The organism is uncultured Methylobacterium sp. (assembly GCF_964242245.1).
Lineage (GTDB): Bacteria > Pseudomonadota > Alphaproteobacteria > Rhizobiales > Beijerinckiaceae > Methylobacterium.
Window position 1 is genome coordinate 1 of record NZ_CAXTBY010000023.1, and the last position, 47,205, is coordinate 47,205.

Genomic DNA, 47,205 nt, shown 5'->3' on the forward strand with positions numbered 1-47,205 from the left:
TTGTTATCGCTGGTGGGCGGTGAGGGACTCGAACCCCCGACCCTCTCCGTGTAAAGGAGGCGCTCTACCAACTGAGCTAACCGCCCGCGCCGCTCGGTGCGGCACTCACGATTCGCTAACCTTCCGCTTCTCTGCACGCAAGGCCCGACTGCGGCATCCGTTAAGGGGCTGCCATCGGTGCGCGCGGGGGACGTAGCACACGGCTCGCCCGGCAGGTGTGCTGACAGGCTGTAAGGCAAACGAGAGGCCCCGGAGCGGAAGCTCCGGGGCCGCGTCATCCTGCGAAGGTCAATGGGCGACGAAGGTCGCGCCGTCCTCGTCCACACGAGCGGGCTTGACCGGGGGAAGCGGCTCCTCCCACTCGATCGGCTCGGGCTGGCGCACGAGGGCGTGGATTAGAACCTGCTCCATCCGCGAGACGGGGATGATTTCCATCCCGTTCTTCACGCTGTCGGACACCTCGGCAATGTCCTTGGCGTTCTCTTCCGGAATCAGCACGGTCTTGATGCCGCCGCGCAACGCGGCAAGCAGTTTCTCCTTCAGCCCGCCGATCGGCAGGACACGCCCCCGAAGCGTGACTTCGCCGGTCATGGCGATGTCGCGGCGGACGGGGATGCCGGTCAGCGTCGAGACGATGGCGGTGGCCATCGCAATGCCGGCGGACGGCCCGTCCTTCGGGGTCGCACCCTCGGGCACGTGGACATGGATGTCCCGACGCTCGAACAGCGGCGGCTCCAGGCCGAAATCGACTGCCCGCGAGCGAACGTAGGATGCGGCCGCCGAGATCGACTCCTTCATCACGTCCTTGAGGTTGCCGGTGACCGTCATCTTGCCCTTGCCCGGCATCATGACGCCCTCAATTGTGAGCAGCTCACCGCCAACCTCGGTCCAGGCCAAGCCCGTCACCACGCCGACCTGATCGTCGGCATCGATCTCGCCGTAACGGAATTTCGGCGGCCCGAGGAAGACCTGCAGCCGGTCGACGTCGACCAAGACGCTCTTCACCTTGGTGATGAGAATCTCCTTGACCGCCTTGCGGATCAGGTTCGACAGCTCGCGCTCGAGGTTGCGCACGCCCGCCTCCCGCGTGTAGCGGCGGACCAGCATCAGCAGCGACTCGTCGTCGATCGCCCATTCCTTCTTGTCGAGACCGTGCTTCTTCAGCGCGTTCGGGATCAGGTGCTTGCGCGCGATCTCGACTTTCTCCTCCTCGGTGTAGCCGGCGATGCGGATCACCTCCATGCGGTCCATCAGCGGGCCGGGGATGTTGAGGGTGTTGGCGGTCGTCACGAACATCACGTTCGACAGGTCGTAATCGACTTCCAGGTAGTGATCGTTGAACGTGCTGTTCTGCTCCGGGTCCAGGACCTCCAGCAGCGCCGCAGACGGATCACCGCGAAAATCCATGCCCATCTTGTCGATCTCGTCGAGCAGGATGAGGGGGTTCGAGGTCTTGGCCTTGCGCATCGACTGGACGATCTTGCCGGGCATCGAGCCGATGTAGGTCCGGCGGTGACCGCGGATCTCGGCTTCGTCGCGCACGCCGCCGAGCGACATCCGCACGAACTCGCGCCCCGTCGCCCTGGCGATTGACTTGCCGAGCGAGGTCTTGCCGACGCCGGGGGGACCGACGAGGCAGAGGATCGGGCCGGTGAGCTTGTTCGCCCGCTGCTGAACGGCGAGGTACTCGACGATCCGCTCCTTGACCTTGTCGAGGCCGAAATGGTCGTCGTCGAGCATGGTCTGGGCGCCGAGCAGATCCTTCTTGATCTTCGAGCGCTTGTTCCACGGGATGCCGAGCATCCAGTCGAGGTAGTTGCGCACCACCGTGGCCTCGGCCGACATCGGCGACATCTGGCGGAGCTTCTTCAGTTCGGCCGATGCCTTCTCACGGGCCTCCTTGGTGAACTTGGTCTTCTCAATCTTGTCCTCGAGCTCGGCCAGCTCGTCGCGGCCGTCCTCGTCGCCGAGCTCCTTCTGGATCGCCTTCATCTGCTCGTTGAGGTAGTATTCGCGCTGGGTCTTCTCCATCTGCCGCTTGACGCGGGTTCGGATACGCTTCTCCACCTGCAGCACGGAGATCTCGCTCTCCATCAGCGACAACACGCGCTCCAAGCGCGCGGCGACCGTCGGCGTTTCCAGGATCGCCTGCTTGTCGGCGATCTTGACGAGCAGGTGCGAGCCGATGGTGTCGGCGAGCTTCGAGGGCTCCTCGATCTGCGTGACGGCGGAGACGACCTCGGGTGAAATCTTCTTGTTGAGCTTGACGTAATTCTCAAACTCCGAGAGCACCGAGCGCGCGAGCGCCTCGGCCTCGACCTTGTCGCCGAGCTCGTCGACCAGCGCCTCAGCCTCGGCCTCGTAATACTCGTCCGAGCGGGTGAAACCCGTGATCTTGGCGCGGCCGCCGCCCTCGACCAGCACCTTCACGGTGCCGTCGGGCAGCTTCAGGAGTTGGAGCACGGAGGCCAGCGTGCCGATCGTGTAGATCGCGTCGGTGGCCGGGTCGTCGTCGCCGGCGTTGATCTGGGTGGCAAGCAGGATGTGGCGGTCGGTCTTGACCGCCTCCTCCAACGCGCGAATCGACTTTTCGCGACCCACGAACAAGGGCACGATCATGTGCGGGAAGACGACGATGTCTCGCAACGGCAGGACGGCGTAGGCGCCCGTCGAGCCCGGGACGACCGGCTGGCGTGATTTCGATTGGGTCATGATGACTTCCTCATGAGGGACGCCGGGCGGTCGCTCCTCGGGAACGGAGCAAGCTTCCTGCCAGGGGCCGGCCGGGCCGCGAGGTTCGGAACAAGGTCTTATCGGGACTTTGCGGCTGGTGGCGCGGCACCGCCCCTCGAAGGGAGGCAGCGGCCACTGCGCTGATCCTCAGTTGGTTTTCGCAGACACCGGTTTCAAGATGCCGGCAGAGCGACGCGAACGGCGGACCGATCTGAAATCGACCCGCGTCGTCAGTCGTTTACGCAACAAGGGTCACGCGCTGACGCTGGCGGGTGCGTCCTTGTTGCGGTCGCCATGGATGAAGAGCGGGCGCGACTTGCCCTCGACCACCTCGGGGCCGATCACGACCTGCTCCACCGAGTCGAGACCCGGCAGGTCGTACATCGTGTCGAGGAGGATCGTCTCCAGGATGGAGCGCAGGCCGCGCGCGCCGGTCTTGCGCTCGATCGCCTTGCGGGCGACCAGCGAGAGGGCGTCGTCCTGGAACGTCAGGTCGACGTTCTCCATCTCGAACAGGCGCTGGTACTGCTTCACCAGGGCGTTCTTGGGCTCCTGCAGGATGCGCTTCAACGCAACCTCGTCGAGATCCTCCAACGTCGCCAGGACCGGCAAACGGCCGACGAATTCGGGGATCAGGCCGAACTTGAGCAGATCCTCCGGCTCGACGGAGCGGAATACCTCGCCCGTGCGGCGGTCGTCGGGGGCCTGCACGGTTGCGCCGAAGCCGATCGAGGTGCCTTTGCCGCGGGCCGAGATGATCCGCTCCAGCCCGGCGAAGGCGCCGCCGCAGATGAACAGGATGTTGGTGGTGTCGACCTGCAGGAACTCCTGCTGCGGGTGCTTGCGCCCACCCTGCGGCGGCACGCTCGCCACCGTGCCCTCCATGATCTTGAGGAGGGCCTGCTGCACGCCCTCGCCCGATACGTCGCGGGTGATCGAGGGATTGTCGGATTTGCGCGAGATCTTGTCGATCTCATCGATGTAGACGATGCCGCGCTGCGCCCGCTCGACGTTGTAGTCGGAGGCCTGGAGGAGCTTGAGGATGATGTTCTCGACGTCCTCACCGACGTAGCCGGCTTCCGTCAGCGTGGTGGCATCCGCCATGGTGAACGGCACGTCGAGGATGCGGGCGAGCGTCTGCGCGAGCAGCGTCTTGCCGGAACCCGTCGGCCCGATCAGCATGATGTTGGACTTGGCGAGTTCGACGTCGTTGTGCTTCGTCGCGTGCGCCAATCGCTTGTAGTGGTTGTGCACGGCGACTGAGAGGACCTTCTTGGCGAAGTCCTGGCCGATGACGTAGTCGTCGAGAACCCGCCGGATCTCCTTCGGGGTGGGTACGCCGTCGCGCGACTTCACCAGCGAGGACTTCGACTCCTCCCGGATGATGTCCATGCACAGCTCGACGCACTCGTCGCAGATGAACACCGTCGGGCCCGCGATCAGCTTGCGGACCTCGTGCTGGCTCTTGCCGCAAAACGAGCAGTACAGCGTGCTCTTCGAGTCGTTGCCGCCAGTCTTGCTCATATCGGTCTCCGATTCGTGCGTACGCTGCCAGCCCGGGACGCACGCGCATCGTTCACAGGTAAGGGAATCCGCTTAAAGAAAAAGTCGCCTGCGCGCCTATGACGGTGTGGGTCCTGAGATTCCGATGCAAACACGCTGCCGCGGCGGGATCAAGGCCGGTATCGCCATACCCGCCCCGCGACGGATCCGTCGCGGGGCGCGCCCGGCCCTCAGGCGGCGGCCGGCTCCGGCCGCTTCTGGATGACCTCATCGATGAGGCCGAACTCCTTGGCCGCGTCCGCAGTCATGAAGTTGTCGCGTTCCAGCGCCGTGACGATGGTGTCGTAGTCGCGGCCGGTGTGCTTCACGTAGATCTCGTTGAGGCGCTTCTTCAGGGCCTCGATCTCGCGGGCGTGGATCAGGATGTCGGTGGCCTGGCCCTGGAAGCCGCCGGACGGCTGGTGGACCATGATCCGGGCGTTGGGGAGCGCGAAGCGGTGCCCCGGCTCGCCGGCAGTGAGCAGCAACGAGCCCATCGAGGCGGCCTGCCCGACGCAGAGTGTCGTCACCGGGCAGCGGATGAACTGCATGGTGTCGTAGATCGAGAGCCCCGAGGTCACCACGCCGCCGGGCGAGTTGATGTAGAACGAGATCTCCTTCTTCGGGTTCTCGGCCTCGAGAAACAGGAGCTGGGCGACGATCAGCGACGCCCCGTAATCCTCGACCGGTCCGGTTAGAAAGATGATCCGCTCGCGCAGCAGCCGCGAGTAGATGTCGAACGCGCGCTCGCCGCGGCTCGACTGCTCGACCACCATGGGGACGAGCGCGTTGTTGTAGACGTCGATCGGATCTCTCATCATGGCCTTAAGGACTCCCAGGGGCTTGGCCCGCGAATCACGCGGGGACCGGGCATGTCAGCGAACGACGGCGATCCTTAACGCCGCCTAACCATTTGCCCGCGGCCTGGATCAGGCGCCGGGCTCAGTCGGCCTTCTCGACCGATGTGTCCTCGGTCTTCTCCCCGGCACCGTCGGCCTCCGACTCCTCGTCGGCGAAGAGCGCCTCCTTCGAGACGGGCTCCTCGACGAGTTTGACCTGCGCGAGGACGTGGTCGACGACCTTCTCCTCGAACAGCGGCGCGCGAAGCTCGGCGAGCGCCTGGGCATTCTTCCGGTAGAAGTCCCAGACCTGCTGCTCCTGGCCCGGGAACTGCCTGACCCGGGCGATGAGGGCTTGGTTCACCTCCTCGTCGGAAACCTTGATATCGGCGCTCTCGCCGACCTGCGCAAGCACCAAGCCGAGCCGCACGCGGCGCTCGGCGATCTTGCGGTAGTCGGCGGTCGCCTTCTCCTCCGTGGTGCCCTCGTCGGCGAAGGTCTTCCCGCGGGTCTTGAGATCCTGCTCGACCTGCGCCCAGACGCTGGCGAACTCCTGCGCCACGAGGGAGGGCGGCAGGTCGAAGGCGTAGCGGCCGTCGAGCGCGTCGAGGAGCTCCTTCTTGAGCTTGCGGCGGGAAGCCGCCTCGTAGTCGGTCCCGATCGCCTTCGACACGGCCTCCTTGAGCTTGTCGAGGGAGTCCATCCCCATGCCTTTGGCGAAGTCGTCGTCGATCTTCGCCTCGCCCGGCGCCTGGATCTTCGTGACGGTGACGTCGAACTCGGCGGCCTTGCCGGCGAGCGCCTCGGCGCCGTAGGCCTCCGGGAAGCTCGCCTTGACGAGGCGCTCCTCGCCGACCTTGGCGCCGACGAGCTGCTCCTCGAAGCCGGGGATGAACGAGCCGGAGCCGAGTTCCAGGTCGATGCCCTCGCCCTTGCCGCCCTCGAATTCGGTGCCGTCGATGCGGCCGGTGAAGTCGATGGTGACGCGGTCGCCGGTCTCGGCCGCCGCGCCTGCCTCGCGCTCGGTGAACGGGCGGCTCTGGCCGGCCATGCGCGTGAGCGCCTCATCGACCTCCGCGTCGGAGGGCGTCGCCACGAGCTTCGTCAGACTGACATCGGAGAGATCGGCGAGCTCGAAGCTCGGCAGAACCTCCAGCGCCACCTTGAACGAGAGGTCGGCCCTGGCCTCGAGCGCCTTCTCGACCGCCGACTGGTCGGAGGGAAACTCGATCCGCGGCTCCAGGGCGAGCTTGAGCCCGTTGTCGGCCACGATCTTCTGGTTGGCCTCGTTGACGGCATTCTGCACCACCTCGGCCATCACCGAGCGGCCATAGACCTTGCGCAGGTGGGCCACCGGCACCTTGCCGGGGCGGAAGCCCTTGAGCTGCACCTTGTCCTTCATGCCGGAGAGTTCGGTGGTCAGGCGATCCTCGAGCTCGCTCGCGGCCAGCGACACCTGAAACGTGCGCTTCAGTCCCTCGGAGTGTGTCTCGGTCACCTGCATTGTCGTCGCTCTCAAAGGTCCGGGTGATCATCGGCAAAACCGCGCAGACCCGCAGGGCCTGCCGGATTCGCAAGGTGTGTACGAGGGAGACTACGGGCCACGCGCGGGGCAACGCGTCCGCCGGGCGGCGGAACGCCGGCCGCGTCCTCCCGGGGATCAGCCAATCCGTTCCCGACGGCGGACCTGGTGCGGGCGGAGGGGCTCGAACCCCCACGTCTTGCGACACGGGAACCTAAATCCCGCGCGTCTACCAGTTCCGCCACGCCCGCGAGCGCCGATGCCCGGCGCGTGTCCGGCCGCCGGAGGGCGGGTCTATAGCATGCGGGGTACGGGCCGCAGCAAAAAACTTGCGGGGGCTTCGCGGTGGCGCGGGGCGGAGGCTGCCGCTACAAGCGGCGTCCCGCGCGCACTGAGCGTCCATGGCTTCACGAGGTCCCATGCCGCCAGCCCGATCTGCGCCGCCTGCCGAACTCCGAGACGGTGCCTCGCGTCGGGCGCTCGTCGGAGGCGTGGCCCTGCTGCTGCTGCCGCGGGCGGGATGGGCGCAGGTCCAAGCGGACAAGACACCGGCTCCGGCCGCGCCGTTGCCGGAGCCGCGCACCCTTGCAGCCGCCGCGGGGCGATCGCGGCTCAAGCCGGAGCCTGCGGCCGAGACGTCGGTCTGGTCGTTTCACGGTACGATCGACGGCAAGGTCGATGATGTGTCGGCGCCGCCGGTGCTGCGGGTGAAGCTCGGCGAGGCGGTGCGCGTCCGGGTCGCGAACAGGACGGACAAACCGCTGTCGCTGCACTGGCACGGGGTGCGCAACCGCAACGGCATGGACGGCGTCGGCGGGATGACGCAGGCGCCGATCGCGCCCGGCACCGACTTCACCTACGACTTCACGCCGCCCGATGCCGGCACGTTCCTGGTCCGGCCCCTGGTGATCGGCGGGTCGAGCGAGCCGTCCGGCCGGGGCTTGGCCGGCTTCCTCGTGGTCGAGGAGAAAGCGCCCCCCGCGGTCGATGCCGATGTCACCGTGCTGATGCAAGACTGGCGGCTCCAGGACGACGGGGCGCTCCTGCCCTTCGGCCAGACGACGTTCGCGGCGAGCAACGGCCGGCTCGGCAACCTCGTGACGGTCAACGGCCGGCCCGCGCCCGCGACCTTCGAGGCACGCCCCGGCAGCCGCATCCGGGTGCGGCTCGGCAATGCCTGCAACGCGCGGGCGACCCGGATTCGGTTCGACGGGCTGAAGGTCTACGTCGCCGCCGTCGACGGCCAGCCGACCGACACCTTCGAACCCCTGCGCGCGACGCTGCCCTTCCCGCCCGGCACCCGCTACGACCTGCTGATCGACCTGCCGGCGGAGGCCGAGGCTCGGGGGACGATCACGGCGCTGGTCGGCCAGGGACTGACGCTCGCCTCCGTCGCGACCAAGGGTGCGCCGCGGACCGAGAAGCGGCCGCCGATCGGGCCGATCGGCGACAACCCGTTGCTGCCGCGGGAGGTCAAGCTCCAGAACGCGATGCGCCGCGACGTGGTCATCACCGGCGGCGCCCGCGTGCAGAAGGACAAGCCGGAGGCCGAGCCCACCTATTCCGGCGACGCCGCCCGGATCTGGTCGGTAAACGGCACCAGCGCGACCGCCGGGCTCGCGCCGATCTTCTCGGTCAAGCGCGGGCAGGTGGTGGTGCTGGCGCTGCGCAACGAGACCGCCTTCCCGCAGGCGCTCCACCTTCACGGCCACGTCTTCCGCCTGCTGCATCCCCTCGACGACGGTTGGGAGCCCTACTGGCTCGACACCTTCCAGTTGCTCGAAAGCCGCACCGCCCGCATCGCCTTCCAGGCCGACAATCCCGGCCGCTGGCTGATCAGCGCGACCGTGCTGGAGCGGTTCGACACGGGGCTGTGGACCTGCTTCGACGTCACCTGAGCGCGCCGAGGAGACCTGTCAGCACCGGCGGCATCAGCTCCGGGATGTCCTCGGCGATGAGGCCCGGTCCGTGGCGCAGGCCGGCGTCGCCGTGCAGCCACACGCCGGCCGCGGCCGCCTCGAACGGCGCCATGCCCTGCGCCAGCAGGCCGGCGATCAGGCCGGTCAGCACGTCGCCGGAGCCGGCGGTGCCGAGCCACGGCGCGGCGTGGTCGTTGATCGCGGCGCGGCCGTCGGGAGCGGTGATTACCGTGTCGGCGCCCTTCATCACCACGACGGCTCCGCTGAGTGCCGAGGCGCGGCGCGCCTGCTCGATCTTGCCCACGTCCGCGACCGCATCGGTGCCCTCGAACAGCTTCGCGAACTCGCCCGCGTGCGGCGTCAGCACCGCACCGGCCCCGCCGTCGGCGACGTGGGAGGCCAGCAGCCGCGCCTGCCCCCTGAAGCTCGTCAGCGCGTCGGCGTCGAGGACGAGGCCGCGGCCGGCCGCGGCCGCCACCGCGACGAGGTCGCGGGTCGCCTCCCCGACGCCGAGGCCGGGGCCGGCGAGCACCGCGTTGATGCGCGCGTCGGTCAGCAGATCGTCGAGGTCGTCTGCGCCGTCGCAAGGGCGCAGCATGATCGCGGTGAGGTGAGCGGCGTTCTCCGGCAGGGCCCGCTCGGGCGAGGCGACCGTCACGAGACCGGCCCCAACCCGGAGCGCACCCCGCGCAGCGAGCCGCGCAGCGCCGGTGCGCGTCACCGGCCCCGACAGGACCAGCGCGTGGCCGCGGGTGTACTTGTGGCTCGCATCGCTGAGCCGCGGGAAGGCCGCGCCCCACAGGTCCGGCCCGTTGCGGAACAGGGGCGGGAGGCAGGCGGACAACCCGGCCTGGAGCGCCGCCGCGCCGGTGCCGATGTCGGCGATGTGCAGGTGCCCGCAGGCCGCGCGGCCCGGCTGGAGCAGGTGGCCGGGTTTTAGTGCGACGAAGGTGACGGTCTCGGTCGCCCGCACCGCGCCGCCGCGCGGCGACCCGGTGTTGCCGTCGATCCCGCTCGGCACGTCGACCGCGAGCACCGGCCGGCCTGCGGCGTTGATCCGCTCGACGAGGGTTCGCGCCGCGCCCGCGAGGTCGCGGGAGAGGCCGGCGCCGAACAGGGCGTCGATCACGAGATCGCAGCCGGACGGATCGGCTGCGGCGGCCTCGGCGACTGGGCCGGTCCACGCGGCCGCAGCAAGAGCGGCATCGCCGGCGAGCGTGGCGCGTTCCCCGAGCAGCGCGAGATCGACCGCGTAGCCGGCGTCCTGCAGGAGGCGCGCCGCGACGAACCCGTCGCCGCCGTTGTTGCCGGGGCCGCACAGGACCAGCACCCGACCGGCCGGCGGCAGGTGCGCGCGGGCGCGCGCGGCGACGGCCGCGCCGGCCGCGCGCATCAGGACCATGCCCGGGACGCCGCCGGCGATCGCGGCGGCATCGACCCGCGCCATCGCCTCAACCGTGAGCAGTCGCGGACATGCCATGGCGGTCATCCGACGTGGTACGCGGGCGCTGCCCGCAGGTCGCTCACCCGTTGCCTAAATCATCGGCTTCGAGGACTATGATGCCGCAACGATTTGCGTAGGCTGCGAATGGATTAGGCAGTTTCGACGGCCTTGACGGGAATACGGCGTGGCGGACGGTCCAGTGGGATGGTAGAAATTGCGGATCGCACAACGCAGGTCGGGCCCGTTCGGCATGAAGAAGATCGAGGCGATCATCAAGCCCTTCAAGCTCGACGAGGTGAAGGAAGCCCTCCAGGAGGTCGGCCTTCAGGGCATCACCGTGATCGAGGCCAAGGGTTTCGGTCGCCAGAAGGGCCACACCGAACTCTACCGCGGCGCGGAGTACGTGGTCGACTTCCTGCCCAAGGTGAAGCTCGAGATCGTGCTGTCCGACGCGCTGGTCGAGGGCGCCGTCGAGGCGATCCGCAAATCGGCCCAGACCGGCCGCATCGGCGACGGCAAGATCTTCGTGTCCACCATCGAGGAGGCGATCCGGATTCGCACCGGCGAGACGGGGCCGGACGCGATCTGAACCGGGTTCCTTCGTGATGGACCGGATCGTCCGGGCTCGACCCGGCGCACCGACGATCGACGGGCCCGCATGAACGCGCTGACGCCTCACCTGCGCAGCGTCGTCGAGGAGATCGCCTACGAGATGCGGCTGCGGACCGACCGCGGCGCGGTGGCGGGCTACATCCCCGAGCTGGCCCGGGTCGATCCGCAGGCCTTCGGCCTCGTCGTCATCGGCGCCGACGGCACCGTCGCGGCGGGCGGCGACAGCGAGACCCCGTTCTCGATCCAGAGCATCTCCAAGGTCTTCACCCTGACGCTCGCCCTCGGCATGGTCGGGGACCGCCTGTGGCGGCGGGTGGGGCGCGAGCCCTCCGGCAGCCCGTTCAACTCCATCGTCCAGCTCGAGCGCGAGCAGGGCGTGCCGCGCAATCCCTTCATCAATGCCGGCGCCATCGCGGTCACCGACGTGATCCTGTCGAGTCGCCAGCCGCGCGAGGCGCTCGGCGAAATCCTGCGGTTCCTGCAGGCGCTAGCCGGCGACCCCACGATCGCCATCGACGAGGCGGTGGCGGCCTCCGAGAAGCGCACGGGCTTCCGCAACGTCGCGCTCGCCAACTACATGAAGTCGTTCGGCGTGATCGAGAACCCCGTCGACTTCACCCTCGGCGTCTACTTCCACCACTGTGCGATCAGCATGTCGTGCCGGCAGTTGGCGATGGCCGGGCGGTTCCTCGCCCATTCCGGCCGCAACCCCGCGACAGGCCTGTCGGTCATCCCCCCTGAGCGCGCGCGTCGGATCAACGCGGTGATGCTGACCTGCGGCCACTACGACGGCTCGGGCGAGTTCGCCTACCGGGTGGGCCTGCCCGGCAAGAGCGGCGTCGGCGGCGGCATCCTGGCGATCGCGCCGGGACGTGCCTCGATCGCGGCGTGGGCGCCGGGGCTGGACGCGGCGGGCAACTCCCATCTCGGACGGATCGCGCTGGAGCAACTGACCAAGCGCATGGGCTGGTCGATCTTCGGGGGGTGAGGCGCAGGCCCCCTGCCCTCTGGCCTATCCTCCTCACAAGTCGCGGTGGAGCGGCCACCGCGCGCTTCTTCCCTCCCCCCTCTGCGGGAGAGGGTGGCCCTCGCGTGAGCGAGGGTCGGGAGAGGGGAGCGCCGTATCCGGAAAGGGCGCTCCCCTCTCCCGACCCGCTTCGCGGGCCACCCTCCCCCGCAACGGGGGAGGGAAGGCCGGGGCGAAATTCGCTTGAAACATGAAACAAAGACGGCGCGACCCCGAAGGTCCGCACCGCCTCAAATCTTCCAAACCGCGAAATTCGGATCAGGTCGTCGGGACCGAGGCGATGGTCTTCAGGATCTGCGAGGCGATCTGGTAGGGGTCCCCCTGGCTGTTGGGGCGGCGATCCTCGAGGTAGCCCTTGTAGTCGTTGTTGACGAAGCTGTGCGGCACGCGGATCGAGGCGCCGCGGTCGGCCACGCCGTAGCTGAACTGGTTGATCGCCGCGGTCTCGTGCTTGCCGGTGAGCCGCATATGGTTGTCCGGGCCGTAGACCGCGATGTGATCCTCAAGGTTGTCCTTGAAGGCGGCCATCAGCTTCTCGAAGTAATCCTTGCCGCCGGTCTCGCGGAGGTAGGTGGTCGAGAAGTTGGCGTGCATGCCGGAGCCGTTCCAGTCCGTGTCGCCGAGCGGCTTGCAGTGGTACTCGACGTCGATCTCGTACTTCTCGCACAGACGCTGCAGCAGGTAGCGGGCGACCCACATCTCGTCGGCGGCCTTCTTGGAGCCCTTGCCGAAGATCTGGAACTCCCACTGGCCCTTGGCCACCTCGGCGTTGATGCCCTCGTGGTTGATCCCGGCGTCCAGGCACAGGTCGAGGTGCTCCTCGACGATCTGGCGCGCGATCGGGCCGACGTTGGCGTAGCCGACGCCGGTGTAGTACGGCCCCTGCGGCGCCGGGTATCCGCTCTCGGGGAAGCCGAGAGGGCGGCCGTTCTTGTAGAAGAAGTACTCCTGCTCGAAGCCGAACCATGCCCCGGAATCGTCGAGGATGGTGGCGCGCTTGTTCGAGGCGTGCGGGGTCTTGCCGTCCGGCATCATCACTTCGCACATCACCAGCACGCCGTTCTTGCGGGTGCTGTCGGGGAAGTGGCGGACCGGCTTCAGCATGCAGTCCGAGCTGCCGCCCTCCGCCTGCTTGGTCGAGCTGCCGTCGAAGCCCCAGAGCGGAAGCTGCTCCAGGGTCGGGAAGCCGTCGAACTCCTTGATCTGCGTCTTGCCGCGAAGGTTCGGGACCGGCGTGTACCCGTCGAGCCACAGATACTCGAGCTTATATTTCGTCATTCCGAGTCTCTCGTGCGTGAACGATGCGAAGTCCGAGAAGACGCGCGCGCTTCGTGGCCTTCGGCGACCGGGGCTTGGCGTGCAGAAAATGTGCCAGCGAAAGCCCCGCAGGGCGCGATCCCCGGCGGCTCCGAGCGGCGCGCGATCAAGCCTCCGTGAAGGCTTCACGAGAGCGGATTGGGGCTGGGGGCGGCCGGTGGCCCGTCTTCCGACGGCTTTTCCGGGCGTCGCGTGCTGGCAACGCGAACGGGCGAGCGGTATCAGGTGCCGCCCCGGGCACGGGGCCGCCCACCCGTGGGGCGGCCGCACACGATTCCACGACCGCAAGCATCACCGGCCCGTCGCACGTTTCCGCGGCGGGTCCGCCGCCGAGGGACCGGTCACGGGCGACCGACGCCCGAGGGCCTCGATCCGCCGCAACGAGAAGGCACAGCATGAAGACCGCAACGGACGTCCTGAAGGAGATCCGGGACAACGACGTCAAGTACGTGGATCTCCGGTTCACGGACCCGCGCGGAAAGTGGCAGCACGTCACCTTCGACGTGAGCCTCGTCGACGACGAGATGTTCTCGGATGGGACGATGTTCGACGGCTCGTCGATCGCCGGCTGGAAGGCGATCAACGAATCCGACATGCTGCTGATGCCCGACCCGGCGACCGCGACCATGGACCCGTTCTTCTCGGCCGCGACCATGGCGATCGTCTGCGACGTGTTCGAGCCGTCGACCGGCCAGTCCTACGCCCGCGATCCGCGCGGCACGGCCAAGCGCGCCGAGGCGTTCCTGACATCCTCCGGCATCGGCGACACGATCTACGTCGGCCCCGAGGCCGAGTTCTTCGTGTTCGACGATGTGAAGTTCGGCACCGACCCCTACCACACCGGCTTCCAGCTCGATTCGACCGAACTGCCGGCCAACGGCTTCACCGATTACGAGGGCGGCAACCTCGGCCACCGCGTCCAGACCAAGGGCGGCTACTTCCCGGTGCCGCCGCAGGATTCGGCCCAGGACATGCGCGGCGAGATGCTGGCCGCGATGCAGGGCATGGGCGTCAAGGTCGAGAAGCACCACCACGAGGTGGCCTCGGCCCAGCACGAGCTCGGCATGAAGTTCGACACGCTGTCGCTGATGGCCGACCAGATGCAGATCTACAAGTACTGCATCCACAACGTGGCGCAGAGCTTCGGCAAGACCGCGACCTTCATGCCCAAGCCCGTCTACGGCGACAACGGCTCCGGCATGCACGTCCACCAGTCGATCTGGAAGGGCGGCAAGCCGCTGTTTGCCGGCGATCTCTACGCGGGCCTGTCGCAGGAATGCCTGTGGTACATCGGCGGGATCATCCGCCACGCCAAGGCGCTCAACGCCTTCACCAATCCGTCGACCAACTCCTACAAGCGCCTCGTGCCCGGCTACGAGGCCCCTGTGCTGCTCGCCTACTCGGCGCGCAACCGCTCGGCCTCCTGCCGCATCCCGTGGACGAAGAGCCCGAAGGCCAAGCGCGTCGAGGTCCGCTTCCCCGACCCGATGGCCAACCCCTACCTCGCCTTCTCGGCGCTGCTGATGGCGGGCCTCGACGGCATCCTGAACCGGATCGATCCGGGCGCGGCCATGGACAAGGACCTCTACGACCTGCCCCCGCGGGAATTGAAGAAGATCCCCACCGTCTGCGGCAGCTTGCGCGAGGCGCTCCAAAACCTCGACCGCGACCGCGCCTTCCTCAAGGCCGGGGACGTCTTCACCGACGACCAGATCGACGCGTTCATCGCGCTGAAGATGGAGGAGGTGATGCGCTACGAGATGACCCCCCACCCGGTCGAGTTCGCGATGTACTACTCGCTTTAACGTCCGTGGGGTGGGGCGATGCGCCCTGCCGCACGGCGTGACACGCAGGATGGTCACGCGCCGGAGCCTCCCGGAGGCTCCGGCGCTCGCGTTTGGGCGACGGGGCCATCGACCAGGACGCGTCATCCGTGTCCGACACGGCGTCCCCACGTCCCACGACGGGACCGTTCAGGTCCGCCCGCTCGACCCGAAGCCCCCGCCCCCGCGGGCCGAGCCGAAGCCGGCACTGCCGGCGTCCAGGAGGGCGAGGCGCGGCCGCGCCACCCGCGAGAACACCAGTTGCGCGATGCGCTCGCCCGGCGCGATGCGGATGGGTACGCCCGCCGGGTTGCGGTTCCAGGCCGAGATCATCAGCGGTCCCTCGTAATCGGCATCGATCACGCCGGTGCCGTTGCCGAGGACCAAGCCCTCGCGGTGGCCGAGGCCGGAGCGCGGGAGGACGAGGCCGCACCAATCCGCGTCGCGGATCAGCACCGAAACCCCCGCCGGGATGAGCGCGGGCGGCGCCTGCGGGGCGAGGTCGAGGGGCGCGTCGAGGCAGGCGTGCAGGTCGAGGCCCGCGGCGAGTGCCGACCCCCAGCGCGGAAACCCCCATCCCGGCAGGCGCGGGTCGAGGAGGCGGATGCCGACCTCGGACAGCGTCGCGCTCATGGGCAGGGCGCGGCGGAATCTGCCGAAGCCGGGACGCCGCAACGCGGACGGAGATCGGTCATGGCGGCGCTCTCGCTGCGAGCCGACGTGGTGCGTCGGGTCGGACGCGGATACCGTCCCGGTGCGGGCGAGACAAGGAGGCGGCATGGCGCGGTGGATCGCGGGACTGGACGGCTGCCGCGGGGCGTGGGCCGGGGTGCTGCTCGACCTCGACGACCCGGAGCGCCACCGCTCCGCCCTCTTCGCCCGCGTCGCGGACTGCCTCGATGCGCCCGAGGCGCCGGTCTCCGTCGGGATCGACGTGCCGATCGGCCTGCCGGACCGGGTGAGCGGCGGCGGCCGGACCGCCGACCGGGCCGCCCGCGCCTATCTCGGCAGCCATGGCCGGGCGAGCGTGTTCCCGGTGCCGCCGCGGGCGGCGATCTACGCCGAGGACTACGCGGCGGCCAAGGCGCTGTCGCGGGCGGGTAGCGCGCCGCCCTTCGCTCCGTCGATCCAATGCTTCAACATCTTCCCCTACATCCGCGACGCGGACCGGCTGCTGCGGGAGCGGCCGGACCTGCTGACCCGCCTGCACGAGGTCCATCCGGAGATCGCGTTCCGCCGGCTCAACGGCGGCCGACCGCTCGCGGCGGGCAAGAAGGGGCCGCAGCGGCAGGCCGGCCTCGCCGAGCGCCGGGCGCTGCTGACCGCCGCCGGCCTGCCGACGGCCCTCGTCGCGTCCGCGGGACCGCGCGGCGTCGGGGCCGACGACCACCTCGACGCCATCGCCGGCCTCGTCGTCGCCCGCGACCATCTCCTCGGCACCGCGACGCCGCTGCCCGATCCGCCGGAGCAGGACGCGCACGGGCTGCCGGTCGTGATCTGGATGCCGGCGGCGCCCGCGTGAGCGCACCGGAGAATCCTGCTATCGAGGCGCCATGACAGAGCCCGCGCCCGAGATCGCCGTCCGCCACGTCGCCCGGGCGCTCGTCTTCGATCCGGCCGACCGCCTGCTGCTGATCGAGTACGAGTCGGTCCACGCGACCGGGCCGGACGGCGCGCCGAAACGCTTCTGGTTCATGCCCGGCGGCGGCCTGGAACCGGGCGAGAGCCACGTCGAGGCCTGCCGCCGCGAGTTGTCGGAGGAGATCGGCGTCGCCGATTGCGCGATCGGTCCTCAGGTCGCCGCCTGCGACGGGCCGTTCCGCCTGTTCCGGCAGGCGCGCGACGCCCGCGAACGCTACTTCCTCGTCCGCCTGCCGGACGATCGGATCGATACCGGCCGGCTCGCCGAGACCGAGGACAACCCGCTCCACGGCACGCGCTGGTGGCCGCTCGCCGAACTCGCGGCAAGCGACGCGCACGTCGAGCCGGCCGGGCTCGCGGCGCTGGCGCAGCGCATCGTGGCGGGCGACCTGCCGACCGATCCGATCGCGCTGCACTGGCAAGATCCATGAGGCCTGGAACGATGCGTGCTTGCGGACGACGAAGCGACGCTTGGCCCGTCCGATGAAAATCCTGGAGCCATGAAGGAGCCCGCATGTTTCCGGATGCCTTGACCGAGGGCTACCGCGCCTTCCTGTCGGATCGCTTCCCGAGCGAGCGGCAGCGCTACGCCCAGCTCGCGAAGACCCAGGAGCCGGACACGCTGGTCATCGGCTGCTGCGACAGCCGGGTCGCGCCGGAGGCGATCTTCGATGTCGGCCCGGGCGAATTGTTCGTGGTCCGCAACGTCGCCAACATCGTGCCGGTCTACGAGACCGGCGGCGACTATCACGGCACCTCGGCGGCGATCGAGTTCGCCGTGCTGTCGCTCGAAGTGAAGCACATCGTCGTGCTGGGCCACGCCGGCTGCGGCGGCATCAAGGCCTACGCCAACAAGGCGAAGGCGCTCTCGCCCGGCAACTTCATCGGCAAGTGGGTCTCGCTGGTAGCCCCTGCGGAAGCGAAGGCCGGAGACTCCACGGCCGAAGATTACCTGACCCGCCTGGAACACGCGATGGTGAGCCAGAGCATGGAGAACCTGGCGACCTTCCCCTTCATCCGCGAGCGCGTCGAGGCCGGCACGCTGCAGATCCACGGGGCGCATTTCGGCGTCGCGACCGGCGCATTGCTGGTCCGCGACCCGACGACCGGGGATTTCGCGCCGATCGTCGACCGGGCCGGCCAGCCCTTGCGGCCTTCGGCCCTGATCGGCTGCGCTTGAACGGAAGGGCGATGCGCCGGAGCGCACCGCCCTTCGATGGTCGCACCGCCGGGCCCTGCGGCCCGGCGATCCGCTCCGGATCACATCGCGTCGGCGCCCGGGAGGCACTGCCCCACTCCGTCATGCGGCTGGAACACCGGCAGGGCCTGCTGCGCGTCGCAGCGCCGGGTTCGGGCCGGACGCGGCGTAGTCCTGCGTCATGGCGATGATCGCCTGGTGCGACCGCATCACGACAAGCTCGAAGAGGCCTGGATGAGCATCGCAGGCAAGGTCGTCGCGATCACGGGAGCGAGCGGTGGCATCGGACGGGCAGCGGCACGCTTGTTGGCAGCCCGAGGGGCCGCCGTGGTTCTGGGTGCGCGCCGCGAGGAGAGGCTCGCCGCGGTTGCGGAAGAAATCACCGCAGCGGGAGGGCGAGCCGCGCACGTGGTAACCGACGTGACCCGGCGCCATGACCTTCAGGCGCTCGTCGGGCTCGCATGCGACCGCTTCGTGCGGCTCGACGTGCTGGTCAACAATGCGGGCATCGGACCGATCTCGCGCTTCGACGCGCTCAGGGTGGACGATTGGGACGCGATGATCGACGTCAACTCAAGGGTGTGCTCTACGGCATCGCCGCGGCGCTGCCGGTGTTCGGACGCCAGGGCGCGGGTCACCTCATCAACGTCGTGTCGACGGCCGGGCTGAAGATCCTGCCGACGATGGGGTCTACGCGGGCACCAAGGACGCCGTGCGGACCGTCACGGAGGCGTTGCGGCAGGAGGCCGGCCCGCATCTCCGGGTGACCGAGGTGTCGCCCGGCTTCGTCGCGACCGACTTCGTGGAATCGATGACCGACCCGGTGGTCAAGGCGGCGATCAAGCCGCGCGGCAACGGTACGGCGATCCCGCCCGACGCGATCGCGCGCGGCATCCTGTTCGCGATCGAGCAGCCGGACGAGGTGGATGTCGGCAGCATCGTGATCCGGCCGACGGCCCAAGACTGAGCGCAAGGGCGCGTCGGCCCGCGGCGGTGAAACGATGTCTGCTCATCGGTGAACCGGCCCCACGCCGGGTGGGCAGCCGAGCTTTCGCTTCCCGACCGTAGCTCTAGGTCATTGTTTTATCGCGCTCTCTTTCGCCGAACCGGCGGCCACTTCGGCGGAGAGCGCTCCAATGCGCGCCTCGGCAGCCCCGTGGCATTCGCTCAGAACCGGAAGGCGATGACGGCGGCAAGTGCGCTGGTGACGGCATCGTTGCGGCCGAGCTTGATCCGTGACCCCGGACCGACCATGCGTGGGCCCGCTCCTCCGAGACCCATCGCGTGCCGCACGCCCGCCAGATCCCGAACATCCAGATCCTGCGCGCGGCAGCCGCACTGCTCGTGGCGATGCACCATGCCCAGTTCGAGGCCGCCGCCCTGGCGCTGCGCACCGGACAAGCCTTCGCGCCCAGCAGCCTCCTGCCGTGGGCGGCGGGCGTCGACGTGTTCTTCGTGGTCTCGGGCTTCATCATCGTGCACGCCGCCGGGGCGCTGACCGCCGCGCCGGGCGGGCGATCCCGCTTCCTGGTCCACCGGGCGGCGCGGGTGGTGCCGCTCTACTGGCTCGTCACCGCCCTCTACCTCGCAGTCGCGCTGACCGCGCCCGCGTCCGTCAACGGCACCGGCGTGGGCCTCGATCCGAGATACGTGGCCGCCTCGTTCCTGTTCTGGCCGGCCGCGCGGCCGGACGGGGCGGTGCTGCCGCTCTACGGCCTCGGCTGGACGCTCAACTGCGAGATGGCCTTCTACCTGCTGTTCGCGATCGGCCTCGGCCGGGGCCGGCAGGCCGCCGTCGCCTGGATTTCAGGCTGCCTGTCCGCGCTGGTGCTGGCGGGGGCGTGGTTCGCGCCCTCCGCCCCGGCCCTGGCCTTCTGGTCGAACCCGGTGATGCTGGAATTCGGCCTCGGCGCCCTGATCGCGCTGGCGCGCGGCGCGGATGTTCGGCTCTCACGGCCGGCGCGAACCGCGCTCGCGCTGGGAGCGCTCGCGCTCCTTGCCCGCGCCGGGCGCGCCGACGCCTTTCCCGAGGGCTTCCTGCGGCCGCTCGCCCTCGGCGTCCCGGCCGCCCTCCTCGTCGGGGCGGCCGCCCTCGGTGCGACGGCGACCGACGGGGAGCCGGGACGCCGAACTTCCCCGATCATGAGCGCGTTCGCCGCGATCGGCGACGCCTCCTACGCGCTCTACCTCGTGCATCCCTTCGTGCTGCGCGGGCTGAACGCGGCCCTGGCGCGGCTCGGGCTCGCCATCGCCCCCTGGACCGCCATCGCGCTGATGCTGGGCCTCAGCATCGTGGCCGCGCTGCTGGTCTTCCGCCTCGTCGAGCGGCCGATGACGCGCCTGATCCGCGCGCGTCTCGATGCGCGGGCCGGCCTGCGCGAAAACCGTGTGTGCGCCGCGCTCCCCCGAGTTTCCCCCCGCCGCGATCCGCATTAGCCTCGCGGTCGGGCGTGGGAACGAGGACGCGGCGATGAAGACCCTGCTGGTTCCGATCGCGCAGCACGACGCGCTGTCCTCCGTGCTGGAGACGACGCGCCTCCTGGCCCAGCGATTCGGCAGCCTGATCGAGGGCGTGTCCCTGCGCCCGGCGCTCGCCGAGTACGTGCCCGTCGACATGGTGGGCGGCATGACGTGGCTGCGCGACGAGGAGGCGGACCGGGCCGAGGCCGAGGCGGCGGGGGAACGCTTCGTCGCGTTTATGGACCGGGCCGGCATCCCGCGCCACGCCCGGGACGGCCTCTGCATCCCGGAGAACGTCGCGGGCGCCGGCCCGCGCTACCGCTGGCGGCAGGACGTGCCCGCGGGCGACGCCTTCCTTGGCCAGTACGCCCGCCTGTTCTCCGCGACCGTGGTCGCGCGCCCGGGCACGGCCGACGGCGCGCCGCGCATGAGCACGCTGGAGACCGCCCTGTTCGAGGGCGGGCGGCCGATCCTGGTGGCGCCCCCCACCCCGCCGACGCGGTTCGGCGAGGCGGTGCTGATCGCCTGGAACGGCTCCACCGAGACGGCCCGCGCCGTGGCCTTCGCGATGCCGCTCCTGCGAGCGGCGGCCCGGGTCCGCGTGGTCAGCGTCGAGGGCGGCACGGTGCCGGGGCCGAGCGCCGAGGACCTCGCCCGCTCGCTGGCCTGCGAGGGCGTCGCCGCCGACCACAGGGCGCTGCCGGCCGGGCGCCGCACGCCGGGCGAGACCTTCCTCAGCGAAGCGCGGGACTTCGCCAGCGACCTCCTGATCAAGGGCGCCTACACCCAGAGCCGCCTGCGCCAGATGATCTTCGGCGGCCCGACGAGCCACCTCCTGGCGCAGGCCGACCTGCCGATGCTGATGGCGCACTGAGCCGACCGGGCGCCGGCGCTACGCCCGCGCCCGCGACGCCTGGGCGCGGGCGTAGCGCGGCGGCGGCCTCCCGCGCTACATCGCCCGCCATGACGGACTTCACCCTCGATCCGCGGCTCGCCGCCGACACCGTGCCGATCGGCGACCTCAGCCTGTGCTCGGTGCTGCTGATGGACGATGCCCGCTTTCCCTGGTTCGTCCTCGTGCCGCGACGCAGCGGTTTGAGCGAACTCACCGACCTGTCCAGCGAGGATGCGACCGCGCTGTGGCAGGAAATCCATCTCGCGGTCGGCGTGATGCAGGGGCTGGCCAAGCCCGACAAGGTCAACGTGGCGGCGCTGGGCAACGTCGTGGCGCAGATGCACGTCCACGTCGTCGGTCGCTTCCTGTCCGATCCGGCGTGGCCCCAGCCGGTCTGGGGGTTCGAGCGGCCGATGCCCTACCCGCAGCACGCCCGCGCGCAACTCGCCGAGCGGGCCGGCACCCTGTTCGCGGCGGCCTGAGGCGACGATGACGGACCCGCTCGCCGCCCTCGGTTTCGCGCAGAGCCGCCTCCTGCGCCACTCCTCGGAGCAGCCGGACACGGCCGTTCCGCCGCACGACGCCCCCGGCACCCGGCTCGTCCTGATGGCGGGCGACGCGATCGTGCTGCGCGGCTCCTCCGCGCTCTTGACCGTTGCGGACGGGGCGCGGGCGGAGGATCGCCGCATGGAGGAGCGGATCTTCCTGGGGCACGTGGACGGCGGTCCGGTCTTCGCCGCCGCCGCCGCGCCGGAGGCGGCGGACGCCTACGCCGCCGACGCCTTCCGGACGCTGGACCTGCGCACCATCGCCACCGAGGGCGCGGTCGCGGCCGAGGAGCTCGGGGTGCTGGCGACCGCCAAGTCGATGCTCGGCTGGCACGCCCGCAACCGCTTCTGCGCCAATTGCGGCACGCCGACGCTGTTCCGCGCCGGCGGGTTTCGCCGGGAATGCCCGGCTTGCGCGGCGCATCACTTCCCGCGGACCGACCCCGTTGTGATCATGCTGATCCGCCGCGGCGACCGCTGCCTGCTGGGGCGGGGCCCGCACTTCAAGGCGGGGATGTACTCGTGCCTCGCCGGCTTCCTGGAGCCCGGCGAGACCATCGAGGCCGCCGTCGCCCGCGAGGCCTTCGAGGAGACGCGGGTGCGCGTCCGGTCCGTCACCTATCACGCCTCGCAGCCCTGGCCGTTCCCCGCCTCGCTGATGATCGGCTGCACGGCAGACGCCCTCGACGAGGCCATCGTCACCGATCCGGCGGAACTCGAGGACGCGCGGTGGTTCGACCGCGCGGCCGTGCAGGCGATGCTGGAGCGGCGCCACCCGGAAAACCTCGCAGCGCCGCCGCCGATGGCGATCGCGCACGTGCTGATGCGCGCCTTCGTCGAGGGCCGGGCCTGAGCGTCAGATCTCGATCGGCGGGCGGCCCATGCCCGCCGGGTCCAGCGCGACGCTCTTGATCACCGCGTAGACCGGGCGGCCGACGGCAAGCCCGAGATCGCGGGCCGAGGCTCCCGTGAGGCGCGCGGCCAGCACCGCGCCGTTGCAGTTGATCTCCACCATCACTGCCGTGCCGACCGGGATCAGGTCCGCGATCCGGCCGGCGAGCACGTTGCGGGCGCTGAGGCCCACCGGCACCTCGGTCGCCACCAGCACGTCGCGGGCCGGCACCCGCACCCGCACCGGGCTGCCCTCGGCCCGCGCGAGCCCGGGGACGACGAGGTGGCCGGCGGGACCTTCGAGGCGGGTCAGGCCGGCATCCCGATCGTGGCCGGCGACGACCATCTCCAGGAGCGCACCGGCCTCCGCCTCGTGGACCGGCACGAGGTCGGCCCGGCGCAGGATCGCCTCCGCCGGGCCGGCCGCCGCGACGCGGCCGGCGTCCAGGACCACGATGGTGTTGGCGAGCCGCGCCACCTCGGCGACCGCATGGCTGACGTAGACGATGGGGATGCCGGCAGCATCGCGCAGGCGCTCGATGTGGGGCAGGATCTCGGCCTTGCGCGCCTCGTCGAGCGCGGCCAGCGGCTCGTCCATCAGCAGGAGGCGGGGCTTGGCGAGCAGCGCCCGGCCGATCGCCACGCGCTGGCGTTCGCCGCCGGAGAGCCCGGCGGGCTGCCGGTCGAGGAGGTGGCCGATGCCGAGCATCTCGACGACGCCGGCCTGCTCACCGGCCTCCGCGCGCAGGCCGGAGAAGAAGCGGCCGTACCCGAGGTTGCGGCGCACGCTCAGGTGCGGGAACAGGCGGGCGTCCTGGAACACCAGTCCGATCCGGCGCCGATGCACCGGCAGCCTGATCCGCCGCTCGGTGTCGAGCAGGGTCTGCCCGCTCACGGTGATGCGGCCGCGATCGGGCTGCGCGAGGCCGGCGATCAGGTCGATCAGCGTGGTCTTGCCCGAGCCCGAGCGCCCGAACAGGGCGGTGAGCCCGGCGCCCGCCGTGAACGCGGCGGCCAGCGCGAAGCTGCCGCGCCGGAGCGTCACGTCGACCTCGACCGTCATCGTACCGGGCTCATCCGGCATCCCGCGGCGTTGTGGCTCGAACCCGTCGCGAAGGCCCGAGCATGATCACCGTCCACCACCTGGAGAACAGCCGCTCGCAGCGCGTGCTCTGGCTGCTGGAGGAACTCGGGCTCGACTACGCGGTCGAGCGCTACGCGCGCGATCCCAAGACCTTGCTCGCGCCGCCGGAGCTTCGGGCGGTCCACCCGCTGGGCAAGTCCCCGGTGATCACCGACGGCGACGTGGTGGTCGCGGAATCCGGCGCCATCGTCGAATACCTCACCGATCGCTGCGGCGGCGCGCTCGTGCCGGCGCCCAGCACCCCGGAGCATCGGCGCTACACCTACTGGCTGCACTATGCAGAGGGCTCGGCGATGCCGCCGCTGCTGCTGAAGCTGGTCTTTTCGCGGTTGGCTCCTGGCAGCCCGGTGCTGTTGCGCCCCATGGTCAAGGCGATCGCGGGCGGCGTCACGCAAAAATTCGTCGATCCGCAACTGCGCCGCCACGCCGCCTACTGGGAGGACGAGCTCGCCGCGCGGCCGTGGTTCTGCGGCGACAGCTTCTGCGCGGCCGACATCCAGATGAGCTTCCCCCTCGAAGCCTTCGCCGCGCGCGGGACCGGCGCGGGGCCGCGGATCACCGATTGGCTCGCCCGCATCCACGCCCGGCCGGCCTACGCGCGGGCGCTGGAGCGCGGCGGACCCTACGCCTACGCGTGACCCTCGCCTCATCCCGCCCCCAGCCGGCGGCCGATGCGGCGGGCGAGGAGTTCCGACAGGAGCAGGGCCGTCATCGACAGGGCCACCGAGATCAGGGTCAGGCGCAGCGCGCCCGCCTCGCCGCCCGGCACCTGCGTCAGCGTGTAGATCGCCGACGGCAGGGTCTGGGTCTCGCCGGGGATGTTGGAGACGAAGGTGATCGTCGCGCCGAACTCCCCCATCGCCTTGGCGAAGGCGAGCACCGCGCCGGCGAGGATGCCGGGCAGGCTCAGCGGCAGCGTCACCGTGAGGAACACCGCCAGCGGCCGGGCGCCCAGCGTCGCGGCCGCCTGCTCCAGGCGGGCATCGACCGCCTCGATCGACAGCCGCATCGCCCGCACCATCAGCGGGAACCCCATGACGGCGCAGGCGAGCGCGGCCCCGGTCCAGCGGAAGGAGAAGACGATGCCGATCTCGGCGAGCCACGCGCCGGCCACGCCGCGCCGCCCGAAGGTCAGCAGCAGCAGGTAGCCGGTGACGACGGGCGGCAGGATCAGCGGCAGGTGAACGAGACCGTCGAGCAGGGCGCGGCCGGGAAACGCCCTCCGCGCGAGCACCCAGGCGATCGCGACGCCCGGCAGCAGGCTCGCGAGCGTCGCGACGCCGGCCACCCGGAGGCTCAGCGCCATGGCGGTCCACTCGTCGGCGGTCAGATCGAGCAAGGCCGAATCGGCGTGATGCGATGGTGCCACCGGCCGAAGCCGGCTCGTCCTGTCGCCGTCATCGGGCCCTCGACACACGTCCGATCGCTATATTCGGTCGGCTACCGCGCGCATCCTACCCGTCGAAGGGTTGGACACAAGGCGCTCAGGGCTCGTCGGGCTTGGGTTTTCCCCGTCCGATGCCGGCGTCGACGCGGTGCAGGCGGCTCAGGAGGACGAGAAGCTGTCCCGGCAGCGGCCCGTCCAGGGCGTCGGCACCGGTTAGGGTCTGCCCGGCGCGCACGGGCTTGCGCCGTCGGCGCGGCATTCCGCTGAGAACAACCGGCCCGCACGGAGCCGCAACTCTGGACTTCGTCACGCGTACGCACCTTGACTGATGCCGGACCGCCTTCGAAGGCCGTCCGGCGAAGCATGCAGGAACGCAGCATCCCGAAGCCGGTTCCGGCGGCGATCTGCCCGCGCTGTGGACAACCTGACTCATCATCGCGCACCCCTTCGCCGATTGCGCGGGTCGTTGGCGGGGCTCGGCGGAGGGTGCTAGAGGCCGCCATGCTCGAAGGCCTGCCGCCGCACCGTCCGACCCACGTCCTGCGCCTGATGACTGACGAGGCCTCGGCGCGGGCGATGACCGACCTCCTCGGCGAGATGTTCGACCCGACCGAGACGGCGGTCGCCGCGTTCGAGGCCGAGGACGGGGTGACGTGGCGCCTGGAGGCGTACTTCGCCGACGCGCCGGACGAGTCCTTCATCCGCGACCTGATCCGCCCCGTCGTCGGGACCGACGCCGACGCGGCCGAATTCCGCACGCTCGCCCAGCAGGATTGGGTCCGCGCTTCCCTGGAGGGTCTCAAGCCGGTGCGGGCCGGACGCTTCCGCATCCACGGCGCGCACGACCGGGAGACGGTGCGGGCGAACGAGTTGCCCATCGAGATCGAGGCGGCCCTGGCCTTCGGCACCGGGCACCACGGAACGACGCTCGGCTGCCTGCGGGCGCTGGTCGACGTGCTCAGGCGCGGCCGGCCGGCCTCGGTGCTCGATGTCGGCACCGGCACCGGCATCCTGGCGTTTGCCGCCGCCAAGGCGCTGCGCATCCCGGTGATCGCGGGCGACCTCGACGGCGAGGCCGTGCGCACCGCCCGCGCCAACGCCCGCGCCAACGGGCTCGGCCCCTACCTGAGGCTCTACGAGGGGCCGGGCGTGCGCCATCCGCTCGCCGACCGTCCGCGGCACTTCGACGTGGTCTTCGCCAACATCCTCGCCCGCCCGCTGCGCCGGCTGGCGCCGTCGCTCTGCGCGGTCGTGGCCGGCAGCGGCGTGCTGGTGCTGTCGGGGCTGATCGAGCGGGACGTGGCGGGCGTGCTCTCGACCTACCGCCACCGCGGCTTCCACCTCGCCGCGAAGGGGATCATCGAGGGCTGGGTCGCCCTCGTCCTGCGCCGCGGCGGCGCGGCCCCGCGCCGGCGTGGTGTTTTCGCGCATCGGTGAACCGAGCGGCGCGACGCTGGATTTTCCCCGGCATGAGCGAGACGCCCGTCACCCCGCCCAGCGACCCGATCTCGGAGGGAGCCCGTGCCCGTGCGCACGGACGCCCCAAGGATGCCTGCCCCTATCCGGCGGGGTCGGAGGCGCGCGAGGCGTGGCTCGAGGGCTTCGACGGCACGCCCGCGGACCGGGCACCCGACCTGCCGATCAACAACGGCTGATCCCGGTTGCCGCGCGCAGGCCGGCAGCGATACGCTGGGCCGATGACGCGCACCCGCTTCCAGACCTTCGACGACCCGAGCCACCGCAAGGGCCCCGAGCGGGTCGCCGCGCTGCGCGCCGCGATGCGGGAGGCGGAGGTCGACGGGTTCGTCGTGCCGCGGGCCGACGAGCATCAATCGGAGTACGTGCCCGCCAACGCCGAGCGGCTGGCGTGGCTCACCGGCTTCACGGGCTCGGCCGGCACCGCCGTGATCCTCGCCGGCGAGGCGGCCCTCGTCGTCGACGGCCGCTACACCCTCCAGGCGCCGGAGCAGGTCGACACCGGCACCGTCACCGTGGTGCCGCTGGCCGAGACGAGCGTCGAGGCGTGGCTCGGCGCGAACCTGAAGGCCGGCGACGTGCTCGGCTACGATCCCTGGCTCCACACGCCGGACGGCCTCGCCCGGCTGGAGCGCGCCGCCGCCAAGGCCGGCGCGAGCCTGAAGGCCGTCACGGGAAACCTCGTGGATGCCGTCTGGGCGGGGCGACCGAAGCCCCCGGCCGGGCTCGTCGCGGCCCATCCGCTCAACTTCGCGGGCGAGGCGGTCGCGGACAAGCTCGGGCGCATCCGCGCGGTGCTGGCGGACGCGCGGTGCGATGCGCTGGTGATCTCCGATCCGCACAACCTCGCCTGGGCGTTCAACCTGCGCGGGGCGGATGTGGGGCATACCCCCCTGGCGCTCGGCTACGCGATCCTGCCGCGCGAGGGCCGGCCGCGGCTCTTCCTCGCCTCCGGTCATCGGACTGACGAGGTCCGTGCCGCCCTTGCGCCGATTGCCGACCTCGCGTCGCGCTCCGACTTCGAGGCGGCGCTCGCCGACCTGTCGGGCCGGCGGGTGCGGCTCGATGCGGCAACCGGCGCCGTCGCCCTGCGGGAGCGGATCACGGCCGTCGGCGGCATGCCCGCCGTCGGGCCGGACCCAATCACCGCGATGAAGGCGGTCAAGAACGCCGCTGAGATCGCGGGCGCCCGGGCGGCGCACGCCCGCGACGGCGCCAGCGTGGTGCGCTTCCTCGCCTGGCTCGACCGGGCCGCGGCGGGCGGGGATTTGACCGAGATCGGCGCCGTCGAGGCGCTCGAGGCGTTTCGCAGTGAGGGCGGCGACCTGCGCGATGTGTCGTTCCCGACGATCTCCGGTTCGGGCCCGAACGGCGCGATCGTGCATTACCGGGTGACGCGGGCGAGCGACCGGCACGTCGCGCCCGGCGAGCTGTTCCTGATCGATTCCGGCGCGCAGTACCCCGACGGCACCACCGACATCACCCGCACGGTCGCCGTCGGCGCACCGACGGCCGAGATGCGAGACCGCTTCACCCGCGTGCTGAGGGGCCACGTCGCGATCGCGCGGGCCGTCTTCCCCAAGGGCACGACGGGCGCGCAGATCGACACGCTCGCGCGCCTGCCGCTGTGGGAGGCCGGCCTCGACTTCGACCACGGCACAGGCCACGGCGTCGGCGCCTTCCTCTCGGTGCACGAGGGGCCGCAGCGCATCGCCAAGACCGGCACCGTCCCGCTCGAACCGGGCATGATCCTCTCGAACGAGCCGGGCTACTACCGGGCCGGCGCCTACGGCATCCGCACGGAGAACCTCGTGCTGGTCGAGACCCGCGACGTGGCGGGAGCCGAGCGGCCGATGCTCGGCTTCGAGACCCTGACGCTCGCCCCCTACGACCGCCGCCTCATCGTGCCGGAGATGCTGAGCCCGGACGAGGCCGCGTGGATCGACGCCTACCACGCGCGCGTGCGGGGCGCATTGTCGGTGGAACTCGATCCGGAGACGGGGGCGTGGCTGGAGCAGGCTACAGCGCCGCTGCGCCCGGCGGGCTGACTCGGACGCGGCGGCACCAGGACGCGGCCCTGCGATTTTGCCGCCCTACCGTTCGCGCCTATGACGGCGCGTGCGAAACCGCCGTCACCGGTCGCGCGAAGGGCTCGCATGATCCGCCTCCTCGCCCTGCTCCTGTCGCTCTTCGTCCTGCCGGCGGTCGCGCAGGGCTTCAAGCCGCCGGCCGGCCTCGTGCGGGCGAGCCTCGTCGCCGAGCCCGCTTCAGTCACCGGCGCCGCACCGTTCACGGTCGCCATCCGCATGGCGATCAAGCCGCGCTGGCACGTCTACTGGCGCAATCCCGGCGATTCCGGCCTGCCGCCGGAGATTGTCTGGACGCTGCCCGCCGGCTTCTCGGCGGCCGCGATCCAGTGGCCGGCGCCGCACCGCATCCCGATCGCGACCCTGATGAACTTCGGCTACGAGGACGAGGCCATCCTGCTCGTGCGGGTGAGCCCGCCGCCGAGCCTCGACCCGGCCGAGCCGGTGACGCTCGCGGGGCACCTGACCTACCTCGTCTGCGAGACCGAGTGCATCCCCGGCTCGGCCGACCTCAGCCTCACGCTGCCGGCGACGCGCGAGCCGGGAGCATCGAACCCCGAGACCGCGGCCCTGTTCGCGCGGGCGCGCGCCGCCCTGCCTCAGGTCTCGCCCTGGCCGGCGCGGCTCGCGAGCGAGGGTGATCACCTCGTCCTCACCCTCGATGCCCCCGGCCTCAGCGCCGACAGGATCCGGTCGGCGGCCTACTTCCCCTATTCCGAGACAGCGATCGACAATGCGGCGGCGCAGCCCTTCACCGTCGATGCGGCCGGCCTGCACCTGACGCTGACTCGTGCCACGCCAGCCGATCCCGCGCCCGAGAGCCTGCCCGGCGTGCTCGCCATCGAGGAGGAGACCGGCGGCGGCCCCGTGCGGCAGGCCTTCGCCATCGGCGACGAGACACCGCCCACGGCTGGCGGCCTTCCGGCCGTCGCGCCTCCGGTCGTGCGGACTGACGCCGGGACGCGATCGGAGACGCTGACCCTCTGGGCCGCCGCCGGCCTCGCCCTGCTCGGCGGCTTGATCCTGAACCTGATGCCCTGCGTCTTCCCGGTTCTGTCGATCAAGGTGCTGAGCCTCGTCAGGCATTCGGGCGAGCCTGCCGCGCGCGTTCGCCTGCACGGCCTCGCCTACACGGCCGGCGTGCTCGCGGCCTTCTTGGCGCTCGCCGGACTCCTGATCACCCTGAAGCGCAGCGGCGCCGTCATCGGCTGGGGCTTCCAGCTCCAGTCGCCCGTCGTCGTGGCCGGCCTCGCCTACGGGCTGTTCGCCCTGGGCCTCAGCCTGTCGGGGCTGGTCCAGTTCGGCGGACGCTTGGCCGGGATCGGCGACGGGCTGACCCGGCGCGGCGGGCTGGAGGGCTCGTTCTTCACCGGCGTGCTCGCGACCGTGGTGGCGACGCCGTGCACGGCGCCGTTCATGGGCTCGGCCATCGGCTTCGCGCTGACGCAACCGGCGGCAGTCGGCCTCCTCGTCTTCGCCGGCCTCGGCCTCGGCCTCGCCCTGCCCTTCCTCGCCCTCACCCTGTGGCCGGCCGCGCTCCGGGCGCTGCCCCGTCCGGGCGCCTGGATGGACGTGCTGAAGCAGGCGCTGGCCTTTCCGGTCTACGCCACCGTCGCGTGGCTCGTCTGGGTGCTGGCCCAGCAGGTCGGTCCGCAGGGGCTGCTCGCCGCCCTGATCGGCCTCGTGCTGGTGAGTTTCGCCGCCTGGGTGTGGGAGATCGGCCGGGACGCCCGGCCGTTGCGGGCACAGTTCGCGCGCAGCCTCGCGGTTCTGACCGTCATCGGCGTCGCGGGCTTGGCCCTCACCCTCGACCGGGACCGCATCGCGCCGGGCGCCCAGGCCCGGGCGGAGGGCGTCGAGCCGTTCACGCAGGCGCGCCTCGACGCGCTGCTCGCCGAGGGTCGACCGGTCTTCGTCAACATGACGGCGGCGTGGTGCATCACCTGCCAGGTCAACGAGCGCACTTCGCTCGCGACGACCGCGGTCGCTGCGGCGATGCGCGCGCGGGGCGTCGCCTACCTGAAGGGGGACTGGACCAACCAGAACCCCGAAATCACGCGGTTTCTTGAGCGCCAAGGCCGCAGCGGCGTGCCGCTCTACCTGCTCTACGCCGGGACGGCCGAGCCCGCGGTGCTGCCGCAGATCCTCACCGAAGGGTCGGTTCTCGCCGCCCTCGACGCGGTGGCCGCGGGCCGCAGCGCCGCGCTGGGCGAGGCCGGCGGGCACCCTTAATCGTCGGGCGAGAACGTCTCGTCGAAGGCGTAGCCCGAACCGCGCACGGTGCGGATCGGATCGGGCTCACCGGGTCGGTTGAGCGCCTTGCGCAGGCGGCCGACATGCACGTCGACGGTGCGCTCGTCGATGTAGACGTCGTGGCCCCACACCCCGTCGAGGAGTTGCTCGCGAGAGTAGACGCGGCCGGGGCTCTGCATCAGGAATTCGAGCAGCTTGAATTCGGTCGGCCCGAGGTGGATCTCGCTTCCCGCCCGGCGCAGGCGGTGGCTGTCGCGGTCGAGGGCGATGTCGCCGGCCTCCAGGAGGTTGGCCACGTGGGAGGGCTTCGTCCGTCGCAGCAATGCGCGCACGCGGGCGAGCAATTCCGGCACGGAGAACGGCTTGACGATGTAGTCGTCGGCGCCGGTGCCGAGGCCGCGGATGCGGTCGCCCTCCTCTCCGCGCGCGGTCAGCATGATGATGGGAATCGCCGCCGTCTCGCGACGCGCCCGCACCCGGCGGCACAGCTCGATCCCCGAGAGGCCCGGCAGCATCCAGTCGAGCAGGATCAGGTCCGGTGCCTGCTCCTGCAGGCGCAGTTCCGCCTCGTCGCCGTGCGCGGCGGCCTCCACCTCGAAGCCCTCGGCCTCGAGGTTGTAGCGCAGGAGGGTGGTGAGCGCCTCCTCATCCTCGACGATCAGAATCCGCGTACGCATGCAGGGCATCCCCGGGACGGACCGCCCGATTCCTACGTCTTGCAGCCAGTGGCGCCGACCTGCCTCCTCTCCCAGGGGGAGAGGGTTGGGGTGAGGGGCGTGACCTCTCCGTGAAGTTCTCGTCCCTCACCCTGTCCCTCTCCCGCGAAGGGTGTGAGGACCCACGCCCTTCTCGGAGGCCGGTCAGACAGCCGGGGCGATCGTCGCGTAGTTCGAGGCGTCGTCCTTCGGGCGGTCGCCCGCCAGCGTCTCGCCGGTGGCGAGGTAGTGGATCGTCTCGGCGACGTTGGTGGTGTGGTCGCCGATGCGCTCGACGTTCTTGGCGCAGAACAGCAGGTGGGTGCAGAACGAGATGTTGCGCGGGTCCTCCATCATGTAGGTCAGGAGCTCGCGGAACAGGGAGTTGTAGAGGGCGTCGATCTCGCCGTCGCGCTCCCAGACGTCGTGGGCCGCGGTCACGTCGCGGCTGGCATAGGCGTCGAGCACGTCCTTGAGCTGCTCCTGCACGAGGTCGCTCATGTGCTGGACGCCGAGCACGATCTTCTGCGCCTGGGCCTGGTCGCTGATCGCCACCACGCGCTTGGCGACGTTCTTGGCCAGATCGCCGATGCGCTCGAGGTCGCCCGAGACGCGGATCGCCGAGATGGTCTCGCGCAGGTCGATCGCCAGCGGCTGGCGCTTGGCGATGAGCAGCACCGCGCGCTCCTCGATCTCGCGCTGAAGGATGTCGAGGCGCTTGTCGGCGGCGATCACGGCCTGGGCGAGCGCGGTGTCGCGGCGGACCAGGGCGTCGGTCGCCTCGGTCATCATCTTCTCGGCGACGCCCCCCATCTCGGAGATCGAGCGGCGCAGGTCCTCCAGTTCGGTGTCGTAGGAGCTGACGATGTGGCCGGGCATGGGCATATGTCCTCGATCGGTCCGGAACGTCAGCCGAAGCGGCCGGTGATGTAGTCCTGGGTCTGGCGCACGGTCGGGTTCATGAAGATGCGGTTGGTCGGCCCGAACTCGATCACCTCGCCGAGATACATGAACGCCGTGAACTGCGAGATCCGCGCCGCCTGCTGCATGTTGTGGGTGACGATGACGATGGTGAACTCGGCGCGGAGCTGCTCGATCAGCTCCTCGATGCGCCCCGTGGAGATCGGGTCGAGCGCCGAGGTCGGCTCGTCGAACAGGATCACCTCCGGACCCTGCGCCACGGTGCGGGCGATGCACAGGCGCTGCTGCTGTCCGCCGGACAGGCCCATGCCCGACTGCTTGAGCTTGTCCTTCACCTCGTCCCAGAGCGCGGCCTTGCGCAGGGACTGCTCCACCCGCCCGTCGAGCTCGGATTTCGGCAGCTTCTCGTAGAGCCGCAGGCCGAAGGCGACGTTGTCGTAGATCGACATCGGGAACGGCGTCGGCTTCTGGAACACCATGCCGATGCGCGCGCGCAGCTCGTTGAGGTCGACGCTCGTATCGAGGACGTTCTGCCCGTCGAGCAGCACCTGCCCTTCGGCGCGCTGCTCCGGGTAGAGGCTGTAGATCCGGTTGAAGGTGCGCAGCAGCGTCGACTTCCCGCAGCCCGACGGGCCGATCAGGGCGGTGACCTGCCGGTCGTGGAAGTCGAGGTTGATGTTCTTCAGGCTGTGGAACGCACCGTAGTAGAAGTTCAGGCCCTTGGCGGCGATGCGCACGGGAGCGCGCTCGTCCGCCTTTGCGCGGCCGTCGAACTGGGAAGGGCTGATGGCGGCGGCGTTCATCGTCGTGGACCTCGGAGGCTGGGCGGCGCTCAGCGCGCGCGCTGGGGCTTGATGACGAAGCGGGCGACGATCGAGAGCGCCAGGATGGTCATGGTGATGAGCAGCGCGCCGGCCCAGGCGAGGGCTTGCCAGTTCGGATAGGGCGAGAGCGCGAACTGGTAGATCATCACCGGGAGGTTCGCGACGCCGCCCATCAGGTTCGCGCCGAACCAGGAGTTGTTGTTGAGCGCGGTGAACAGCAGCGGTGCGGTCTCGCCCGCGATGCGGGCGAGCGCCAGGATGATGCCGGTGACGATGCCCGCGGACGCCGCCCGCCACGTCACGCTGCGGATCACCTTGGAGGGCGGTGCGCCCAGCGCCGCGCCGGCCTCGCGCAGCGTGCCGGGGACGAGGCGCATCATGTCCTCGGTGGTGCGCACGATGACCGGCGTCGCGATGATCGCCAGCGCCACGCCGCCGGCCCAGCCGGAATAGGTCCCCATCGGCCGCACCATCAGGGTGTAGACGAACAGGCCGATCAGGATCGAGGGCGCCGAGAGCAGGATGTCGTTGAGGAAGCGGATCACCTCGGCAAGCTTCGAGCCGCGGCCGTACTCGGCGAGATACGTGCCGGCCATCAGCCCGACGGGCGTCGCGACGAGGATGCCGATGCCGGTGAGCACGAGGCTGCCGAGGATCGCGTTTGCGATGCCGCCGCCCTCGGAGCCCGGCCCCGGCGTGGCTTCCGTGAACAGCGTCAGGGAGAAGCCGCGCACGCCCTCGACGATCAGCATCAAGAGGATCGAGCCCAACACCACGGCACCGAGCACGGTCGCAACGAGGCAGAAGACGCGCAGCAGGCGGTCGGAGACGCGGCGGCTCGAACGGATGCGCGTCGGCCGCAGCTCCGAGGCTCGGGTGACGAGGGGGTTGGTGGCGTCCATGGCGGGAACCTCAGGCGACCTTGACGCGGCGCGTCAGGAAGCGGGCGACGATGAGGACGACGAAGGTGATCGCGAACAGGATGCAGCCGAGCGCCATCAGCGCGTTCAGCTGCATGCCGTCGGCCTCGTTGAACTCGTTGGCGATCCGCGAGGCGATGGTCGAGCCGGGGTCGAACACCGAGGCCGAGAGCCGGTTGGCGTTGCCGACCACGAAGGTCACCGCCATGGTCTCGCCGAGCGCGCGGCCGAGCCCCAGCATGATCGCGCCGATGATCGAGACCGAGGCCTGCGGCACCAGCACGTGGCGGACCACCTCCCAGGTGGTGCAGCCGATGCCGTAGGCGCTCTCGCGCAGGATCGTCGGAATCTGGTCGAGCATGTCGCGCGCGATCGAGGCCACGAACGGCACGATCATGATCGCCAGGATGATGCCGGCCGTCAGCACACCGACGCCCGAGGGTACGCGGGCGTAGAACAGCGTGCCGACGATCGGCAGGCCCTCGACGAGGTTCGACACCGGGATCTGGACGAAGCGCGCGAAGAGCGGTGCGAAGATGAACAGGCCCCACATCCCGTAGATGATGCTCGGCACGGCGGCGAGCAGCTCGATCGTCATGCCGACGGGCTTGCGCGCCCAGCCGGGGCAGAGCTGCGTCAGGTAGACCGCGATGCCGAGCGAGATCGGCACGCCGATGACCAGCGCCAGCAGCGCCGAGGCCAGCGTCCCGGTGACGGCGACCAGCGCGCCGTACTGCTCCGTGCCGATGTTCCAGGCGCTGGAGGTCAGGAAGCCGAAGCCGAACTCGCGAAACGCCGGCCAGCCGCCGTAGAGGATCGAGCCGAGAATGCCGGCGAGCACCAGGAGCACGAGCAGCGCCGAGCCGTAGGCGGCCGCGCGGAACAGGGTGTCGAAGCCCTTGCCCGGCGGCTTGCGCACGCGGGTGCCCGTGCCGGCAAGCGCGATCTGTTCAGTCAAGGCCGTCATCCGCGGTTCTTTTCACCGGCTGTCGTGGTAGCGCGCCGCGCGGCCCGGCGCGAGGAGGCGTGTTCAGGGATCGGGCGGCCCTCGCGTGTCGCGAAAACCGCCTGCTTTGATGGGCGGTCCCTTTGCGGAGTGGATCGTCTCATCCCGAGGTGCCGTTTCAGCTCAATCGGCACCGCGCATGTCCGCGTCGAGCGCGGGTCCCGCACCCTTTAGCGGGAGAGGGACAAGGTGAGGGATGAGAACGCTCCGGATACGGCACGCCCCTCACCCCGACCTTCTCCCCCTGGGAGAGGAAGCCCGTCGCGCCGACCGGGACTCCCTCAAGGGTACGGCCGTCTCACATGCCGAGGACGGGCTTGCCGTCCTTGCCCTTCACCTGCTTCCACTCCTCGTGGATCAGGCCGACCACCGCGTCGGGCAGCGGCACGTAGTCGAGGTCGGAGGCGAGCGTGTCGCCGTTCTTGTAGGCCCAGTCGAAGAACTTGAGCACGTCCGCCGACTTCGCCGGATCGGCCGGGTCCTTGTGCACCAGGATGAAGGTCGCGGCCGTGATCGGCCACGCGCCGTCGCCAGCCTGGTCGGTGAGCGTGATGCCGAAGCCCGGCGCGCTCTTCCAGTCGGCGCTGGCGGCGGCCGCCTGGAAGGCCTTGTCGTCGGGCTGCGGGAACTTGCCGGCCTTGTTGCGGATCAGGGCGTAGCTGAGCTTGTTCTGCTTGGCGTAGGCCGATTCGACGTAGCCGATGGCGTTGGGCACCTGCTTGACGGTGGCGGTGACGCCCTCGTTGCCCTTGCCGCCCTGGCCGGCGGGCCAGCTCACGGTGGTGGCGGCGCCGAACTCCTTCTTCCAGGGCTCGGAGACTTGGCTGAGGTAGGTGGTGAAGATGTTCGTCGTGCCCGACGCGTCCGAGCGGTAGACCGGGGTGATGTTGGCGTCGGGCAGCTTCAGCCCGCCGTTCAGCGCGGCGATCTTCGGGTCGGACCACTTGGTGATCCGGTTGGCGTAGATGTCGGCGATCAGCTCGCCGGTGAGCTTGAGCTTGCCCGGCTCGACGCCGGGGATGTTCACCACGGCGACGACGCCGCCCATCACGGTGGGGAACTGGACGAGGCCGTCCTTCTCGAGCGCCGGCCCCTTCAGGGGCGCGTCGGTGGCGCCGAAATCGACGGTACGCGCCTGGATCTGCTTGATGCCGCCGCCCGAGCCGATCGACTGGTAGTTGAGGCCGGTTCCGGTGTCCTTGCGGTAGGCTTCCGCCCACTTCGAGTAGACCGGGAAGGGGAAGGTGGCGCCGGCGCCCGTGATGTCGGCGGCAAGCGCCGGGAACGCGAGTTGGGCCGTCGCGAGGCCGAGGGCGAGCGCGTAGGTGAAGGGTTTCACGTGCATCTCCGTTGTCCGCTCTCCGGGCGCGCGTTCGAAACGGACCGCGCGACCGCCCGCGACGCTGCAGCCGGTAGATCACGGACATGACAGGTCGATGACACGATTTAGACGAGCGCCGCCGGGCTCATGGCACGGTTTGATGCCCTGGCGCGTTTCCTGTTGGCTCCGGACCTGACCGCGCGCATCGTGCGCCGGAGAACCGGGCCGGAAGGTCGATCGCCGTGGCCAACGATTCGCCCGCAGCACCGGCGCGCGCCGTGCCAGCCGATGAGGCCGTCTATCATGACCTCCACGCCGAGCGCGCGAGCCTCGAACGCGACCTCGCGCTGGCGAAGGCGCGTCAAAGTTTCAGCACGGATGCGAGCGAGGTCGAGCGTGCCCGGGCCGACGAGGCGGCGATGCTGACGAGCCTCGATCGCATCCTGACGCGCATCCGCGCGGCCGAGTACCGTCGGCGCCCCGGCGCCCGCCGCTGGTAGTCCAAAGGACGCCCGCGGGAGGATGCGAGGGCATCAGGCGCTGCGGCGCAGGTCCCGTTCCTTCTGGCGCAGGCGCAGGAGCAGGTCGACCTGAGCGTCCGGGATCGGCTGCTTGTCGACGCTGCCCTCGTAGATCGCGCGCAGGGTCTGACCGAGGTGGCGGGTATCGACCGCTGAACTTGCCGGACCGGACAGGCAGGCTTCGGTCTTCACGGCAGCCTGACGCATCGTTCCCTCCCGGAACTCTCGACACTCCGACGCCCGACAATCACGGGCGTTCCGGATGGGAACAGGGTCACAGGAGATGGTTAACGAACCCTTACGATCAGGAACCGTTAGGGTTAATTCCCGCTCACGCCTCCGCCCCCTGAAGCAGGCGGGCGGCGGCCGCGCGGGCCTCGTCGGTGACGGTGGCGCCGGCCAGCATGCGCGCGATCTCCTCGCGCCGCGCCTCGACGGGGAGCGGGACCACGCGGGTGGTGACTCGGCCGCTGCCCTTCACCGAATCCTTGGCGATCAGGAAGTGGGTCCGGGCGCGCGCCGCGACCTGCGGCGCGTGCGTCACCGCCACCACCTGGACGCCGTCGGCCAAGCGTGCGAGCCGCGCGCCGATCGCGTCGGCGACGGCGCCGCCGACCCCGGTGTCGATCTCGTCGAAGACGAGCGTCGGCGCCGAGCCCCTGTCGGCCAGCACCACCTTGAGGGCCAGCATGAAGCGCGACAGCTCACCGCCCGAGGCGACCTTCATCATCGGGCCGGGGCGCGTGCCGGGATTGGTCTGCGCCCAGAACGCCACGCGGTCGGTGCCCGCCGCGTCCCGCACCTCGGGGTCGGTGACGATCTCGGTGATGAAGCGGGCGCGCTCGAGCTTCAGTGGGGGCAGTTCCGCCTTCACCGCGGCGTCCAGGGCCTTGGCCGCGCGCCTGCGCCCGGCGCTGAGCTTGTCCGCCGCGCGGACGTAGCCGGATTCGGCACCGGCCAGCGTCGCCTCCAGGCCGGCCAGGGCCTCCTCGCCGGCATCGATCGCGGCCACGTCCGCGACGTGGCGCTCGCGCAGCGCGGCGAGGTCGTCGGCCGGGACGTCGTACTTGCGCGACGCGGCGCGCAGGGCGAACAGGCGCTCCTCCACGCGCTCCAGCTCGCGCGGATCGAACTCGGCCTCGGCCAGCGCCGCGTCGAGGACCGTACGGGCCTCGTCCAGCGCCACAAGGGCGGCATCCAGCGCAGCGACGCACGGCTCGATCAGCGCCGGAAGCTGCGCGGCGCGGCGCTCCAGCTTGCGCACGACCGACGAGAGCTGGGGCACGCTCGAATGCGGGCCGCCGACGGCTGCGAGCGCGTCGTTCAGCTCGCGCGCGACCTTCTCGCTCTGCTGCATCACCGTGCGGCGCTCGGCGAGCACCGCCTCCTCGCCGGGCTTCGGATCGAGCGTGGTCAACTCCTCGACGGCGTGGCGCAGGAAATCGGCCTCCTTGCGGGCAGCCTCGACGCGGGCACGGTGCTCGGCGAGCGTCGCGCGGGCGGCGCGCACGCCCTTGGCGGCTTCGGCGACGGCCGCGAGCGGGGTGTGCAGGCCGCCGAAGGCGTCGAGGATGGCGCGGTGGGTGGCCGCGTCGGCGAGGGCGCGGTCGTCGTGCTGCCCGTGAATCTCGACGAGCGCCGCGCCGATCGCGCGCAGCACCTGCACGCCGACCGGCTGGTCGTTGACGAAGGCGCGGGTGCGCCCGTCCGCCATCTGCGTGCGGCGCAGGATCAGGTCGCCCTCGGTGTCGATCTCGGCCTCCGCCGCGATCCGACGGGCGGGATGGTCGAGGCCGACATCGAACACCGCGGTGATGCCGCCCTGCGCCTCGCCGTGGCGCACGAGTCCGCCGTCGCCGCGCCCGCCGAGCGCCAGACTGAACGCGTCGAGCAGGATCGACTTGCCGGCGCCGGTCTCCCCGGTGAGCACGCTGAGCCCATCGCGAAAGCTCAGGTCGAGCCGGTCGATCAGGACGATGTCGCGGATCGCGAGCTGCACCAGCATGCCGCGCCTTCGAGCCTCCGAGGCCTCACCCTGCCGGGCAGGATGCGGTCGTGATGGTTCACGGGAATCGGGAGCCGCTCATGTAGGCGGCGGACCGCCCGGGCGCACCCCTTGAATGCGGAACGGGCGGAGCTGCGGCTCCGCCCGTCGCATCATCGCGTGATGATCGAGGCGGGCTACTCGGCCGCCGCGGTCCGGCCCATGACGGAGCTGTAGATCTTGCTGAGGAAGGAGGACTTCTCCTCGCGGGGCTCCAGGCCGCCGTTGGTCAGGAGGGCGTGAGCGTCCTTGTACCAGGGGCTGTCGGGGAAGTTGTGCCCGAGCACGGCCGCCGCGTTCTGCGCCTCCGCCGTGATGCCGAGTGCCATGTAGGCCTCGGTCAGGCGCTCCAAGGCCTCCTCGGCGTGGCGGGTCGTCTGATACTTGCTGACCACGTCGCGGAACCGGTTGATCGCGGCGGGGAAGTTGCGGCGCTCCAGGTAGAAGCGTCCAACCTCCATCTCCTTGCCGGCAAGCTGATCGCGCGTGATCTGGATCTTGGCCTTGGCATCGACCGAGTATTCCGAGGTAGGATACTTCTGGACCAGCTCCTGAAGGGCGACGAGAGCCTTCTCCGAGCGATCCTGGTCGCGAGTCACGTCGGGGATCTGCTTGTACTGCGACATCGCCATCAGGTACTGGGCGTAGGCCGCGTCCTTGCTCGCCGGGTGGCGCTGCAGGTAGCGCTTCGAGGCGCTGATGGCATCGTCGTACTTCTGGCCCTCGTAGTTCGCGTAGGCCGTCATCAGCAGCGCGCGGCGCGACCAGTCGGAATAGGAATACTGCTTGTCGAGGCTATCGAACTTCTTGACGGCACCCTCGTAGTCGCTGTCCTCCATCTTCGCGAGGCCCTCGCTGTAGAGCTTGTCCGCCGGCACGTCCGGCACGACTTCGGGCTTGTACTTCTCGGCAAACAGGTTGGTCGGATCGAGGGCGTCGCAGCCGCCGAGACCGAGGACGGTGACGATCACGGCCGCCGTTGCTCTACCGGTCCGACCGCGGGTCCGAAGGGTGGCAGGCATCTGCGGTTCTTTCCCCGAACGGGCGCCGTCCCGCATCGGGCCGCGCCGTCAAGCCATCACTGGTTCGTATCAGCGCCGGTATCCGAGCCCGGGCGGGTCTGCCTTCGCAGCCCGAACCGTCGCGCTCCACACCGACGCCTCACCGTGGCCGCCGATTCGGGCACGAAAGCGGCGACGCTGAGGCGCCGACGATCGCGCGGTCGGTGTGGCTTGCGAGCAACAGAGCCCCGTACCGCGAGGGCGGATCTTCGCCGGGGGAGACCTTCAGAGTTCGCCGGCGAAGGCAGCGATGCCGAGACCGACGCCGAACTCGGCGAGCGCGGCCTCGCGGCGCGTCCCTTGAGCCTCGACGATGGCGTAGTTCGCGCGATCGGAGAACAGGGCTTCGAGGACGCCGACGTTCATGCGGTGGCCGCCGCAATAGGAGCGGTAGGCGCCCTGCAGCGGCAGACCGGCTAGGGCGAGGTCGCCGACCGCGTCGAGGAACTTGTGCCGGACGAACTCGTCGGGAAAGCGCAGACCCTCGGGATTGACCACGTCGGCTTCGCCGACGGCGACGGTGTTCTCGAGGGATGCGCCCAGCGCGAAGCCCGCCTTCCAGTAGCGCTCCACGTCCTTCATCATTCCGAAGGTGCGGGCGCCCGCGATCTCGCGGCGGTAGGAGGCCGGGTTGAGGTCCATCACCTTGCGGCTGCGCCCGATCACCGGGCTGTCGAAGTCGATCTCGACGTCGAGACGAAACCCGCGGTCGATCGGGCGAAGTTCGGCGAAGGCTTTGCCGGACTCGATGCGGACCTGACGCAGGACCTTGATCCAGCGCCGCGCCGCGCCCGCCTGGGCGATGCCGGCCGCATCGAGCGCCCGGACGAAGGGAAGCGCGCTTCCGTCGAGGATCGGCATCTCCGGTCCGTCGATCTCGACCAGCACGTTGTCGACGCCCAGGCCGAGAAGGGCGGACATCAGGTGTTCGATGGTGGCGACCGCGCCGGACTCGATGTCGCCGATCACGGTGCAGAGTTCGGTCGCGGAGACGCAGGCGTGATGGGCCTTGATGAGCCGATCGTTGCCCGACGCCATGCCGGTGCGGAGGAAGGCGATGCCGTGGTTCGCGGGCGCCGGGCGGAGCGTGATCGCCACCGGGTTCCCGGAATGGACGCCGATGCCGCTGAGCGCGACCGGGCCCTTGAGGGTCGTCTGTTGGTTCGTCCGCATTCCTTAGCCCTCGGCCGCGATCCGGCATCCTCATCCCGCAAGCGCGAGATGCGACACCATCCATCCGTCCGCTGCTTGAAGCCCCTGCGTACGCTGGCAGCCTGGAAACCGCCGCGCTTCTTGTCGTTGCGGAATTTTTATAGCTGCACCGCACAGCTCGGCCAAATCACGGTTTCTTACGCTCTGTTACAGACACGCTTGAGCCACGTGATCCGGAATTTTGTTCTTCCTCAATGTGTTAAGAAATGGCTAACACCCCGTCAACCATCAGTGCGCACTGTGGCCCGGAAGCCTCAGACCCCTGCGCCGAAGCCCGATCCGGACCCATGGCGAGCCCTTGTCCACGGCCGAAACCTGCCGCTTCTCGCGAAACGGCAGGCCGGTGGTGCGCTGCAAAAAAGTCCGTCGGCGCAGATGCCGAGGCCGTGCGCGATCAGTTGGCCTGCCGGCGGAGGAAGGCCGGGATCTCCAGTTGGTCGTCGTCCAGCATGCGCGCCTGCGGAGCGAGGCGGCCTTGCGCATCGAGGTGACCCTGCGCCGGGCGGTACTGCGGTGCCACGGGTGCCTGGACCCGCGGAGCCGGCGCCATCGGGGCTTGCACCTGCGGCGCCGGCGCGCGGACAGGGGCGCTCTCCGCATCCTCGCGACGGCCGCCGAAGCCGACCGTGGCGAGGCGGCGCAGCAGGCTGGTGCGCTTGGTGTCGCCGTGCGCGTCGGCCGGCTCGCCGCGGCTCGCGGCGATCTGGTTCTGGGCGATGGCGGGCAGCTCGTGGATCTGCGGCATGCGCGGCGCGCGGGCGAGCGGGGGGGCGATGGGCGCCGCCGGGCGCGGCGGCATGAACGGGCCTGCATGGGGCTGCGCGACCGGTTCCGGCGCGGGGGTCGGCACGAACGGAGCGGCGGCCCGGGGCTGCGTCTGGGTCAGCACCACGTCGTCGCGGATCATCGGGGCGGCCTCGATCCGCGGCTCCGGCATCGGTGCGGGCTCGCCAGCCGCGGGACGGACCGGCTGGACGGGCGCCGAAGCGACGGCCTGGGTCACGCTCGGCTCGGCCGCGGGACGCGCGCTCATGGCGCCCTGGGCCGCGCGCGAGCGGGCCTCCGAGCGCAGACGCTCGGCGACCTCGGCGATCCGCTGCTCGGTCTCGGCGATCTCCCTGTTGTTCGGGGAGTTGGCCGCGATCAGCGCCGGCTCGATGCCGGTGGCGACCACCGAGACGCGGATGATGCCGTCGAGGCTCTCGTCGAAGGTGGCGCCGAGGATGATGTTGGCGTCCTGATCGACCTCTTCGCGGATTCGCGTGGCGGCCTCGTCGAGTTCGTACAGGGTGAGATCCGCGCCGCCGGTGATCGAGATCAGCAGGCCGCGGGCGCCCTTCATCGAGACGTCGTCGAGGAGCGGGTTGGCGATCGCGGCCTCGGCCGCGCGGTTGGCGCGCTTCTCGCCGGACGCCTCGCCCGTGCCCATCATCGCCTTGCCCATGCCGCGCATGATCGCGCGGACATCCGCGAAGTCGAGGTTGATCAAGCCTTCCTTGACCATGAGGTCCGTGATGCAGGCGACGCCCGAATAGAGCACCTGGTCGGCCATGGCGAAGGCGTCGGCGAAGGTGGTCTTCTCGTTGGCAACCCGGAACAGGTTCTGGTTCGGGATCACGATGAGGGTGTCGACGGCGGCCTGGAGCTCCTGGATTCCGGCCTCGGCCGTGCGCATCCGGCGCAGGCCCTCGAACTGGAAGGGCTTCGTCACGACGCCCACCGTGAGGATGCCCATGTCGCGGGCGGCCCGGGCGATAACCGGGGCGGCGCCGGTGCCGGTGCCGCCGCCCATGCCGGCGGTGATGAAGCACATGTGCGCGCCCGAGAGCTGGTCGCGGATCTCGTCGATCACCTCGTCGGCGGCGGCCGAGCCGACCTCCGGGTGCGAGCCGGCGCCGAGCCCTTGCGTCACGCCGATGCCCATCTGGATCACGCGCTCGGCCTTGGACGAGGTCAGCGCCTGGGCGTCGGTGTTGGCGACCACGAATTCACAGCCGAGCAGCCCCGACTCGATCATGTTGTTGACGGCGTTGCCGCCCGCGCCGCCGACACCGAACACGGTGATGCGGGGCTTGAGTTCGCGGATGTCAGGCGCCTGGAGAGAGATGGCCATGGTGTCGAGCCCTTCGTGACCTTGAACGCGTTTCCGTTTTGGCGCCTTCGCGAAGGCGCCGATGTTCGTCGTCGCGCGGTCCCCTCGCGGGGATCGCGCCTCGTCCCTAGAAACTCTCCCGCAGCCAGCGGCCGACCCGCGAGATGTAGCCGTCGGTCCCGGTGCCGGCGAAGGCGCCCTGTCCCCGCGGCTCGAAGTGCTCGGCGTGCGCGACCTGCGGGTAGACCAGCAGGCCGACGGCGGCCGAGAAGGCGGGCCCCTTGGCGGCCTCGGGCAGGCCGCGGATGCCGAGCGGCCGGCCGATCCGCACCTGTCCCTGCATCACCCGGCGGGTGACCTCCGGCAGGCCGACGAGCTGGCTCGCCCCGCCCGTGAGCACCACGCGGCGCCCGGCCTGGGCGGCGAAGCCCGCGTTGCGCAGGCGATCGCGCACCAGTTCCACCACCTCCTCGACGCGAGGCTTGATGATCCGCACGAGCTGCGAGCGGGGCACGTGGGCCGGCGTCTCGCCCTCCTCGTCGCCGACGCCGTGGACCGCGATCATGTCGCGCTCGTCCGACGGGGTGGCGATGGCCGAGCCGTAGAGGGTCTTCAGCCGCTCGGCCGCCGCGACCCGGGTGGAGAGGCCGCGGGCGATGTCCATGGTCACGTGGTGGCCGCCCACCGCGATCGCGTCGCAATGGACGAGGTGGCCGCCGGAGAACACGCCGACGCTGGTCGTGCCGCCGCCCATGTCGACGACGCAGACGCCCATCTCGGCCTCGTCGTCCACGAGCGCCGACAGGCCCGCGGCGTAGGGGGTCGCGATCACCGCCTCGACGCCGAGGTGGCAGTGCTCCACCGCGAGCATCACGTTGCGGGCGGCGGCGGCCTCCGCGGTGACCACGTGCAGGTCGACGCCGAGCGCCTCGCCGATCATGCCGGACGGGTCGATCACGGCGCCCTGGCCGTCGAGCGCGTAGCCGGTGGGCAGGGCGTGGAGCACGGCGCGGCCGGGGCTGACGCCGTGAGCGCTCGCGGTCTCCAGCACCCGCTCCACGTCCGCGCCGGTGACGGTGCCGGTGCGGACGTTGACCCGCGCCTGGAAGTGCTGCGAGGCGAGGCGCCCGCCGCTCATGTTGACGATGACCGACTGAACCTCGACCTTGGCCATCCGCTCGGCGGCGTGCACCGCCTGCCGGATCGCGCCCTCGGCCGCTTCGAGGTCAACGATGGCGCCGCCCTTCAGCCCGATCGAGCGCTGGTGGCCGATGCCGATGATGCGGGCGAGGTGCGTGCGGCCCTTGAGCGTCGAGAGGGCTTCGGCCGGCTGCAGCTCGGCGATGAGGCAAACGACCTTGCTGGTGCCGATGTCGAGCACCGACAGCGTCGTGCTGCGGCGGGCCGAGAGCGGCTTCAGGCGGGGCGTCAGGCCGTGCTGGGAATGCATCGAACGCTACCGGACGAAGGACGGAAGGCGGGAGGGGCGGCGGATGGGCAAAGAAGTCTTCTCGGCGGCGCTCACGTCGCGGCCCTCGTCTTCGTCTTCTTCTGCGCCTCGGCGCGGGCGGCGGCGGCCTCCTCCGTGAGGCGGACCACGACGCGGTCGGGCATCCGCAGGTCGACGGCGATGATGTCCTTCTCCAGGAGGCGGTTGGCGCGCTCCAGCGCGACCAGCCGGGCGAGAGCCGCCCCGGGATCGGTTTCGGGAAGCCGGACGTCGACGCCGTCGAGCTTGAGCGTCCAGCGCCGGCTCGACACGTAGGTGCCGGCGCGGATGCGCTCGGCCAGGGGCCCGGCGGCGGCGATGAGCGCGAGGTACTCGCCGAGCTTCACGTTGGCGTCGTCGCCGACGACGAGCGGCAGGCTCGCGTAGCGGTCGTCGCGCATGGTGTCGATGACGGTTCCGTCGGCGGCGATCACGCTGATCTCGCCGTTGCGCTGCCACAGGGCGGCGGGCTCGCGCTCGACCTGGTTGACGACGATTTCGCGGGGATAGACCTTGCGCACCGAGACCGAGGCGATCAGCGGCACCCGCAGCAGGCGCTCGCGCGCTTCGGCGACGTCGAGGAAGGGCACGGAGGAGCGCCAGTCGATGCCGGCGGCGGCCAGCACCTCGCGCTCGTACAGCCGCGATATCCCTGAGATGGTGACGCGCTCGACGCCGAAGCCGGCAATCCGCGCGAGGATGTCGAGGGGGCGTCCGTTGTCGGCGACGAAGCCGTCGTAGCGGCCGCTCGCGACGAAGCCGGTGAGCGCGAGGGCGGCGAACCCGACGGCGATCCCCGCTGCGCCGACGCCCCGAGGCAGGCGCTCGGCGAGCGGCGGGCCCGGCCGCGCGCGGCGGGTGGAGATCGGCAGGAGGCGGGGCAAACGTCCGAGGAGGCCCGCGGCGAGGCCCTGCGCGCCTGACGAGACGGCGGGGCTCAGCGGCCCAGGGAAGCGTCCTCCACCATCCATCGGACAAGCTCACCGAAACTGTAGCCCGCATGGGCGGCCATTTCCGGCGCGAGGCTGGTCCGGGTCATGCCGGGTTGCGTGTTGACCTCCAGGACGACGAGGGCACCGGTTCCACCCGGTGTATCATCGTAGCGAAGGTCGGCACGGCTGACGCCCCGGCAGCCCAGTGCTTGATGCGCCGTTAACGCCAACTCTTGGACACGCTGGTAAACATTTGGTTTAAGATCGGCCGGCAGCACGTGGATCGAGCCCCCCGGCGCGTACTTGGCGTCGTAGTCGTACCAGTCGCCCGAAGCCGCCTTGATCTCGATGACGCCGAGCGCCGTGTCGCCCATCACCGCGCAGGTGAGTTCCCGGCCCGCGACGTAAGTCTCCACAAGGACGTCCTCGCCGAAGACCCACGCGTCCGAGCCGAGGATCTGGGGCGGGTGCGAGCGTCCGTCCCGGACGATGATCACGCCCATCGAGGAACCCTCGGCGATGGGCTTCACCACGTAGGGCGGCGCGATCGGGTGCGCCGCCGCCGCCGCGTGCCGGTTGACGACGCAGCCCTCCGGCACGCTGACGCCGGCCGCACGCATCACCACCTTGGCCCGCTCCTTGTGCATGGCGAGCGCGGAAGCGAGCACGCCGGAATGCGTGTACGGAATACGCAGGATTTCCAGCAGGCCCTGAATCCGGCCGTCCTCGCCCTCGGGCCCGTGCAGTGCGTTGAAGGCGGCGTCGGGCTGGAGCCCGCCGAGCACGGCCGCGACGTCGGGCCCGACATCGACGCGGGTGACGCGGAACCCCTCTCCTTCGAGCGCGTCGGCGCAGGCCGTACCGGAGTTCAGGGAGACCGGGCGCTCGGCCGAGGTGCCCCCCATCAGGACGGCGACGTGCTTGGACATGGGGGCTCCTGGAGGTGTGTGTGTCAGAGCAGCCGCGGGCGATCAGAGGTCGGCGTAAGCCGCCTCGTCGGCCTCGCCGGCCCATTCGCTAAGTGTCACGAAGGGATCATCGCCCTCAGGGGTCTGCAGTCCTTGCCGCGGATCGATGAGGTTAGTCGGCGCAGGCACTGGTTCGCCGTCCTCCTGCAAGCCGGCGATGTGGACGCGAATGGCCTCGGTGATGGCGCATGTCACATCCGCGATCGTCGCGCCCGTGGCAATGCAGCCCGGTAGGTCGGGGAGGTAGGCGGAGTAGCCGTCTCCCACACGTTCTATGACGATCGCGTAGCGCATCTCGCGTCTTTTCGCTATCTCATGATAAGCATTTTTTCCTGGAAGATCAGGAATATCGTGTCTAGATCACAGAAAAAGCATTGTTGTCGATGCTAGGGCCTGTCGTGACTTCATCCAATCGAGGGGGGCGGCGAGGCAGAGGACGCC

Annotated in this window: 42 protein-coding genes, 2 tRNA genes and 1 pseudogene; 18 read left to right on the top strand and 27 right to left on the bottom strand. The window is 70.5% G+C overall.

The features are described from left to right. Positions 1-10: 10 nt before the first annotated feature. The 6 genes from ACFE8Y_RS07765 to ACFE8Y_RS07790 form a co-directional block, all read right to left on the bottom strand. Positions 11-86: transfer RNA gene (locus ACFE8Y_RS07765), tRNA-Val, on the bottom strand. A gap of 202 nt (positions 87-288) precedes the next feature. Beyond that, on the bottom strand, positions 289-2,712 hold the full coding sequence (gene lon / locus ACFE8Y_RS07770) for an endopeptidase La (protein ID WP_375463821.1): 2,424 nt from the start codon (positions 2,710-2,712) through the stop codon (positions 289-291). A gap of 273 nt (positions 2,713-2,985) precedes the next feature. Then, positions 2,986-4,257 (bottom strand): ATP-dependent Clp protease ATP-binding subunit ClpX, encoded by a 1,272-nt coding sequence (clpX, locus tag ACFE8Y_RS07775; RefSeq protein ID WP_375463822.1) that lies wholly within the window; start codon positions 4,255-4,257, stop codon positions 2,986-2,988. Positions 4,258-4,466: 209 nt separating this feature from the next. Then, positions 4,467-5,093, bottom strand: coding sequence for an ATP-dependent Clp protease proteolytic subunit (locus tag ACFE8Y_RS07780; RefSeq protein WP_375463860.1), 627 nt, complete (start codon positions 5,091-5,093; stop codon positions 4,467-4,469). Between the two features lie 124 nt (positions 5,094-5,217). After that, positions 5,218-6,618, bottom strand: a complete 1,401-nt coding sequence (tig, locus tag ACFE8Y_RS07785; RefSeq protein WP_375463823.1) for a trigger factor — start codon at positions 6,616-6,618, stop codon at positions 5,218-5,220. 184 nt (positions 6,619-6,802) lie between these two features. Next, positions 6,803-6,887 (bottom strand) — tRNA-Leu (locus ACFE8Y_RS07790). Positions 6,888-7,055: 168 nt separating this feature from the next. Between ACFE8Y_RS07790 and ACFE8Y_RS07795 the strand changes: the two genes are divergently transcribed. Then, a complete protein-coding gene (locus ACFE8Y_RS07795; RefSeq protein ID WP_375463824.1) occupies positions 7,056-8,534 on the top strand; it encodes a multicopper oxidase family protein in 1,479 nt (492 codons plus the stop codon). On the opposite strand, the gene ACFE8Y_RS07800 is transcribed toward ACFE8Y_RS07795, so the two are convergent. Continuing rightward, positions 8,527-10,035, bottom strand: coding sequence for an NAD(P)H-hydrate dehydratase (locus tag ACFE8Y_RS07800; protein ID WP_375463825.1), 1,509 nt, complete (start codon positions 10,033-10,035; stop codon positions 8,527-8,529). The two genes, ACFE8Y_RS07795 and ACFE8Y_RS07800, sit on opposite strands and share 8 nt — an antisense overlap. Positions 10,036-10,249: 214 nt before the next feature. On the opposite strand from ACFE8Y_RS07800, the gene ACFE8Y_RS07805 reads away from it, so the two are divergent. Both ACFE8Y_RS07805 and ACFE8Y_RS07810 read left to right on the top strand, forming a co-directional pair. Further along, positions 10,250-10,588, top strand: a complete 339-nt coding sequence (locus ACFE8Y_RS07805) for a P-II family nitrogen regulator (RefSeq protein ID WP_147727910.1) — start codon at positions 10,250-10,252, stop codon at positions 10,586-10,588. A gap of 69 nt (positions 10,589-10,657) precedes the next feature. Continuing rightward, complete coding sequence (locus ACFE8Y_RS07810; RefSeq protein ID WP_375463826.1) at positions 10,658-11,599, top strand: glutaminase; 942 nt, start codon at positions 10,658-10,660, stop codon at positions 11,597-11,599. A 297-nt stretch (positions 11,600-11,896) separates the two neighbouring features. Here ACFE8Y_RS07810 and ACFE8Y_RS07815 read toward each other — a convergent pair whose 3' ends face one another. Next, positions 11,897-12,916: a glutamine synthetase beta-grasp domain-containing protein gene (locus ACFE8Y_RS07815; RefSeq protein WP_375463827.1), complete on the bottom strand. Its 1,020-nt coding sequence runs from the start codon at positions 12,914-12,916 to the stop codon at positions 11,897-11,899. 434 nt (positions 12,917-13,350) lie between these two features. Here ACFE8Y_RS07815 and glnA point away from each other — a divergent pair, with 434 nt between their 5' ends. Continuing rightward, on the top strand, positions 13,351-14,760 hold the full coding sequence (gene glnA, locus ACFE8Y_RS07820) for a type I glutamate--ammonia ligase (protein WP_375463828.1): 1,410 nt from the start codon (positions 13,351-13,353) through the stop codon (positions 14,758-14,760). 168 nt (positions 14,761-14,928) lie between these two features. Here glnA and dut read toward each other — a convergent pair whose 3' ends face one another. Next, positions 14,929-15,411, bottom strand: a complete 483-nt coding sequence (gene dut, locus ACFE8Y_RS07825) for a dUTP diphosphatase (protein WP_375463829.1) — start codon at positions 15,409-15,411, stop codon at positions 14,929-14,931. A 145-nt stretch (positions 15,412-15,556) separates the two neighbouring features. On the opposite strand from dut, the gene ACFE8Y_RS07830 reads away from it, so the two are divergent. The 8 genes and pseudogenes from ACFE8Y_RS07830 (at position 15,557) to nudC (ending at position 22,373) form a co-directional block, all read left to right on the top strand. Next, the gene (locus ACFE8Y_RS07830; RefSeq protein ID WP_375463830.1) at positions 15,557-16,300 is read left to right on the top strand and encodes a DUF429 domain-containing protein; all 744 of its coding nucleotides are present in this window, start codon (positions 15,557-15,559) and stop codon (positions 16,298-16,300) included. Between the two features lie 31 nt (positions 16,301-16,331). Next, positions 16,332-16,850 carry an NUDIX hydrolase gene (locus ACFE8Y_RS07835; protein WP_375463831.1) on the top strand — a complete coding sequence of 173 codons (519 nt, stop codon included), beginning with the start codon at positions 16,332-16,334 and terminating at the stop codon, positions 16,848-16,850. 83 nt (positions 16,851-16,933) lie between these two features. Continuing rightward, positions 16,934-17,599 carry a carbonic anhydrase gene (locus ACFE8Y_RS07840; protein WP_375463832.1) on the top strand — a complete coding sequence of 222 codons (666 nt, stop codon included), beginning with the start codon at positions 16,934-16,936 and terminating at the stop codon, positions 17,597-17,599. Between the two features lie 252 nt (positions 17,600-17,851). Next, a pseudogene (locus ACFE8Y_RS07845) lies at positions 17,852-18,584 on the top strand (SDR family oxidoreductase). A gap of 317 nt (positions 18,585-18,901) precedes the next feature. Continuing rightward, on the top strand, positions 18,902-20,053 hold the full coding sequence (locus ACFE8Y_RS07850; RefSeq protein ID WP_375463833.1) for an acyltransferase family protein: 1,152 nt from the start codon (positions 18,902-18,904) through the stop codon (positions 20,051-20,053). Between the two features lie 34 nt (positions 20,054-20,087). Continuing rightward, positions 20,088-20,951: a universal stress protein gene (locus tag ACFE8Y_RS07855; protein WP_375463834.1), complete on the top strand. Its 864-nt coding sequence runs from the start codon at positions 20,088-20,090 to the stop codon at positions 20,949-20,951. Positions 20,952-21,040: 89 nt separating this feature from the next. Further along, entirely contained in the window at positions 21,041-21,454 is a 414-nt protein-coding gene (locus tag ACFE8Y_RS07860) for an HIT domain-containing protein (RefSeq protein WP_375463835.1), read from the top strand. Between the two features lie 7 nt (positions 21,455-21,461). Continuing rightward, positions 21,462-22,373, top strand: coding sequence for an NAD(+) diphosphatase (gene nudC / locus ACFE8Y_RS07865; RefSeq protein ID WP_375463836.1), 912 nt, complete (start codon positions 21,462-21,464; stop codon positions 22,371-22,373). Between the two features lie 3 nt (positions 22,374-22,376). On the opposite strand, the gene modC is transcribed toward nudC, so the two are convergent. Continuing rightward, the gene (gene modC, locus ACFE8Y_RS07870) at positions 22,377-23,474 is read right to left on the bottom strand and encodes a molybdenum ABC transporter ATP-binding protein (RefSeq protein WP_375463837.1); all 1,098 of its coding nucleotides are present in this window, start codon (positions 23,472-23,474) and stop codon (positions 22,377-22,379) included. A gap of 62 nt (positions 23,475-23,536) precedes the next feature. On the opposite strand from modC, the gene ACFE8Y_RS07875 reads away from it, so the two are divergent. After that, positions 23,537-24,193, top strand: coding sequence for a glutathione S-transferase (locus ACFE8Y_RS07875; RefSeq protein ID WP_375463838.1), 657 nt, complete (start codon positions 23,537-23,539; stop codon positions 24,191-24,193). Positions 24,194-24,201: 8 nt separating this feature from the next. Here the strand turns inward: ACFE8Y_RS07875 and modB are convergent, their stop codons facing one another. Together modB and ACFE8Y_RS07885 are read right to left on the bottom strand one after the other, a co-directional pair. After that, the gene (modB, locus tag ACFE8Y_RS07880; RefSeq protein WP_375463839.1) at positions 24,202-24,894 is read right to left on the bottom strand and encodes a molybdate ABC transporter permease subunit; all 693 of its coding nucleotides are present in this window, start codon (positions 24,892-24,894) and stop codon (positions 24,202-24,204) included. A 145-nt stretch (positions 24,895-25,039) separates the two neighbouring features. Continuing rightward, positions 25,040-25,201 carry a hypothetical protein gene (locus ACFE8Y_RS07885; RefSeq protein WP_375463840.1) on the bottom strand — a complete coding sequence of 54 codons (162 nt, stop codon included), beginning with the start codon at positions 25,199-25,201 and terminating at the stop codon, positions 25,040-25,042. 242 nt (positions 25,202-25,443) lie between these two features. Between ACFE8Y_RS07885 and ACFE8Y_RS07890 the strand changes: the two genes are divergently transcribed. The 4 genes from ACFE8Y_RS07890 (at position 25,444) to ACFE8Y_RS07905 (ending at position 30,737) form a co-directional block, all read left to right on the top strand. Further along, positions 25,444-26,379, top strand: a complete 936-nt coding sequence (locus ACFE8Y_RS07890; RefSeq protein ID WP_375463841.1) for a 50S ribosomal protein L11 methyltransferase — start codon at positions 25,444-25,446, stop codon at positions 26,377-26,379. 32 nt (positions 26,380-26,411) lie between these two features. Beyond that, on the top strand, positions 26,412-26,597 hold the full coding sequence (gene rmf, locus ACFE8Y_RS07895; protein ID WP_375463842.1) for a ribosome modulation factor: 186 nt from the start codon (positions 26,412-26,414) through the stop codon (positions 26,595-26,597). Positions 26,598-26,639: 42 nt separating this feature from the next. Next, positions 26,640-28,466 (top strand): aminopeptidase P family protein, encoded by a 1,827-nt coding sequence (locus ACFE8Y_RS07900; RefSeq protein WP_375463843.1) that lies wholly within the window; start codon positions 26,640-26,642, stop codon positions 28,464-28,466. Positions 28,467-28,574: 108 nt separating this feature from the next. Further along, complete coding sequence (locus ACFE8Y_RS07905; protein WP_375463844.1) at positions 28,575-30,737, top strand: protein-disulfide reductase DsbD family protein; 2,163 nt, start codon at positions 28,575-28,577, stop codon at positions 30,735-30,737. On the opposite strand, the gene phoB is transcribed toward ACFE8Y_RS07905, so the two are convergent. From phoB to pstS, 6 genes are all read right to left on the bottom strand, one after another. After that, on the bottom strand, positions 30,734-31,435 hold the full coding sequence (gene phoB / locus ACFE8Y_RS07910; protein WP_375463845.1) for a phosphate regulon transcriptional regulator PhoB: 702 nt from the start codon (positions 31,433-31,435) through the stop codon (positions 30,734-30,736). The genes ACFE8Y_RS07905 and phoB overlap by 4 nt on opposite strands. Positions 31,436-31,618: 183 nt before the next feature. Next, on the bottom strand, positions 31,619-32,332 hold the full coding sequence (phoU, locus tag ACFE8Y_RS07915; protein WP_375463846.1) for a phosphate signaling complex protein PhoU: 714 nt from the start codon (positions 32,330-32,332) through the stop codon (positions 31,619-31,621). A gap of 29 nt (positions 32,333-32,361) precedes the next feature. Further along, entirely contained in the window at positions 32,362-33,177 is an 816-nt protein-coding gene (gene pstB / locus ACFE8Y_RS07920; RefSeq protein WP_375463847.1) for a phosphate ABC transporter ATP-binding protein PstB, read from the bottom strand. Positions 33,178-33,206: 29 nt separating this feature from the next. After that, complete coding sequence (gene pstA / locus ACFE8Y_RS07925; RefSeq protein ID WP_375463848.1) at positions 33,207-34,100, bottom strand: phosphate ABC transporter permease PstA; 894 nt, start codon at positions 34,098-34,100, stop codon at positions 33,207-33,209. Positions 34,101-34,110: 10 nt separating this feature from the next. Then, positions 34,111-35,085, bottom strand: a complete 975-nt coding sequence (pstC, locus tag ACFE8Y_RS07930; RefSeq protein ID WP_375463849.1) for a phosphate ABC transporter permease subunit PstC — start codon at positions 35,083-35,085, stop codon at positions 34,111-34,113. A 337-nt stretch (positions 35,086-35,422) separates the two neighbouring features. Next, positions 35,423-36,463 (bottom strand): phosphate ABC transporter substrate-binding protein PstS, encoded by a 1,041-nt coding sequence (gene pstS / locus ACFE8Y_RS07935; protein ID WP_375463861.1) that lies wholly within the window; start codon positions 36,461-36,463, stop codon positions 35,423-35,425. Positions 36,464-36,687: 224 nt separating this feature from the next. Between pstS and ACFE8Y_RS07940 the strand changes: the two genes are divergently transcribed. Beyond that, positions 36,688-36,945, top strand: coding sequence for a hypothetical protein (locus ACFE8Y_RS07940; protein WP_375463850.1), 258 nt, complete (start codon positions 36,688-36,690; stop codon positions 36,943-36,945). Between the two features lie 33 nt (positions 36,946-36,978). Here the strand turns inward: ACFE8Y_RS07940 and ACFE8Y_RS07945 are convergent, their stop codons facing one another. From ACFE8Y_RS07945 to ACFE8Y_RS07985, 9 genes are all read right to left on the bottom strand, one after another. Next, complete coding sequence (locus tag ACFE8Y_RS07945) at positions 36,979-37,173, bottom strand: hypothetical protein (RefSeq protein ID WP_375463851.1); 195 nt, start codon at positions 37,171-37,173, stop codon at positions 36,979-36,981. A 124-nt stretch (positions 37,174-37,297) separates the two neighbouring features. Further along, entirely contained in the window at positions 37,298-38,971 is a 1,674-nt protein-coding gene (gene recN / locus ACFE8Y_RS07950) for a DNA repair protein RecN (RefSeq protein ID WP_375463852.1), read from the bottom strand. Positions 38,972-39,147: 176 nt separating this feature from the next. Beyond that, the gene (locus ACFE8Y_RS07955; RefSeq protein ID WP_375463853.1) at positions 39,148-40,032 is read right to left on the bottom strand and encodes an outer membrane protein assembly factor BamD; all 885 of its coding nucleotides are present in this window, start codon (positions 40,030-40,032) and stop codon (positions 39,148-39,150) included. A 264-nt stretch (positions 40,033-40,296) separates the two neighbouring features. After that, the gene (gene lpxC, locus ACFE8Y_RS07960) at positions 40,297-41,244 is read right to left on the bottom strand and encodes a UDP-3-O-acyl-N-acetylglucosamine deacetylase (protein ID WP_375463854.1); all 948 of its coding nucleotides are present in this window, start codon (positions 41,242-41,244) and stop codon (positions 40,297-40,299) included. Positions 41,245-41,677: 433 nt separating this feature from the next. Beyond that, positions 41,678-43,396: a cell division protein FtsZ gene (ftsZ, locus tag ACFE8Y_RS07965; protein WP_375463855.1), complete on the bottom strand. Its 1,719-nt coding sequence runs from the start codon at positions 43,394-43,396 to the stop codon at positions 41,678-41,680. Positions 43,397-43,502: 106 nt separating this feature from the next. Continuing rightward, positions 43,503-44,825: a cell division protein FtsA gene (ftsA, locus tag ACFE8Y_RS07970; protein ID WP_375463856.1), complete on the bottom strand. Its 1,323-nt coding sequence runs from the start codon at positions 44,823-44,825 to the stop codon at positions 43,503-43,505. A gap of 71 nt (positions 44,826-44,896) precedes the next feature. Continuing rightward, the gene (locus tag ACFE8Y_RS07975; protein WP_375463857.1) at positions 44,897-45,835 is read right to left on the bottom strand and encodes a cell division protein FtsQ/DivIB; all 939 of its coding nucleotides are present in this window, start codon (positions 45,833-45,835) and stop codon (positions 44,897-44,899) included. Continuing rightward, positions 45,802-46,725, bottom strand: coding sequence for a D-alanine--D-alanine ligase (locus ACFE8Y_RS07980; RefSeq protein ID WP_375463858.1), 924 nt, complete (start codon positions 46,723-46,725; stop codon positions 45,802-45,804). The genes ACFE8Y_RS07975 and ACFE8Y_RS07980 overlap by 34 nt, the downstream gene beginning before the upstream one ends. Before the next feature lie 42 nt (positions 46,726-46,767). Beyond that, positions 46,768-47,058 (bottom strand): type II toxin-antitoxin system HicB family antitoxin, encoded by a 291-nt coding sequence (locus ACFE8Y_RS07985; RefSeq protein ID WP_375463859.1) that lies wholly within the window; start codon positions 47,056-47,058, stop codon positions 46,768-46,770. Positions 47,059-47,205: the final 147 nt, after the last annotated feature.

Coding starts and splice junctions, on each gene's coding strand:
- lon (WP_375463821.1), bottom strand. CDS start 2,712: ATGACCCAATCGAAATCACGCCAGCCGGTCGTCCCGGGCTCGACGGGC.
- clpX (WP_375463822.1), bottom strand. CDS start 4,257: ATGAGCAAGACTGGCGGCAACGACTCGAAGAGCACGCTGTACTGCTCG.
- ACFE8Y_RS07780 (WP_375463860.1), bottom strand. CDS start 5,093: ATGAGAGATCCGATCGACGTCTACAACAACGCGCTCGTCCCCATGGTG.
- tig (WP_375463823.1), bottom strand. CDS start 6,618: ATGCAGGTGACCGAGACACACTCCGAGGGACTGAAGCGCACGTTTCAG.
- ACFE8Y_RS07795 (WP_375463824.1), top strand. CDS start 7,056: ATGCCGCCAGCCCGATCTGCGCCGCCTGCCGAACTCCGAGACGGTGCC.
- ACFE8Y_RS07800 (WP_375463825.1), bottom strand. CDS start 10,035: ATGGCATGTCCGCGACTGCTCACGGTTGAGGCGATGGCGCGGGTCGAT.
- ACFE8Y_RS07805 (WP_147727910.1), top strand. CDS start 10,250: ATGAAGAAGATCGAGGCGATCATCAAGCCCTTCAAGCTCGACGAGGTG.
- ACFE8Y_RS07810 (WP_375463826.1), top strand. CDS start 10,658: ATGAACGCGCTGACGCCTCACCTGCGCAGCGTCGTCGAGGAGATCGCC.
- ACFE8Y_RS07815 (WP_375463827.1), bottom strand. CDS start 12,916: ATGACGAAATATAAGCTCGAGTATCTGTGGCTCGACGGGTACACGCCG.
- glnA (WP_375463828.1), top strand. CDS start 13,351: ATGAAGACCGCAACGGACGTCCTGAAGGAGATCCGGGACAACGACGTC.
- dut (WP_375463829.1), bottom strand. CDS start 15,411: ATGAGCGCGACGCTGTCCGAGGTCGGCATCCGCCTCCTCGACCCGCGC.
- ACFE8Y_RS07830 (WP_375463830.1), top strand. CDS start 15,557: ATGGCGCGGTGGATCGCGGGACTGGACGGCTGCCGCGGGGCGTGGGCC.
- ACFE8Y_RS07835 (WP_375463831.1), top strand. CDS start 16,332: ATGACAGAGCCCGCGCCCGAGATCGCCGTCCGCCACGTCGCCCGGGCG.
- ACFE8Y_RS07840 (WP_375463832.1), top strand. CDS start 16,934: ATGTTTCCGGATGCCTTGACCGAGGGCTACCGCGCCTTCCTGTCGGAT.
- ACFE8Y_RS07855 (WP_375463834.1), top strand. CDS start 20,088: ATGAAGACCCTGCTGGTTCCGATCGCGCAGCACGACGCGCTGTCCTCC.
- ACFE8Y_RS07860 (WP_375463835.1), top strand. CDS start 21,041: ATGACGGACTTCACCCTCGATCCGCGGCTCGCCGCCGACACCGTGCCG.
- nudC (WP_375463836.1), top strand. CDS start 21,462: ATGACGGACCCGCTCGCCGCCCTCGGTTTCGCGCAGAGCCGCCTCCTG.
- modC (WP_375463837.1), bottom strand. CDS start 23,474: ATGACGGTCGAGGTCGACGTGACGCTCCGGCGCGGCAGCTTCGCGCTG.
- ACFE8Y_RS07875 (WP_375463838.1), top strand. CDS start 23,537: ATGATCACCGTCCACCACCTGGAGAACAGCCGCTCGCAGCGCGTGCTC.
- ACFE8Y_RS07885 (WP_375463840.1), bottom strand. CDS start 25,201: ATGCCGCGCCGACGGCGCAAGCCCGTGCGCGCCGGGCAGACCCTAACC.
- ACFE8Y_RS07890 (WP_375463841.1), top strand. CDS start 25,444: ATGCTCGAAGGCCTGCCGCCGCACCGTCCGACCCACGTCCTGCGCCTG.
- rmf (WP_375463842.1), top strand. CDS start 26,412: ATGAGCGAGACGCCCGTCACCCCGCCCAGCGACCCGATCTCGGAGGGA.
- ACFE8Y_RS07900 (WP_375463843.1), top strand. CDS start 26,640: ATGACGCGCACCCGCTTCCAGACCTTCGACGACCCGAGCCACCGCAAG.
- ACFE8Y_RS07905 (WP_375463844.1), top strand. CDS start 28,575: ATGATCCGCCTCCTCGCCCTGCTCCTGTCGCTCTTCGTCCTGCCGGCG.
- phoB (WP_375463845.1), bottom strand. CDS start 31,435: ATGCGTACGCGGATTCTGATCGTCGAGGATGAGGAGGCGCTCACCACC.
- phoU (WP_375463846.1), bottom strand. CDS start 32,332: ATGCCCGGCCACATCGTCAGCTCCTACGACACCGAACTGGAGGACCTG.
- pstB (WP_375463847.1), bottom strand. CDS start 33,177: ATGAACGCCGCCGCCATCAGCCCTTCCCAGTTCGACGGCCGCGCAAAG.
- pstA (WP_375463848.1), bottom strand. CDS start 34,100: ATGGACGCCACCAACCCCCTCGTCACCCGAGCCTCGGAGCTGCGGCCG.
- pstC (WP_375463849.1), bottom strand. CDS start 35,085: ATGACGGCCTTGACTGAACAGATCGCGCTTGCCGGCACGGGCACCCGC.
- ACFE8Y_RS07945 (WP_375463851.1), bottom strand. CDS start 37,173: ATGCGTCAGGCTGCCGTGAAGACCGAAGCCTGCCTGTCCGGTCCGGCA.
- recN (WP_375463852.1), bottom strand. CDS start 38,971: ATGCTGGTGCAGCTCGCGATCCGCGACATCGTCCTGATCGACCGGCTC.
- ACFE8Y_RS07955 (WP_375463853.1), bottom strand. CDS start 40,032: ATGCCTGCCACCCTTCGGACCCGCGGTCGGACCGGTAGAGCAACGGCG.
- lpxC (WP_375463854.1), bottom strand. CDS start 41,244: ATGCGGACGAACCAACAGACGACCCTCAAGGGCCCGGTCGCGCTCAGC.
- ftsZ (WP_375463855.1), bottom strand. CDS start 43,396: ATGGCCATCTCTCTCCAGGCGCCTGACATCCGCGAACTCAAGCCCCGC.
- ftsA (WP_375463856.1), bottom strand. CDS start 44,825: ATGCATTCCCAGCACGGCCTGACGCCCCGCCTGAAGCCGCTCTCGGCC.
- ACFE8Y_RS07975 (WP_375463857.1), bottom strand. CDS start 45,835: ATGGATGGTGGAGGACGCTTCCCTGGGCCGCTGAGCCCCGCCGTCTCG.
- ACFE8Y_RS07980 (WP_375463858.1), bottom strand. CDS start 46,725: ATGTCCAAGCACGTCGCCGTCCTGATGGGGGGCACCTCGGCCGAGCGC.
- ACFE8Y_RS07985 (WP_375463859.1), bottom strand. CDS start 47,058: ATGCGCTACGCGATCGTCATAGAACGTGTGGGAGACGGCTACTCCGCC.